Source organism: Butyrivibrio sp. XPD2006 (assembly GCF_000420865.1).
GTDB lineage: Bacteria > Bacillota > Clostridia > Lachnospirales > Lachnospiraceae > Butyrivibrio.
In genome coordinates, this window is record NZ_ATVT01000015.1 from 1 (window position 1) to 57,671 (window position 57,671).

A 57,671-nucleotide genomic window follows, 5' to 3' on the forward strand; every position below is an offset into this window, starting at 1 on the left:
CAGGTATATCAGACTTGAAAGGTATTAGAGTAATGGCAATCGATCCCGGAACAGACAATATCGCCGCTGTAGCAAACACTTTTGGTGCAAGGCCATTTGTGATAAAGGGAGGGGTGATCAAGTCGATCAACCAGCTTTACAACAAGGAGATGAAAAGACTCTCTTCCTGTGCCATGACATGTAACAAGAGGTACAGGACAAGAAAGATGAATGCTCTTACCGAGAAGAGGAACAGAAGGATAAAGGATCAGTTCCATAAGGTGAGCAGACAGCTAGCAGACTATGCAAGGGATAACCATGTCGACGTTGTTGTGATGGGACATAATACATACCAGAAACAGGAAATAGGTATAGGACATGTCAATAACCAGAACTTTGTGCAGATACCAATGCTGATATTTGCAGACATGCTCAGATACAAACTTGCTGAATATGGTATAAGATTTGTCCTCACTGAAGAAAGCTACACATCAAAGGCTGACTTTCTTGCAAAAGACTATATCCCTGTGTATAAAAAGAACTGTTCAGATAGCTACTCTTTTTCAGGAAGGCGTATAAAGAGAGGCTTGTACAGGCACTACGATGGTACAATAACAAATGCAGACATAAATGGAGCTGCAAATATCTTGAGGAAAGTATTCCCAAAGGTAAGCCAATGGGATAGGGGCATAGTGGACATGCCCTGTTCTGCAGGATGCATAGAGCATCGTGCGGGTTCATGCCGTTCTGCGGCATAACAGAAACCCTTTCCGATGTGGAGTCGGTGAGGGTAGTTCATTTCATTGTCCCAAGTCCTATCTGCTAGATAAGAATAATCAAATTGTCTCATTGGCTAATACTCCTTTCTCCCAAGGAATATTATTATCGCCCAATTTAGCATCCGTTTTGGGAGATGTTTTTTATTGTTGGGAGAATAAATCTTACTCCCAGTCATACTATTCTTTCTCCCAAATCACAATCAATTTTGGGATTTATTTATAGTGTTCATCATCTCCCTTCTCCGCACTACCGCATCACGTTCAGCAACGTTAAAGTTGATGATATTGTTTTGCAGTCAGATATTCACTTGCAAGTACGGGGCTAATGGTCTAAAATATTGTGGTTAACTGTAGTAATAAGTAGAAATGGAGTAATACAAATGATGCAATCACGTACACATAACTGTGGTGAGCTTCGCATTGAGGACGCCGGCAAGAGCGTTACACTTGTAGGCTGGCTTGAGAACATGCGTGAAGTTGGATCAGGACTTGGATTCGTTGTCCTTCGTGACTTCTATGGCACAACTCAGATTGTCCTTGATACAGAAGAGATGGTTAAGACAGCCAAGGCTATCAATAAAGAGTCAACAATTTCCGTTAAGGGTGTTGTAAGAGAGCGTAGCTCCAAGAACCCTAAGCAGGCAACAGGTGATATCGAGGTTGTTCCTGAGTCTATCGAAGTTCTTGGCAGATGCCAGCACAACGAGCTTCCTTTTGAGATCAATCACTCAAGAGAGGCCGATGAGACAGCACGTCTTAAGTACAGATACTTAGACCTCAGAAATCCAGAGGTTAAAAAGAATATTATCCTTAGATGCAATGTAATTGCAGCTCTTCGTCAGTCAATGATAGAGCATGGATTTTTGGAGATCACAACTCCTATCCTTACAGCTTCATCACCTGAGGGTGCAAGAGACTACCTTGTTCCTGCAAGAAAGCATCCGGGTAAGTTCTATGCACTTCCGCAGGCGCCTCAGCAGTTCAAGCAGCTCCTTATGACAGCAGGCTTTGACCGCTACTTCCAGATTGCGCCTTGCTTCAGAGACGAGGATGCAAGAGGAGACAGAAGCCCGGGAGAGTTCTACCAGCTTGATATGGAGATGGCGTTTGCATCTCAGGAGGACGTATTCTCAGTATGTGAGGATGTTCTTCCTCCAATCTTTGCTAAATACGGCACATATGACCGTGCTTCAGGATCACCTTTCATGAGAATCCCATATCTTGAGGCAATGGAGAAATACGGATCAGATAAACCTGATCTCAGAATTGACCTTACAGTTACAGATGTAACAGAATCCCTTAAGGATTGCGGTTTCGGACCTTTCGCAAGCAAGAGCGAGGATGGTCAGGACACAGACGTAAGGATCAAGGCTGTTGTAATTTCAGACTTCAAGGAGAGCCGTAAGTTTATTGACAAGACTATCGGTGATGTTGAGGTTCAGTCAGGCAACAAGGCTTACTGGTTCAGAATGGACGAGAACGGAGAGCTTGTCGGAGGAATCTCCAAGTTCGTCTCTCCTATCAAGGACAGCGTAGTATCAACTCTTTCACTCAAGGCAGGCGATCTTGTTGTTCTTTCAGCAGGTAAGCTCGGCGCAGCTCAGAAGACAGCCGGTGTTATCGTTAAGACCTTTGGTGCAGCAGTTCCGGGTCACATGGACAAAGAGCAGTATGCATTCTGCTGGATCGTTGACTTCCCTATGTACGAGATCGGTGAGGAGTCAGGAGAGCTTGAGTTCTGCCACAACCCATTCTCAATGCCTTCAGGCGGACTTGAGACACTTCTTAAGGCAGAGAGAGGCGAGATTGATCCTCTTTCAATAACAGCAGATCAGTATGACCTTGTATGTAACGGTGTTGAGCTTTCATCAGGTGCTGTTCGTAACCATGATCCCGAGATCATGATCAAGGCCTTTGAGATGGTAAGACTTGGTGAGGAAGACGTTAAGGCCAAGTTCCCTGCTATGTACAACGCATTCACTTATGGTGCTCCGCCACACGCAGGAATCGCACCCGGTGTAGACCGTATGGTAATGCTCCTTGCAGGAGAGGACACCATCAGAGAGATCATTCCGTTCCCTATGAACAAGAATGCTCAGGACGTGATGATGGACGCTCCCGGATACGTAACAGACAAGCAGCTTGAGGAGCTTCACATCAGAACTGTTGAAGTTAAGACTGAAGAGTAAATCAGATACAAAATATAAAAAGAGCGGGCAGTGCATCAGTTGCACTGTCCGCTTATTTCTATCATATGTGAAAAATACGTAAGGTCCGCCAGATCTGTCAGTGACAGCCTACAGGTGCTCTGGGTGTGATTCATGTAAATGATGTATCCCGGACGCTTACATTTCTTTATCCTGTATAATACCATGATCCTCAGGTCATGTTTTTTCATAAACCTGGCTATGTTAGGGTTCTTTTCCCGGTCCAGATCAAAGCCCAGCACGGAAATCGGAGAGGAGTCAAACTTATCATCAAGCTCCCCGCTTTTTAGTATTGGCAGATCAAGTTCATTGTGGGTGAAGGTGCTTTTTCCTGTTTCGTCTATGTTGTGCTGGAGACCGAAATAGCTCTTTTCCCCGTCTTCATCTGCCATGTAGATCTCATCAAGAGTGTATCCGCAGATCATCTTCTCAAAAGCTTCCTCAGCTGTGAGTTCATGAGTGATCAAAAGCCTGTCCATCAGATCTGTCATCAGAGTACTCTTCTCCCGGTTCATCATCATGTTTTGAGAGATTGTCATGACTTTTCCATCGTATACTACCTTGCCGTGGATGAGAGGAGAGTAAAAGACATACCGGTTGCGGCCTTTTGTTTTGGCAATGTACAGCATTTTGTCAGCGAGCGTGAACATGCTTTCATAGTCCATGGCATCTGTCGGGAAAAGAGCGCCTCCCATGGATACGGTTGCACAGACATTTTCTCCCATGTCCTGATATTTCTCTTCTACTGTCTTTCGGATGGTCATCATAATCCGGCGCATATCCTGCTCGGTGCTGACATTTTCAAGGATCAGCATAAATTCGTCACCGCCGATTCTTCCGACAACTCCGTCATCTCCGACGATGTCCTTGGCTATATGAGCCACTTCGGTAATGAGTTCATCGCCTTTCATGTGTCCGAAGGTATCATTTACAGCCTTGAAGTTGTCTATGTCCATCAGGAAAAAATAAAACGGCTTGTGCTCCTTGGATTGCATAAGCTCCATGGCATATTCGGTGATGGTGTTCTTGTTGTAGAGTCCGGTCATTTTGTCGTAGTAACTGTCAGCGCTTCCGCTTTTCATAGACTGGATATCGCTGAGTTCCATCTGTATAGGTTCCTCCGGATTTTCCGGCTTTTCAATGTTGGCCGCAAACCAGTCAAGGCTGTCGTTTCCGGTTTTGACACGAAAACAGGTGAGGTTAGTAGAACCGTAGCCTATGGCAAACATGCAGTTCTGGAGCTGCATTATGTCAGGCGGCGGAATAATCTGGCTTAAATTATGCAATTTCTTCATGCTCAGATAGCTTAAGAATGCTTTGTCATTTTTTACGATATTAAGCTCGCTGTCCACGCATATGAGATATCTTTTAAACCGTCGCATACTACCTCCATATTAGAATCATCACCATTTTGAATGTATCAAAAAAAGAGCGTTGTTAGCAACAGATAATGATTTCTAATTACCGAAATTTTGATAAAACTTTTATAAATCACATGTTTAGTATTCTGTAAAGCCAGGCTATAAGCGGGAATCGGCTTTTTTGACACAAAATCTTGAAAAAGGCGTAAATTGTCGTACTTTGGTTGTGAAAGCCCGAAAAATGCAGTAAAATAGACTATGGGTCTTTATTTTTCAGAAAGGAGCACGGAAATCCGGATGGAAGTTAGAAATGTTTCAAAGCTTATTGGACAGTTCGCCATGGTTGGCCAGCTCGGCTTATCACTTCTAATGCCGCTTCTGATGTGTCTTTTCGCATGTTATCTGCTTGTATCCAAGCTATCTTTACCGGTGTGGATATATATTCCGGGATTCATACTGGGACTTGGGGCTTCTATGACAACCGCCTACAAGGTTTATCTGTCAGTTGTTCAAAAAGAAGAAAAAAAGAAAATAAAGAGAAACCCAAATGAGGTTTATTTCAGTAAGCATATATAAAACTATTTTTGGGGAGAATATACAGGTATGAAATTACAGCCGGCTGTTAAGACTGAAACGGGGAGAATTGCCATCGCAACGGTGGTGGGCGTACTTATCATGTACGCAGGATTTTTTTGTTTGCACATGGTGTTCCCAAATTGGGCACCATTTGACTATAAAGTCATCCTGGGAGGGATATTTGGCGCAATATACGCTATAGGTAATTTCTTCCTGATGGCAGTCACAGTGCAAAAAGTTGCATCCATGGATGATGAGAAAGAGGCCAGAGCCGCTATGGGCGTCAGTTACAGAAACAGGGTTCTTCTCCTTCTTCTGTGGGGAATACTGGGATTTGTTATACCGGTATTCAATGTAGCTGCAGTTCTAATCACATTATTTATACCTACTTTATTTATAAAACTACGCGGTATCATTTCTGCGGGGAAAGGAGGTTGAAGGCGAAAGCATGAGTCAAAGCTTCGAAGTTGATTATGCGAAGATATACTGGACTATCAAGACCGGTATTCCAATCCTTGGAGATTTAAAGATCACCGAGACCCTCATTGTGAGCTGGATCGTAATGATCATAATCACCGGGCTGTGTATCTTCCTGACAAGAGACCTTCGGGTCGAAAACATTTCGAAAAGGCAGGCTTTTGCAGAAATGCTGGTTGAGATGGGCAACAATTTTGTCCGCAATAATACCGGAGGAAACAAGTTTGATAAACTGATACCCTTTGTATCAGCTCTTTTTGCCACAAGTGTGGTTTCAAACCTGATAAGTCTTGTGGGACTGCGAAGTCCTACAGCAGATCTGTCAACAGAAGCTGCCTGGGCGATAGTCGTGTTTATCATGATTACGTCTACAAAGATTAAGACCAACGGATTTGGCGGATATTTGAAAGGATTCACGACTCCGATTGCAGTTATGACACCGTTCAATATTCTGTCTGAGTTGGCAACACCGGTTAGTATGGCGTGCCGTCATTTTGGTAATATCCTGTCGGGTGTTGTTATTGACGGACTGATCTACTGGGCTCTGGGCCTTGCATCAGCAGCGCTGTTCGGACTTATACCCGGTGCCGTTGGAAAGTTCCTTTCCAACATACCTATTCTCGGAATTGGTCTTCCGGCTGTGACCGGAGTGTATTTTGACTGGTTCTCAGGATGCATGCAGGCATTCATTTTCTGTATGCTGACCGTCATGTACATCGCCAATGCGGCTGAGGAAGGATAACAACTAAATACGTACGTAACACTAAAAAATAATAAATGCTTTAGGAGGCAAAAGAATTATGGGTGATTTTCAGATTCTGGCAAAAGGTATTGCTCTTGCAGGTTGTGGTATAGGTGCTGGTTGTGCACTTATCGCAGGTATCGGACCTGGTATTGGTGAAGGAACTGCTGTTTCAAAGGCTCTCGAAGCTATCGGACGTCAGCCTGAGTGTAAGGGTGATGTAACAGGAACCATGCTTCTTGGTTGTGCCGTTGCTGAGACAACCGGTATTTACGGTTTCGTAACAGGACTTCTTCTTATCTTCGTTGCACCCGGAATGTTTATGAATTACCTTCAGTAATAGCAAATCCGCTATATTACAGGTAGTGTAAAGGAGAATGAAATATGAATTATATGGCGCTAATGGCAATGACTGCCAGTGCGGAGACGCAGGATCTGGTAACATTGGTGCCTTGGACCTTTATCATTCAGATCATAAACCTTTTTATCCAGGTGTTTCTGATCAAGAAGTTTCTTTTCAAGCCTATTAACGACATATTAGACAAGAGAAGAAATCTTGCTGATAAAGAGATCAAGGAAGCCAGAGAGGCTAAGACTGAAGCCGATTCCTTGAAAGAACAGTATGAGAGCAGTCTTACAAATGCTCATGCCGAAGCTGCACAGATTGTATCAGATGCTCAGAAGGAAGCCCAGAACAAGGCTGACACACTGGTACGTGATGCACAGGAAGAAGCAGCAGGCATTAAGGCAAGAGCAGCTGCTGATATTGAACAGGAAAAGAAAAAGGCTATCAACGAGGCCAAGGATGAGATCAGTTCACTTGCAATGGATATTGCAGGTAAGGTAGTTGAGAAAGAGATCAACGAGGCTGATCACAAAAAACTTATTGAGGACTTTATTAACAAAGTCGGAGCATAAGATTTTTTCGAAGAAAAGAGGTAAGGAAAATGAGTAAGGCTGGAGATCTTTACGGGCAGAGCCTGTATGATCTGGCAGCGGAAGAGAACCTTACGGATGATATACTGGGCGAAATGGTGAGTGTGCGTGAGATTTTCAAAGAGAATCCCGATTACATCACACTCCTGTCGGAGCCTTCAGTCCCCAAAAAGGAGAGGCTGCAACTCGTAGACGAGTCGCTGGGAAGCAGCTTAAATGCTTATCATCTGAACTTTATCAAGATACTCATAGAAAAAGGACTGCTTCGTGAGTACTCAGCTTGTTATAAGAGATTCAGAAAATCTTATAATGAGTCCCACGGCATAGCGGACGCACTGGTAACAACTGCAGTTGCTTTATCGGATGCTCAGCTGTCGCAGTTAAAAGAGAAACTTGAAGGGATCAGCGGTAAGAAAGTCCTTTTGGAACAGAAAGTGGATACGGGCATCCTTGGTGGTGTCAGAGTAGACCTGGAGGGACAGCTCTTTGACGGATCAGTCAAGGGCAGGTTATCCGAGCTTCGCAAAAGAGTTGATGACATCGTCATCTAATACATGAACTAATACATCGGAGGATGATATGGAGTTAAAACCAGAAAAAATATCCGAGGTCATTCGAAGCCAGATAAAGAATTATCAGAACGCAATCATTCAGAACGAGACGGGTACAGTTCTCACAGTCGGTGACGGTATCGCACGTGTCAGCGGTCTTTTGAACTGTATGTCCGGTGAGCTTCTTGAGTTTGAGAACGGAACATTCGGAATGGCTCAGAACCTCGAGGAAACAGTAGTTTCAGCGGTTTTGTTCGGCGAGGATGTTGGTATCAGCGAAGGACAGACCGTTAAGCGTACAGGAAGAGTCGTATCTGTTCCTGTAGGCGAGCAGATGATCGGACGTGTAGTAAATGCTATTGGACAGCCAATTGATGGACAGGGTCCGATCGAATCAACAGAGTATAGGCCGGTTGAGTCACCTGCACCCGGTATTATCGCAAGACAGCCCGTTAAGGAGCCGCTTCAGACAGGTATCAAGGCTATCGATTCCATGATCCCTATCGGAAGAGGACAGCGTGAGCTGATCATCGGCGATAGACAGACAGGTAAGACCACAATCGCCATCGATACAATTCTTAACCAGAAGGGTAAGGACGTAATCTGTATCTATGTTGCTATAGGTCAGAAACGTTCAACAGTTACAGCGCTGGTTGAAGATCTTAAAAAGGGCGGAGCTATGGACTACACAATCGTTGTAGCTGCTACAGCGTCAGAGCCAAGCCCGCTGCAGTACATCTCACCATACACCGGATGTGCTATGGGTGAGTACTTCATGAATCAGGGTAAGCATGTGCTTTGTATCTACGATGACCTTTCAAAGCACGCGGTTGCATACCGTGCACTTTCCCTCCTTATCAGAAGACCACCGGGACGTGAAGCTTATCCCGGAGACGTATTCTACCTGCACTCAAGACTTCTTGAGAGAGCTGCTAAGCTTTCAGATGAGAACGGAGGCGGATCACTTACAGCCCTTCCTATCATCGAGACTCAGGCAGGTGACGTTTCGGCATACATTCCTACAAACGTTATCTCCATCACTGATGGTCAGATATTCCTTGAGACGGAGCTCTTCCACTCAGGTATCATGCCGGCGGTTAACCCCGGTATCTCAGTATCCCGAGTTGGTGGTAACGCTCAGATCAAGGCCATGAAGAAAGTTGCCGGAACCCTGAAGCTTGTTTATTCACAGTACCGTGAGCTGGCAAGTTTCGCACAGTTCGGATCCGACCTGGACGAGGATACCAAGAACCGTCTGGCACAGGGTGAAAGAATTGTGGAAGTTCTCAAGCAGGACAAGAATAAACCGGTTCCTGTAGAGAAGCAGGTTGCTATCCTCTATGCGGTTATCAACAACATCCTGATGAAGGTTGATGTAGCTGATATCGCAGAGTATGAAGATGGACTTTATGATTACCTCGACAACGATCCTTCCGGAATTGCAGCAATGCGTGACATTCGCGAGACAGGTAAGCTCGAGGCTGAAACTGAGAATAAGTTAAAAGAGGCACTGGACGCTTATACAGACAAGTTCCTTAAGCAGAAAGGCTGAGAACAGGAGGATAAATAATGGCTGGATCAATGAAAGCTGTTAAACTCCGAATCAAGAGCGTTCAGAGCACAATGCAGATCACGAAGGCCATGCAGCTGGTTGCTGCATCCAAACTTCGTAAGGCAAAAGAGAGAGCTGATGCATCAAAGCCATATCTGGAGACCATGCTTGGAACTCTTACAGATATAGCCAATTCCAATACGGATTTCCAATCGCCCTTCACAAGAGCGACGGAAAACGAGAAGTGGCTGTATGTTGTAATCGCCGGAGACAGAGGTCTTGCAGGCGGATACAATTCAAACCTGTTTAAGTTCATGGAGCAGGAGACCAAGGGCAGAGATAATGTAACGGTTCTTCCTATCGGAAAAAAATCTGTTGAATACTTTAAGCACAGACACGTACCTATTTTCACAGAAGAGTACGCAGAGGTTGCGAAGGTTACTATCTCAGATTGTTTCCAGGTTGCCAAGCTGATCTGCGAAGCGTACAAGTCCGGAGAATTTGGACACATATTCCTGTGCTACACGAATTTTGTATCCATGCTCTCTCAGGTTCCCACAGCTGCATCACTTCTTCCTTTATCGGACCTTAGTTCCGGTGAAAAAGAATCTGACGGCAAGGCAAGGGATCTGATATTGTACGAGCCGGACTCAGAGACAGTGTTCAATGCTATTGTTCCGGAATACCTGGCGGGAATTTTATATTCCAGTATCAATATTTCTTATGCCAGTGAGCTTGCGGCAAGAAGAACTGCAATGGAAGCCGCAACCGACAATGCAGAAGAGATGATCGATACACTTAGTCTGTACTACAACAGAGCACGTCAGGCAAGCATTACGCAGGAGATCACGGAGATTGTTGCGGGTGCTGAAAGCTAATCACGCTACTAATAAATTAAGGAGTCAAACACAATGAGTGAAAATCATATTGGAAAGGTAATACAGGTTACAGGCCCTGTACTTGACATCCGCTTCAAAGAGGGTGAGCTTCCTGATCTTCACAATGCTATAGAGATTATGGTTGGGGACAGAAGACTTATTGCTGAGGTTGCTCAGCAGGTCGGTGACGACGTAGTTCGCTGCGTTGCCATGAGTTCCACAGACGGTCTTGTTCGTGGCGTTGATGCAAAAGATACAGGTGGCCCAATCACTGTACCGGTTGGTGACAAGTGTCTGGGTAGAATCTTCAATCTTCTTGGAGAGCCTGTAGATAATGAGCCTGCTCCGGAGGATGTAGAGAGATGGCCAATCCATCGTCCCGCTCCTTCTTATGAGGATCAGGTTCCTGCTACAGAAATCTTCGAGACAGGAATTAAGGTAGTTGACCTTATCTGCCCTTATGCTAAGGGTGGAAAGATTGGTCTTTTCGGCGGTGCCGGAGTTGGTAAGACAGTTCTTATCATGGAGCTTATCAATAACGTTGCTAAGGCACACGGTGGTATTTCAGTATTCACCGGTGTTGGAGAGCGTACCCGTGAAGGAAATGACCTTTACGGAGAAATGAAGGAAAGTGGAGTTATCGACAAGACCGCACTGGTTTACGGTCAGATGAACGAGCCTCCGGGAGCCAGAATGAGAGTTGGTCTTTCCGGACTTACAATGGCTGAGTATTTCCGTGATGTTAAGAATCAGGACGTGCTTCTTTTCATCGATAACATTTTCCGTTTCACACAGGCCGGATCTGAGGTTTCCGCCCTCCTTGGACGTATGCCTTCAGCCGTAGGTTATCAGCCTACTCTGGCTACTGAGATGGGTGCTCTTCAGGAGCGTATCACATCAACCAAGAAGGGTTCAATCACATCCGTTCAGGCCGTATACGTACCTGCGGACGACCTTACTGACCCTGCTCCTGCTACAACATTCACCCACCTGGATGCTACAACGGTTCTTTCCAGAGATATCGCTTCAAAGGGTATTTATCCGGCGGTTGATCCTCTTGATTCAACAAGCCGTATCCTTTCACCTGATATCGTAGGAAAAGAGCATTACGAAGTTGCAAAGGGAGTACAGCAGGTTCTTCAGAGATATCGTGAACTTCAGGATATCATTGCTATCATGGGTATGGATGAGCTGTCAGAAGAAGATAAGCTTACCGTTTACAGAGCTCGTAAGGTTCAGAACTTCCTGTCACAGAGCTTCTCAGTTGCTGAGCAGTTCACAGGACTTCCCGGAAAGTATGTCCCTCTTAAGGAGACAATCCGTGGATTCAAGATGATCCTTGACGGTGAGTGTGATGATCTTCCTGAGTCAGCATTCCTTCTTGTCGGAACCATTGATGAAGTATTTGAAAAAGCCAAGAAGTAAAAAGGAGCGACTATGTCTACTTATCATTTAGAGGTTGTCTCCATGGATGGCCTGGATTTCGATGGAGAAGTTCAGAAGCTGCTTCTGCGTACAATAGACGGTGATGTTGAGATTCTTGCTCGCCACACTGACTACTGTACCGCTATTGGAATGGGCACAGCGAGAGTGACCATGGCGGACGGCACAGAAAGAAAAGCAGCCTGTATCGGTGGAATGCTTTCAGTCTTAAAGGGCGAAGTCAAAGTCTTTCCTACCACCTGGGAGTGGAGTGAAGAAATTGACATCGAGCGTGCTAAGGCTGCAAAAGCAAAAGCTGAAGAGAGACTTTCAGACCAGCTCCTGGACAAAGAAGCCAGAATAAGAGCTGAAGCTAAGCTCTACAGAGCGCTTGTACGACTTGGTTCCACCGGTCATCAGGATCGTGAATTGTAATAAAAATAATAAAGATATTTTAATAGCGAAAACGCCCTCGGCAGTGCCGGGGGCGTTTTTTGATAATTGTGTAGGGTTATATTGTATTATTCTTTTACTCCACCGATAGTCAAGCCCGCTACAAAATATCTCTGTAGGAAGGGGTAGAGCATAACTATAGGAGCCATTGTAATAATGGTTGCTGCAGCTCTTACAGATACAGGAGTGATATTAACCTGTGTACCTGTAGTGGCAGCACCTGCATTTCCCTTAAGGGAAGTAACAGCTGAAAGCATCTTCATCAGCTCGTACTGAAGTGTGGTGTACTGGTCAGCCATACGGTTGTAGAGCATTGTATCGAACCAGGAGTTCCACTGGCCTACAGCTACGAAAAGTGCGATTGTTGCGTAGATAGGCTTACACAAAGGTGATACAACGGATACAAATATCTTCATGTAACCTGCACCGTCGATCTGAGCAGCTTCCTGAAGTGAATCCGGAAGTCCTTCCATGTAAGTTCTCATAACCAGCATGTTGAAACCGCTTATCATTCCGGGAATTACATATACCCAGAAGGAATTTGTGAGATGAAGGTTTCTGTACAAAAGCATGATCGGAATCATTCCGCCGTTAACATACATTGTGATAACCCAGAAGAGTGAAAGCTGAGATCTGAATACGAAGTTCTTCTGGCTTACAATGAAGGCCAGCAGCGCGTTAGCTACTACTGCAAAAACAGTACCGAGAACTGTTCTTAAAACTGAGATTACAGCTCCGCGGCCGATGTTACGAAGGGCAAGTACTGCGGAATAGTTCTGAGTAGTGAAAATTCTTGGCCATAAGTGAACGCCGCCTCTCATGGCGTCGACACCATCGTTGAATGAAATGGCAAGAGTGTTAAGAACCGGATAAATGGTTACTACACAGAAGATCAGCATGAATAGATAAAGGAAAATGTAAAAGATAACATCTCCAATTTTTAATTTATGAAGTCCACCTGACTTATACTCATTGTTTTCCATACAGCACCTCCCTTAGAATAACCTTTCTTCGCCGGTCTTCTTAGCGATCTGATTTGCCAGTACTATGATCACTATGGATACTACGCTCTTAAAGATACCGGCTGCAGTACCGAGGGAATAGTCATTCTGGCTGATACCCCAGGTCAGAACGTAGATATCGATTGTATCTGATACGCTCTTTACTAGTCCGTTTCCTAAGAGATACTGTACTTCGAAACCTGCATTAAGCAGATTTCCCATGTTCATAATAAGCAGGATAATAATCGTAGGCCTGATTCCAGGCAACGTAACATTCTTAATTTTGCCCCATCTTCCTGCACCATCGATTGAAGCAGCCTCATACAGGCAAGGATCAATGGCTGTTATAGCTGAAAGATAGATGATTGCGTTCCATCCTGTTTCCTTCCAGACATGTGCGAAGGTTACGATAGGCCAGAACAAGGCCGGTATCGAGAAGAAGGGAACGGTGTCTTTTACTAAACCGAATTTAACAAGAAGCTCATTTACAATACCCGTTGATGAAAGGGCATCATTTAAAATACCTGTAACGATGATCCATGAAAGGAAATGTGGAAGGTAGGAGATTGTCTGTACTACCTTCTTGGCTCTCAGTAATCTGAATTCATTCAAAAGAATCGCAAAGATAATAGCTGTGAGAGTTGTGAATATGAGATTTAAAGTTCCCATACAGAATGTGTTTCTGATAACCTTTAAGAATGTAGCATCAGAGAACAGGAATCTGAATTTTTCAAGTCCAACCCACTTTGAGTGGAAGAGGCCTGTCTTATTTTTATAGTTTTCAAAAGCCATCAACCAGCCGGCCAGGGGCAGATAACAGAAGATAAATCCGTAGATTACAAATACTGCAGACCATGCTATAAGAACTTTCTGCTTGGCAAGTTCTTTTCTTGTGATGACCGTTTTCTTTTTATTAGCGGCGGTTTTACTCATCCCTTTTGGTACCTTTCGTTTAATATCTCTGTAAAAAAAGGCAGCCATATACATATCGGCATATGGCTGCCTTTGTAATCAAGTACTAAAATCTAAGCATTATCAGCCAGCATTCTTAGCTGCTTCAACTCTTCTGTCAAGCTCTTCCTGCATCTGTCCAAGGAAGTCCTGAGGATTGCATCCTTCGTATGCCTTCATGTAGTTATCCCACTCAGCATCGAAGTCAGAAGCCATAACGATCTTAGGAAGCCACTCATGCTTAGTCTCACCCATCTTTGTCCAAGCTACACCACCAGGTGTTGATGTATCAAGGTTGTTTGAGTATGACCACATAGGGAACCAAGGATGTGTTGCGTTAACATCTTCTACAACTGAACCGATAAGGTCAGGATAGTTCTTAGCACCGTATGCATCGAAGCACTTCTTAAGAGGCTCAGCCAGCTTGTCATAGAACTCTGAAGGCTGCTCTTCAGGAAGGTTAGCGTTGATTCCGTCATCGCTTGTTCCGCCGTACTGAGGAAGGTAGCTGTATGTGCACATGTGATCTGCTTTGTACTTAGGATCAGCAACCTGTGCTCTGATCTCAGGAGTTCTGTAGAAGAGACCGTTATCATCTACGAGGTAATCAACACCTTCAACACCCCAGAAACGAAGGTTCATGATATCCTGGTCAAGCATCTTGTCAAGGAATGAGAATGCAAGGTCAGGGTCAGCGCAGCTTGTTGTTACAGCGATACCTGAAGCTGTGTTAAGTGTGTCGCCGTATGTATGCCAACGGTTGTCCATGCCCTCATCAATTGTAAGTCCAAGAGGAACATAGTTGCAGCCCTGAGCGTCAAGACCTGCTGTAAGGAGTGCGTCGTTGATCTGCTGGAAATCCCAGTACTGATCGCACATACCAAGTACGTTACCGTTTGAAAGCTTCTGGATGTAATCGTCGTACTTCTGTGTTCCGAAGTCCTTATCTACGATACCCTTCTTGTACTCTTCGTTGAGCTTCTGGAAGTATCTCTTAGCTGTAGGAGTTGTGTTGTAGTCAACGATTGTAGGATCCTTGCCCTCGAAATCAACGATTACAGAACCATCGTTTGGATATCCGTCAAGGAACTGAGGAGCGTTCTCAATACAGAAGTATCTCCAGTCATCGCAAAGGCATGTGTAAGGAATGATATCCATCTCGTTGCCGTTAGCGTCCTTAGTCTTAGGGTTAGCTGCTGCATATCTCTCAAGGAGATCGAAATACTGATCAAGTGTCTTGATCTCCGGGTAGTTATCCCACTCAAGAACTCTTGCCTGAATCCAGAATGCTTCGTCGTTGTGAGCTGTTCCTGTAGGAGCGCCCTTTGTGTTCTGGAATACGTTGCACCAGTAGATGTGTCCGTCATCCTGTCTGAACTGATCCCACTCATTCTTTGTATAGTAGTTTGTCAGGTTAGGATACTTGCCGCTCTCAAGGTACTCATCCCAAGGAATAAGAACACCTTCGTTGTAAAGGTCTGCACATCCGTCACCACCATCGATAAGGTCAGGATATGTTCCTGATGCGATGATTGATCCGATGGCTTCTGATACAGTCTGACCTGTAAGCCATGTCTCTTTAAGACGAACACCGGTCTTCTCAGCGATCATGTCCTGAATCTCGTTGTTGCCGCTGTTGATCTCTGTTCCGGGCATTCCTGCGAAGAATGTGAAATCAGTGATTTCATCAGGCGCATAAGTCTTGTCTGCTGCCTCATCAGATGTTGTGTCAGCAGGTGCTGTAGCTGTTGTTGTATCCCCACTGGTTGTCTGTGTGTTGTCGCTGCCTGTGCTCTGAGGTGCTTCAGCTTTTTCGCCGCATCCAACAAGAGCAGTTGCCATGAGCATTGTACTCATTGAAAGAGCAACAACTTTTTTCATTGCTTTGTTTTTCATAATTACCCCTTTCTCCCTTTTGCTTTACTTTTTTATTTTTTCCAAAAAAAGTATGATAATGTGACACTTTTCATGGATTATTATAGAGCTGTCAAATTTATTTAAGAATGGAATTCTTTTACTTCAATAAGCACTTTTTTTACTTCTTTAACAGAAAATTTACTTTTTGTTTCTTTTTATTGTGCAATTTAGACACATAAGTTTGGTAAAATTAATAATTTACACAAATTTATGGTCATATTGCCATATAAACTCTGTTTGGCTGTCCTGATGTTAATAGTAATGTATAACATCAGGACCACCCCATTCCAATCAAATATTGTCATGGTCTTGCCAATGAATGCTCAATGAATGAACTCGACTGACTTAAGTGAACAGCTTCCGCTTCCTTTATATATAAGGTAAAGAGCGTTTGTCCCGGAAACCGCATCAAAGCTGCATTCGTGCGCTGTCCAGATGTTTGAACCGATGCCTTTTATTTCTGCCAAAGGAGCTTTGTTCAGATCGGTCTTGATTTCAAAAACGCCATCATAGTATGCCCTTGTCTTAATGCGAAGACCCTTGGCGTTCTTAAGATCAAAGTACTTGAATCCGATCGTTGTTCCGTCTGTTATTCCCTTGATGTAGCCGTCGTTCTGATCGCCGTCTCCGCCTTCCTGTACAATTTTCGGAACGTCTTCTCTTACGTATAATTCCCCATCATCCGTAAAGAGGTTGCAGGCGATATATGCAGGATATTCGCCGATATCGGAAAGAGGACCGCCGTTGAGACCGCAGGAGGTGATCTCAACCTGATCGATCCTGCCGCCTTCTGTAAATTCGATCTTCTCTGCGCAGCCCTGTCTTGAGTACCAGATTCCGTGTGTGTGTCTGTGGTAAAAGATATACCAGCTGTCTCCGATTTCTACGATGCTGCCGTGGTTGTTGGCACCGTAAGCGGATGGCTTTTCGGCATCCTTATAAGTTCCGATATGAAGGTCGCAGTTACTTACGATAACTCCGCCATATGTAAACGGTCCTTCAGGGCTGTCCGATGTTGCATAGCAAAGCTCGTGCATAACTTCTGATGAATAAATGAAGTAGTATGTGTTTCCGTGCTTTCTGATGGACGGCGCTTCGAAGAAAGCGTGTCCCTCAAAGCCTGTTCCCTTGCTGTACTGAGCACCGGGTACAACTATTTCGGGAGCCTTGACCACTGTCAGCATGTCTTTTCCCAGAACTGTGTACATAGCGCCGTGCCTTGACTTGTCGCCGTGTCCGCAAAATCCGGTGTAGAGATATGTGAGGTCGCCCTCGGTCATAACACCCGGATCAAACTGGGGCTCATCGCCGGCTCTTTTGCCGAGCCTGGTCCCATCTTCATAGTGAACGTATCCGTAGAATTCAAATGATCCGACCGGAGTGTCGGCTACAGCAACAGATACAACATTTTCCTTATCAAGGACATAGTAGAGATAGTATTTGCCGTCCGGGCCCACTGTGATGTCGGGAGCATAGAGGCACTGGTGTCCGATCGGGTTAAGCGGATCTGAAGTCTTTGGGTAAATGACGCCCTCGTAGTGCCAGTTGCCAAGGTCATTTATCGGAGCTGACCAGCATACGTAATCTCCGAGACAGAAGGTCTCGCCCCTGCAGAGGTCGTGAGAACCGTAGACATATACTCTGTCTCCGAATACGTAAGGCTCGCCGTCCGGAATGTATTCCCAGGACGGAAGATAAGGGTTAACGGCCTGCTTTTTGCTGCCCTGTCTGATGCCGCCTTCTGTTCTCGGGCTGGCACCGCGACCGAGAAATTCCATTTCATTTCTTGCGCTGTCTTTATATGTCTCCCACTTTGGAAGCGGATTTCTGTCGCGTCCGTTTCCGTTGGGATCGCCTGTCTTAATGAAGTTTGCAAAGTAGTCGCACATCTGGTCAGCCAGATCAAAGTGTCTTCCGGCGTAAGGCCTGTGGCACATGTGAAGCGTATCAAAGAAGAACCACAGATCGACTGAGTGGAAGGTGCCGGGATATGAATCTCCCTTGTGGCCGTCTCCGGGGATATCGGGATCGAATCTGTAGTAGTAAAGATTCTGATCCGGGCGGTTTTTGCCGGCACGGAGGAATACGTTCTTAACAGAGCGCTCTACCATGTTCACGCCTGCTTCAGAAAATTCATCGGTAGTGTTTCCTGAAATGATCGGAACATCAAGGCACTTGCCGTTTGCAATGTTCTCTGTGGGATCATCTGTGCAGAAGAATCCGTCGACGATAGGGAACATTCTCTTGTTGCTCTCTGCAAATCTGTTGTAGCCCTCAAGGAGCTCTTTTGAAGAAAGAGCCCTGGCCTCGGCAAGATCCTTGACGCCCAGGCTCTCAAAGAACTCTTTTCCGAGATCCTCAGCCTGGCTCAGGTTGAGAGGATGGAAGATATCGTCCTTTGAATTTTCAAGTCTGATAATTCCGCTAAAGATAGCTGCAGCCTTGATTATGTCTTTGTTGTTTTTGCAGCTCAGCTGATGCTGAACGCTGGCTCCGCCTGCTGACTGGCCACCGATAGTGATCCTGTCCGGATCTCCGCCGAAATTGGCGATATTTCTTTTGACCCATGCAAGAGCAGCCTTCTGATCGAGAAGACCAAAGTTTGAAGGAGCATCGGGAGATTCGCCTGTAATCTCAGGATGAGCCATAAAGCCGAAGCATCCGAGACGATAAGCGATGCTTACAACAATAACTCCGCGCTCTGCAAGAGGCTCTCCGTTAAATTCCATCTCGGCTGTGTAGCCCCACTGGAATCCGCCGCCGTAGATCCATACCAGGACAGGGAGCTTTTCGTCCGTCTTTTTGGCGGGTGTCCAGATGTTCAGATAAAGACAGTCCTCACTGTTTGGAATCTCAGGATCCACGTGCCACTCGCGGTCATAGACGTAGGGGCCGAGTCCCGGTGTATCCTGCATTGATATCGGGCCGAATTTGTAGGCGTTTAAAGTCCCCTCCCAGTCGGGGCACGGCTGAGGTGCTCTCCATCTGTTTTCTCCTATAGGTGGTGCTGCGAAAGGGATGCCCTTGTAGACAGTGACTCTGGGGTCATTGCCGGGGAGTCCCTTGACTTTTCCGTTTTCTGTAATTGTTTCTCTAAGCATGATTTTTCCCCTTATATTGACTGGATTATATAGTTCTAATTTTAAATTTATGCTCACAGGTCCATCTCTTCCAATCAAATAATGGCAATAAATTAGCAATTTATGAAAAGAATCGGTATATATTCCTGGTGTATATTTTTGTATGATATGAACTGAAAATCGGAGGATTACACAGATGAGTGATAACAAGATAATAAACAGCTACAAACCGCTTACCGATCACAACCCGGTAATGGTGCAGAGATTCGGTGCTGATCCTTATGCGCTTGTTTATAAGGGAAGGGTATATGTTTATATGACTCTGGATTATCCGGAGATGAATGATATCGGTGAGATCCAGGAGAACACCTACAGTAAGATTGACAAGATCAGTGTCATCTCTTCTGACGATCTTGTGAACTGGACAGACCACGGAACCGTCTATGCTGCAGGAGAGCACGGACAGGCGAGCTGGGGAGGCAATTCATGGGCACCGGCTGCAGCCTGGAAAACAATTGATGGCAAGGACAAGTTCTTTTTATACTTCGCAAACAGCGGAAACGGGATTGCTGTTCTTACTGCAGACAGCCCTGCAGGTCCTTTTACAGATCCGATCGGCAAGGCTTTGATCTCAAGAGAGACACCTACCTGCGCAGAGGTTACCTGGCTTTTTGATCCTGCGGTTTTAATGGACGATGACGGTGAGAGCTATATTTACTTTGGCGGCGGAGTTCCTTCTGAAGACAAGGCTTCCGATCCCGGAACAGCCAGAGTTGCCAAATTGGGAAAAGACATGATCTCTATAGTGGGAGATCCCAAGCCTATTGAAAATGTATCCTACCTCTTTGAGGATTCCGGTATAAATAAGATTGATGGCAAGTACTACTATTCTTACTGCTCAAACTTCTCAATGACACCTGAAGCAGAGAAGGAAAAAGGCTTTGAGCAGGGCGAGATAATCACCATGGTTTCCGATGATCCTATGGGGCCTTTTGAGATGTGCAATCCTGTTCTTAAAAATCCCGGACATTTCTTCGGACTCGGCGGAAACAACCACCACTGCATGTTTGAGTTTGGCGGAGAGTATTACATAACCTACCACACAAGGATCCTGGAAGAAAAGATGGGAATCCTCAAGGGCTATCGCAGTACCAGCGTGGATAAGCTTGTTATAAATAAAAAGAATCAGCCGGCGGCCTCCAAGGCAACAAGAGAAGGCGTTAAGCAGCTTAAAAGCTTTGATCCTTACGTGGAGAATAAAGCAGTTACCATGTCAAATGCAGCAGGCATCGCTACTTCGCAGTTTGGTGAAGAGGCTGTAAAATACGGTTCCGGCGATATGATCGTTACTGCGATCAAGACAGGAAGCTGGATACAGATAAGCGGAGTGGACTTCGGAGATAAACCGGCAGCCGTCATTGAAGTTATGGTTAAAAGAGCTGACGGAAGAAGGGCAGATAAGGTAAAGGGCAAGATTCTTGTATGCCTCGACTCACCGGAATCCAAGGCGCTTGAAGAAGTGGAAGTCAGCATGGATTCTGTAAAGGGAGTTGGCGTGGAAGAAGGGCTTTTAATGATCTCCAACAGACTCGATACCCAGGCATCGGGAATTCATGATCTGTACTTTGTATTTGAGGGCGACGGATTCGAATTCTATTCATGGAAGTTTAAAAAGTAAAAACTTGCGGGGGAATAATATGGGAGACAGCACAAACAGGGGGCCTGTGGCACCCAAGGATCCAACTAAAAAGCGTCCTTTCTTTTATATAACCAAGGACAAGGAAATATTCGGAGCACCTCAGCCTGATGGGAGCCTTGCACATTTTTTGTACATGGATATGGGCAGGCTCATTGATGCAGCAAGGCTCACAGGTAATGTAACCGATGAGGCTATGGTAGAGAACCTTACTACAACAGCGGGACTTCGCAGGATGATCCATTCCATAGGAGTCAGCGTATCTGGTAAGGCTACAGACAGTAAAGTAAAATTTGTTGCCGAGATGTATCCGAACACTCCGGGGGAAGAGACCACCAGCATCGAGGCTGAGCTTTTGATGGACGGGATGGAAACCGTGATAGAACTGGGCAGCGTAGACTGGAAAGACGGTGACAGGGAGCTTGGACAGATAAGATTTCTTTTTGATGATCCCGGCATCACAGCCACAACCGATATAAGGTTCTATCTCAATGACGGATTTGAAGCACCCGAGCAGCCCGAGGATATAGCAGTGGATTTTGCTTCTGAGGGCTACAGAAAAATGATAGAAAAGAGCCTTATGCAGGCCGGCAATACAGCAAGGCTTAAGAGAGTCCTTGATAAGGCGGCCGGAGGAGAGGATGTAACTCTTTCATTTATCGGAGGCTCCATAACTCAGGGAGCGGGCTCCATTCCTATCAATGAGAAGTGCTATGCAAGAGTCTTCTACGAGGACTTTGCAAAAAGATATATGAAGGGCGGAGAGTGCACCTTCGTAAAAGCAGGCGTCGGAGGAACTCCTTCTGAGCTTGGAATGATAAGGTTTGAGAGAGATGTGCTGAGGGACGGAACCAAAGAGCCTGACCTTGTTGTGATAGAGTTTGCAGTTAACGATGAGGGCGATGAAACTCAGGGAGTATGCTATGAGAGCCTTGTGAGAAAAGCTCTTTCTCTCCCCTGGAAGCCGGCGGTAGTTCTTTTGTTCGCAGTATTCTCCAACGACTGGAACCTTCAGGACAGGCTTTCACCGGTGGGAAGAAATTATGATCTGCCTATGGTCAGTGTTCTTGATGCGGTCAGTCCGCAATTTTCGCTGCTCCCGTCAGAGGGACGCGTTATCTCCAAGAACCAGTTCTTCTATGATGTTTATCATCCCAGCAACTTAGGGCATCAGATCATGGCGGACTGTCTGTCTAACCTTTTTGATAAGGTCAGCGGACATCCTGAAGAGTATCAATCGGGAAAAGAGACAGAGCTTTCCGAAATCAAACCTGCAATCGGTGCGGATTTTGAGAAGATTGAGCTTCTTGATAAAAAAGAGCTTGATGCCTTAAAGGATAAATTCAAAATAGTGGAGGTCTCAGAAGGCTCTTTTGACCAAAAGGATACAGACCTTCAGGCTGTGGAAATGGACAAGGCCATTGAGATGACACCTGAGTTTCCGCATAACTGGTGCCATGAAAGAGGCGGCGATCCGTTCAAGATGACCCTCAGCTGTAAGAAGCTTCTTTTGATATTCAAGGATTCGGCTCATGCAAGTCACGGAACAGCAGAGGTTTTCGTTGACGGCAAAAAGATTCTTGATGCCGATCCTCACATAAACGGATGGACTCACTGCAATGCCGTGATCCTTGTAAACGAGGATGAATGCAGACAGAGAGAGGTCCTGATCCGGATGAAAGAAGGTCATGAGGACAAGAAGTTTACAATTCTCGGATTTGGAGTTGCTTTATAAACATCAGAAAATGAAAAAAACATGGCGGAAAATGTAAAGAAGCATGACGCCATGTTTTTGTATAATTAGCCATAGAAGTTCTATGGGGAAACATGGGGTTTAATTATGGGAAAACTGGTACTTCCAAAGATCATTTCAGACGGAATGGTCATTCAAAGAAGAAAAAGAATACACGTATGGGGATGGGATGAGCCCGGCACAGGAATTGAGGTCAGGCTTGATAATCTCATGTCTACAGGCAGGACTGATGAGAACGGAAGATTTGATGTCTATCTCTCTGCCAAGGAGAGCGGCGGACCTTACGAACTCATAGTCTCGGATGACAGGGACGAAGAGATTGCTGTCAAGGACGTAATGATAGGCATTGTGTGGTTCTGCACAGGTCAGTCCAATATGGAACTTCCGATAACAAGGGTCAAGGACAGATATCCTGCTCTTGCACATATTGAGGAGAACCCCGGTATCAGGACTTTTAAGATATTAGAAGATACAGATTTTCACGGACCTCTTGAGGAACTTAGAAGCGGTTCATGGAGCCGTGTGAGCCGTGATACCATAATGGATTTTTCTGCGACAGGATATTTCTTTGCCGCATATCTTCAGAAGATAACAGGTCAGACAGTTGGATTTATAAATGCTTCACTGGGCGGATCTTTGGTTTCATCCTGGATGTCAAGGGAGATGCTTGAGGGGTATGATGAGCTCATTGCTGAAGCTGACAAGTACGCAGATGATGACTTCAGAAAGAGTCAGGCAGACAAGAATGTAATAAACGGAACACTCTGGCGCGAGAAGCTCAACAAGCTTGACAGGGGACTTTCAGAGAAATGGATGAAAGAGGACCTTGATGAGCGCAGCTGGAAGGAAATGGATATCCCTGTAATGTTCAAGGATACAGAGCTTTCAGGGATGTGCGGATCCGTATGGTTCAGAAGAAACTTTGACCTTCCAAAGGAGCTTGCCGGCAAGAGTGCCAGACTTTTCCTCGGAACTCTGGTTGACAGGGATGAGGTTTTTGTTAACGGCGTCAAGGTAGGAGGAATTGAGTATCAGTATCCTCCGAGAAAATATGATATCCCTGAGGGACTTACCAGGGAAAAGGGCAATGTGATTGCAATAAGACTCTGCGTTGAATACGGTCTTGGAAGGATCACTCCGGACAAGGAATACAAGATATTCAATGACGATGCGGAGGTAAGGCTCGACGGCAAATGGTATTACAAGGTTGCTGCAAGATGCGACGAGATCCCGCCTACAGACTTTATCAACTGGCATCCGACAGGTCTTTACAATGCAATGACAGCGCCGTGCCATAACTTCCCGATAGACGGAGTTATCTGGTATCAGGGAGAATCCAATACTCATGAGCCCTGGGATTATACAGATCTTTCAAAGCGCATGATCAAAGGATACAGAGATAAATGGGGCGAGGAGAACCTTCCTTACATCCTGGTTCAGCTCCCCAACTTTGTAATAGATGTTGAGCCTGTGGACGATCCATGGCCTGAGTTCAGACTTAAACAGGCCAGACTCCTGGATGATCCTATGGTTGGAATGACAGTAAATATGGACCTCGGTGAGGACAACGATCTGCATCCTACCGGCAAGCGCAGGATCGGTAAGCGCCTTGCACTTTGGGCAGCTCATCTTCGCTACGGCTACGCCGGCGAGTACACTGGCCCTACACCTATCCCTGTTTCAGTTAAGGCAATGAGTTCGGGACTTATGAAGGGCAGTACGGTGGAGATCATGTTTGACCATGCGGATGGCATGGTAGCCAGAGATCTTGGTAAGGGCAGCGAGATCCGCGATTTTGTAGTTGTGGATGACAAGGGAAAAGAGTATGAGGCTAAGGCTAATATTGTCGGTGAGACAATTCAGCTTCAGACAAATCTTAAGGCAGAAAAGATAAAGAAAGTTAAGTACCTTGTTTCATATACTTACAACGGAGCCATGATCTACAACAAAGCCAACCTCCCGATGGGGCCTTTCGAGATCAAAGTAAAATGATTTTGGTCCCCAGGGACGGGGGTAAGGGACCATTTCTGCCCGCTGCTGTGTGATTGTAGTTCAGATAAATACCGAAGCCAAGGGCTGCCCGGGCGCCAAAGAGCGGCGCCCAGCGTACTGTCCCTTGTCTGCGGTATTTATCTGAACATATTGGTCACTAAGGCGGGCAGGAAAAAGAGGCTGTTGCTTCCGGGACATGATTTTCTACATATACAGTTAGAAGTGCCTTGTGGGCGTAGAAAACCAGGGGGAGTGAATTTCCATAAGGGGTTATTTTCTCCATATACGGATGAAAGTGGTCTGTGGGCGTAGAAAGCCTGAATGGAAAAATTTGATTAAGGACTTATTTTCTACCTATATGAAGAAAAACTGTCTGTGGGCGTAGAAAGTTTGAATGGAGAAGCAAATTCTTTCTACTTATATTTGAAAAAGTGGTCCATGGGCGTAGAAAAACAGGGATTTGAAAATTTTTATGAAGAATTCTTTCTACCTATATTGTGAGTCACTGGGGACGTAACAGTTTGACTCACGGACTACATTACTTGGAGTAGGTACGGCCTTCCACGTCGGCACCCTGGAGGTACATCTTGCGGTACTCGGTGGGTGAGCAGCCGTTCATGTCCTTAAAGACACGGTTGAAGGTTGAAAGAGAAAAGAACCCTGACTGAAGGGCGATGTCCATGACTGAGAGGTCTGTGTCGCCGAGGAGCTCCTGGGCCATCATCACACGACGCTTAGTTATGTACTGATAGCAGGAGATGCCCATTGAGGACTTGAAGAGCCTCTCGAAATGGTACTTGGAAAAGCCTGCAAGCTCAGCAAGCTGCTCAACTGAGAGATCCTCACTTCTGTGGGAGTCGATATAGTTGGTTACAGCTACGAGCTTTTCAATATTTTTGGACTGGGAATCTGAAGAGCCTGCGGGAGCGATGGCATCCACAAGATGCATGCTGCCGATCTGGGCGAGGATCAGAGTCACCAGAGAATATACAGAAATCTGAAGAAATTCATCACTCTCTCCATAGAGACGCTCTATCTCCCAGAAGTAATTCTGAAGACGGGCTGCCTCAACAGGAAACTGGCTCTGCCTTACGTGAACGTAGGGCGGAAGAGTTTTAAGGAGAGGAACCATCTGTGAAACCTGGGAATATCTTGCAAAGTCGAAGAGAAGGATCATCTTCTCTCCGCCGGGTGCAACAGAGAGGTACTCGTGAAGAGTTCCGGGGGCGATGAGCATAATGTCTCCGGGAACGCAGTTGACGACTGCAGATGAATCATTGTGAAACTTAACCTGGAATGATCCGGACAGAGGAAGAATAAGCTCTACTTCGTTATGCCAGTGGAGCGGATATTCATTTAATGTGTTGTGATACAGAAGGACGCCTTTTAAAGTGTCGTAGTAAATGTCTTCTCTTGACTGGGCGTTGATGTCTTCGATCATGGATCATTCTCCTTTGAGATTTATGTTAACTCGTAGATATTCTAGCATCTTACGCCCGAGGCGTGCAAATATTTGTGATACGGAAGGGAAAACTTTTTATGGGAAAAACGGATTGGACACAGCTGTGGCTTACTTATCACAGAGTCTTTGAAGGCAATTGCACATGGGAGACAGTATTGGAAGGATTTGCAGCTTCTGACGCAGTCGTTTCAAATGCACTTAGCGAGTTTAAGAGGGGAATGGATTCCATCGGATGCGACAGCGATTCAATGACGCTTAAGATAACTAAAAGCGATGCTGTTCCTGCTGAGGGCTATAGCATAAAGGGCGATGACAACGGAATCTTACTTGAGGCATCGGATGAGAGAGGCCTTCTCTACGGAGTCTTTGCAATTCTTAGACAGACAGCCTGCGGCAAAAGAGCTGCTGAAGTAAATGAAACTGCATCCCCATCAAATCCTTTGAGAATGATGAACCACTGGGATAACATGGATGGCAGCATCGAGCGCGGCTATTCGGGAGAGTCATTCTTTTTTGAGAATGAAGAGATAGTAATAAACGACAGAACCGTGGATTACGCCCGCTTCATGGCGAGTATCGGTATCAACGGTGTTGTGATCAACAATGTCAATGTCAAGGGAGCAGCTTCGTATCTGATCACCGACAGATATTTTGATAAGTTAAAAGAGCTCTCGGAGATTTTCGAGGGCTACGGAATAAAGCTCTACATGTCACTGAACTTCGCATCTCCTATTGAGATCGGAGGCATGGATACCTGCGATCCTCTTGACAGTAATGTAATCTCCTGGTGGGAAAAGAAGATCAAAGAGGTATACGAGAACTTACCGGGCCTTGGAGGATTCCTTGTAAAGGCAGACTCAGAGGGAAGACCGGGGCCATTCACCTACGGAAGAACTCAGGCAGATGGCGCCAATATGCTTGCAGATGTGATCGCACCTTACGGCGGAATCATCATCTGGAGATGTTTTGTATATAACTGCACTCAGGACTGGCGCGATACCAAGACTGACAGAGCAAGAGCCGGCTATGATTATTTCAAGGATCTTGACGGAGCTTATCACGACAATGTCATCCTTCAGATAAAGAACGGACCTATGGACTTCCAGATCCGCGAACCCGTATCTCCTCTTCTCGGCGGCCTTACAAAGACCAACCAGATGCTGGAGGTTCAGGCGGCTCAGGAGTACACCGGCCATCAGATTGACTTGTGTTATCTCATCCCGCTTTTCAAGGAGGTTCTTGACTTCCACACACATTGCGCACCGGGAAAAGACACTGTGGCTGACGTTGTAAGCGGTCGCACTATGGGCAACAGGCTCGGCGGAATGGCGGCAGTTATCAATACCGGAAATGACATGAACTGGACAGGAGATGACCTTGCTGCAGCCAATACTTACGGCTTCGGAAGATTGTCTTTTAACACAGATCTGACTGCTGAAGAGATAGCGAGAGAGTGGATCAGACAGACACTGAACCTTCCAGCGAAAGAGGAGGATATTCTCTGCAGCATGCTGCTCAGGTCCCGCGAGATCTATGAGAGATATACATCACCTCTGGGAATAGGCTGGATGGTAACACCAAACGGACACTACGGACCAAGCGTTGACGGATATGAGTACTCAAGATGGGGAACTTATCACAGAGCCGATCACCTTGGAATCGGAGTAGACAGAACAGATAAGGGAACAGGCTACGCCCAGCAGTACTACCCGGAAAATGCAAAGTTGTACAATGATCCGCATACCTGTCCGGAGGAACTGCTTTTATTCTTCCATCATATTCCTTATACCTGGGAGCTTAAGACAGGTAAGACGCTGATTCAGCATATTTACGACAGTCATTTCCTGGGAGAAGAAGAGGCAAGAGGCCTTGCATCCGACTGGGACAGCATTAAGGATGCAGTTCCGGAAGAAATTTATACAAGAGTAAAAGAAAGGTTCGACCTCCAACTCGACAATGCCAGAGAGTGGAGAGATCAGGTTAACTCCTACTTCTACAGGAAAAGCGGCATTGCCGATGAGAAAGGCAGAACCATTTATTGAGCGGACGTTTGTCAGCTCACGCGGTTAGAAAGCTGATACTGCTTGGGCGAGACGCCGATCTGATTTGAAAAACGTCTTGAAAAGCTGGAATAATTGTTGTATCCCACCATGAAGCACACATCGTAGGGAGAATTGTTTTCCAGCAATAATTTTTGTGCAAGAGCAATTTTTTTTGCATTAATGTAATGTTTGAGAGAGTCTCCGGTAGCTTCGCTAAAGGCGCGGCTCAAGTGGTCGCTGCTGTAGTGAAGCTCTGTAGACATGGCATTTATAGTAATTTCGTCCGACAGATGTTTGTCGACGTACTCCAGCACTTTTGCCACAGCAACCGGCATAGTGCTGCTTTTTTTCTGGGGAGGAACATTCTCCGAGTATTTGCAGCTCAGGAGAAGAAACTCAGCAAGATAGGCCTTTGCAAGAATACTGTGGCCGTAGGCGTTGCTGTGAAGCGCCTCCTCAAGCTTTTTTGCAATGGAAACAAACTTGGGAATTGATTCAACGGGTATGCGCAGGTGATTCATGTTCGCAGACTCTGTGCTCCTGAAGAGCGTGCTGAAATCAGTCTCTGCGTCGCCAAGGTTCCTAAGATACTCATACTGAACATTGATGACGATCCTCTCATAACCGCTGACATCCTCGAGGTCAACGCCGTGGAACACCAGTGGACTTACAAAGAAAATATCCCCAGGCTGCATTTTGAAGAGCTCGGGTTCCACCATCAGATTTACATCCCCTTTTAAGAAAAGAACAATTTCATAACCGTCGTGATTGTGAACAGTGCTGATATCAGTGGGATCTATGCGGGCTCTTTTATGCTCGCAGATGATCTCGCTGTCGATCACGGTATACGGGAAGTTCAGACACTTTTTCATACCTCTCCTTTACATGGGAAAAGAGCTTGTGCATTTTATATCGGAAAATGCAAAAAATATATGGTTTTTTGTGTATTTATATTAAAATCCCATGCCCTATGATTTATTTATAGCATTCAAATGGGGAAACATCAACAAGCAAAAGTGAAATGGTAAACCTGATGGGGGTAAAAGTGTCGAAGGTCAGTTTTGATAACAGGTTAATGTTCACTTACGAATCTAAATCTTTTCCCGGAGTCAATAAAGTAGCAGCTTTGGTAAGGCAGGACCTGTACCTGGTAACAGGGTTCCACGCAGGTGAGTACACAAGGGGATGTAAGTGCAAGAACCTGATAATCTACGGAACTGTCGACAAGAGCGATTACCTTGACGAACTGGAAGAAAGAGGTCTGATAGATTTAGAGGAAGTGAGAGGGAAGTGGGAAGTCTACAGCTTTCAGGTTATAGACAAGCCCCTGGATGGTGTTGAGCACGCTGTAGTCATCGCGGGAAGCGACAAGCGCGGAACCATTTACGGACTGTTTCATTTGTCCGAGCTTCTGGGCGTATCACCTCTTGTGAATTGGAATCACGTTTTACCCAAAAAGAAGAAAAATGTCTTTTTAACAGACGAAGTGAATACAGTCAGTAAAGAGCCGTCTGTTAAGTACAGAGGATTTTTTATAAATGATGAATGGCCTGCTTTTGGAAACTGGGCCACAGAGCACTTTGGCGGAATAAATGCCAAATGCTACGAGAGAGTTTTTGAACTGCTTCTTCGACTGAAGGGCAATTACTTATGGCCTGCAATGTGGGCATCGAACTTCAGCATGGACGGCCCGGGACTTGAGAGCGCAAGACTTGCGGATGAGTACGGTGTGGTGATGAGTACTTCCCACCACGAGCCATGCATGAGGAGCGGAGAGGAATACAGACTCCTGCGCGGAGAGAACTCGATCTACGGAGATGCCTGGGATTTCAGGGCTAACCGAGAGGGCATAATCCGTTTCTGGAGAGATGGACTTATAAGAAACAAGTCCTTTGAAAATGTAATAACCCTCGGAATGCGAGGCGAGAGAGACTCAAGGATCCTTGGGGATGAGGCTTCGCTCAAGGACAACATAGATCTGATAAGAGACGTACTGAAAGTCCAGAATGAACTTATAAAAGAGACTGTCGATGATGATCTGAAAAACGTTCCGAGGCAGATAGTTCTTTTCTCAGAGGTGGAAGAATTCTTCTACGGCGATGAGAAGACTAAAGGTCTTATGGGAGATCCGCTTCTTGATGACGTTACACTGATCCTCTCAGACAACAACGTCGGCTACACGAGAACACTTCCTACCAAAGAGATGATGGATCATCCCGGCGGATACGGAATGTACTATCACATGGATATGCACGGTGGACCGTATTCCTTTAAGTGGATCGGTGCCACATACCTCCCGAGAGTGTGGGAGCAGATGACTCAGGCTTACGAATTCGGAGTAAGACAGATATGGGTCACAAACGTTGGAGATATAGGCACTCAGGAGCTTGGTTTATCTTACTTCCTAGACCTTGCTTACGATATAGATAAGTGGGGCGGCACAGATGCCGGCATCACTTTGGAGTATGTAAATGAGTGGGCTGAGAGGCAGTTTGGTGGTATGCTTCCTCTCTCCGGAAGAAACAAAGCAAAAAAGATCCTGTGGGATTATACGGGGCTTCTTGAAAAGAGACGCCACGAGATCATGAACACATGGGTTTACCACCCGCTTCATTTCGGAGAGGCCGACAGGATACTCGCGGTAAGCGATGAGATCCTTAAGGAATCCGCAGCACTCAAAAAGAGAATAACAGATGAAAACTTATCTGCTTTCATATCTCTTTTGTATTACCCGGCATGCGGAACAGCCAATCTGATGAAGATGTGGATACTTGCAGGCAGAAATGAACTGTTTGCGTATCAGAACCGAATTGAAGCCAATGATGTGGCAGAGGACCTGGACAAATGTGTAAAAGAGGATGCGCGTCTGATCGATGAATACGAAGAGGTGGACGGCGGCTTCTACAAAGGCTTTGGCAGATCGGAGCATGTAGGCTTTATCAACTGGAATGAGGAGGATAACAGATATCCCATGAGGCATCTTGTATACGGTGCAAATTCACCAAGGATGCTGGTTTCCAGAGCAGATGATGAGAATTACATGACAGGCCTTGAGTGGTGCGACAGACCTCAGACCTGGAGCGATATGCTAAGACCTGATGTGGACAGGATCGAATTTGACCTCATCAGCGGAAGCGAGATTCCATACAGGTACAAGATCAGTACAGATTGCAGCTGGCTTGAATTCTCCTGCACAGAAGGAGAGGTTTCTGTGAGGGAGCGGATCACATTAACTGTGAATAAAGCTCTTTTGTCAGAGAAAATAACAGGCACCTTCCTGGTGGAAGGCATTGGAATCGGAAGCGCACATGTAACGGTTGAAGCAGCACCTGCAGACGCGCCGGAGAAACTCTTTATAGAAAACGACGGATATATCTGCATGGAAGCTGAGCACTTTTTGGAGAGCAAGGACACCAAAAAGGGTGGATTCAAGATTCTTTCTCCTTATGGGAGAAGCGGAAGCGCCATCAAGGTATTCCCGGTCACAGCAGATTTCTATCAGGAGAAAAAAAGACCTGAAGTGACATACAGGTTCCTGGCTGATGAGGACGGTGAGTATGATGTCACCTTTGACCTGGCGCCGACAACACCGGTTACCTTTAAGCCGGAGCAGTACATCGGATACGCGGTAAACGGTGGCAAGATCAGGATCATCAACACAGTCAGAAATCCTGACATTCAGTTTTTCTTCAGCCCTCAGTGGAGGGAGGAAGCCAGAGACAGTGTCAAGAAGGTCACAGATACCGTAAAGCTTGTCAAAGGGGAGAATGAACTTAAGTTTTACGGAATGAGCCCGGGCATTGTCCTTGAGAGAATTTTATTAGTAAGAAAAGGAATCACAATCCCGAAGTCCTATCTTGGACCGAAGGAAAGTTATATCAGGGGATTAGAGGAGGAATGAAATGAGTAAGCAAACAAACACCGCTCGGAAGGTCGATGCCGGTGTCTATCTGAAAAAGTACTGGCAACTTTATGCAATGTTGTTTTTGCCGCTGCTGTATCTTTTGATATTCAAGTATGCGCCAATGATCTATGTTCAGATCGCATTCAAGAAATACTCTCTTGTAGAGAGCGTATGGAAACTGCCTATAGCAGCCAACCATGGTTTTGAGTATTTCATCAAGGCGTTCAAGAACAATGATTTCAGATATGCACTTCGCAATACACTGACACTGAATCTGCTTGATCTGTTCTTCGGATTCCCTGCACCGATCATATTCGCACTTATTCTTAACGAATTGTGCTTCCAGCGTTACAAGAAGGTTGTGCAGACAATTGCTTATATGCCTCACTTCCTTTCATGGGTCATCATCTACAGCTTGGCTCTGCAGCTCCTTGCACCCAATGACGGACTTGTAAACATGGTCATCATGAAGATGGGCGGATCATCAATACCGTTCCTCAATGATGCAGCTCACTGGATCGGAAGTTACATCGGATTCGGTATCTGGCAGAACTTTGGATGGGGATCAATCGTATATCTTGCATCAATCGCAGGTATCAACCCTGAGCTTTACGAGGCGGCAGCCGTTGACGGAGCCGGAAGATTCAGAAAGATGTGGCATATCACTCTTCCCGGAATCAAGCCAACCATCGTGGTACTGCTTATCATGAACCTCGGTAATATCCTTGGCGGCGGATTTGACAGACCTTTCGCATTCCAGAACAACCTCGTAATGAAGGTTGCCGATGTTATTGCAACTTATGTATATCGTGTAGGTATTAAGGGACTTCAGTTCTCACTGACCACAGCTGTCGGACTTTTCCAGTCGGTTGTTGGTGTGTTCTTCCTGCTGATGGCAAACTTTATCTCTCGTAAACTTGGCGAGAGAGGAATCTGGTAAGGGAGGACAAAAGAGATGAAAGTAAAATCAACTACAGATAAAATCTGGGACTGGGTGTTCGTGGTGTTCTGCCTGCTGGTGAGCCTTATCTGCGTAATTCCCATGATCAACCTTCTTGCCAAGTCACTGAGCGGAACTGATTTCCTGGTAAGAAATGAAGTATATCTTTTACCTAAGGGCCTTAACTTCAATGCATACGGAACTGTACTTAAGGATCCCAAGTATATAAGAGCATTTGTGTGGACCGTATTTCTTACAATTGTCTGCACAATCGCATCTCTGACAATGACAACACTTTGTGCTTATCCCCTTATTTTTGAGCACCTCAAGGGAAGAAAAGCAATTAACATCTTTATAACCATTACAATGTTCTTCAATGCAGGAACAATACCGAACTACCTGCTGATGCAAAAGCTTCACCTGCTCAGCAACCCGCTGGTTCTGATCATACCCGGCGTACTCAGTGTCTACAACATGATCATCATGAGGAGTTTCTTCTATGGAATTCCTGACAGCTTGAGAGAGTCGGCCGAGATTGACGGAGCAAGCCTTTTCAGGATTTTGATGAGCATTTACCTGCCGCTTTCAAAGCCTGTTATGGCAACACTTGCACTGTTCTATGCGGTAGGAAGATGGAATGGTTACTCAGATGCCCTGATGTACATGAGAGATGACAGATTCTACACACTGCAGCTCCTTCTGTACAACATCATCAACAATATTAACCAGGTAGAGGTTGCTACACAGGAGGGCTTCTCAGCTCCCGGACTTGCAGCATCCTTAAAGGCAGCGATCGTAATGTTCTCAACAATACCGATCCTGTGCATTTATCCGTTCCTTCAGAAATACTTCATCCATGGTGTTACATTGGGTGCAGTAAAAGAGTAAGAACCTATTTAAAGTTGGTAGTAATTAATTAATTTCACATATAAAAATATGGAGGTAGAGTTATGAAGAAAAAGGTATTATCTATGTTTCTTGCATCTGCAATGGCTCTTTCAATAGTTGCCTGCGGATCATCAAACGGTGGGGCAACCACAGAGACACCTGCAGCAACTACAGAAACACCTGCTGCAACAACAGAGACACAGGCTGAGGCACCTGCTGCAGAGCCTGAGACAGCATCAGAGCTTACAGACGGTAAGTTCGCTGACACAAGAAAGATCACAGTAGAGATCTACGACAGAGGAAATGACGGCGGTTCAGATCCTGAGAACAACATGTACACAGAGTACATCAAAAAGGGAATGCTCGAGGAGCACAACGTAGAAGTTACTTTCAAGAAGGTTCCGAGATGGACAGAGGTTGATGATATCAACAACCTTCTTGCAGCAGGAGAGGCTCCTGATATCTGCGTAACTTACAGCTATCCTACAGTTCTTACATACGCTCAGATGGGCGGTGTTATCGATCTTCAGGACCTCATTGAGCAGTACAAGGCTGATACACCTAACCTTTGGAACTGGCTTGGCGAGCAGAACATGCTTTGGGACAAGGATCCTAAGACAGGTGAGGTTTGGGCACTTGAAGGAAGACGTGCTGAGCAGCAGAGAATTGTTACTTTCGTTCGTCAGGACTGGCTTGATAAGCTTAACATGAAGGCTCCTACAACAACTCAGGAGTTCGAGGACATGCTCGTTGCATTCAGAGACAATGCTGATACTCTTCTTGGAAGCGATGCTTCTAAGATGGTTCCTTTCTCAACAAGCTATGATATAGGCTGGAGAGCATCTAACATCATCACATCATTCATGGATCCTAAGATCACAGACAAAGAATACTACATCAACGGATTCGATGACAGAGCTGTTACACAGGCTGCAACAAAGGATGCTGTCAAGCTCCTCAACAAGTGGTATAACGATAACCTCATGTGGAAGGATTTCGCTCTTTACGGAAGCGGAGACACAACTGAGGATGATATGATTAAGGCCGGCTATGTTGGCGCATTCCAGCACAACTGGGATTATGTATTCAGAAACGGTGAAGATTCAATCAACTCTAACCTTCAGAGAAACGTTGGTCCTGATGCTAAGTTCGTAGCAGTTGACTGCTTCCAGAACGCAGACGGCAAGTATGCTAAGTGGCTTTACTCTTCAGCAGGTGACAGAAAGCTCTTCTTCCCTACAACAAACACAGAGCCTCTTGCATCTCTTCTTTACCTTGACTTCATTTCAAAGCCTGAGACAATCAAGTATCTCCAGGCAGGTGAAGAGGGCGTTACACACGAAGTTCTTGAGAGTGGTGCTATCCAGATCATCGCAGCAGAAGGCGATGCTATCCAGAACTCAGGTAAGAACATTGACTACACAATCACATGTAACGGAACATACTTCGGCGATCAGAAGCTTGCTGACCTTTCAATCGCATATGGTTATGCAGGACAGGATCCTGAGCTTGTAAGCGCTGCTGACAAGATTTCAAAGGCTGACGGACTTGAGCCTAAGAACGTTAACGTTGGTGTTATCGAGGCTGAGGCAGGTGTAGGTGATACACTTTCAGCTAAGAGAGATCAGGTTTACGATCAGGCTGTAGTTGCTTCAACTGCTGACTTTGATTCAGTTTGGGAAGCAGGTCTTGCTGATTACCTTTCAGCAGGTGGACAGGCTATCATCGACGAGAGAACAGCTAAGTGGGCTGAGTACTTCGGCGATGCAGATATGCTTCCATAATATTGGATATAACAGAGGCTGCGCCTTCGGGCACAGCCTCGTTTTTATTTAGTGAGTACTTGGCAAGATGTGGTGAGAAATTTGGTATCGCTCACATTAGAATTGAATATGTAAAGCTAACTGAAAATTTATTGATTTGAGGGATTACTTATGAACAGAGAAGAAGCAAGAAAAAGGGCAAAAGAGCTTGTTGCCAAGATGACGGTTGAAGAGAAGGCATCACAGCTCAGGTATGATTCACCCGCCATAGACAGACTTGGAGTTCCTGCATATAACTGGTGGAATGAAGCTCTTCACGGCGTTGCAAGAGCCGGCACAGCTACTATGTTTCCACAGGCAATTGCCTTGGCAGCAGCTTTCGATAAGGATCTTATGAAAGAGGTCGGAGAGGTTATTGCTGAGGAAGGCAGAGCCAAATACAACGAGCAGTCCAAGAGAGGTGACAGAGATATATACAAGGGACTTACCTTCTGGTCACCCAATGTAAATATTTTCCGTGATCCGAGATGGGGACGCGGACATGAGACTTATGGAGAAGATCCGTACCTTACAGGTACTCTTGCAGTTCCTTTTATAAAGGGAATACAGGGGGACGGAGAGTACATGAAGGCAGCAGCCTGTGCCAAGCACTTTGCTGTACATTCAGGACCTGAGGCTGACAGACATTTCTTTGATGCCAAGGCAAGCAAGAAGGATCTTGAAGAGACATACCTTCCTGCATTTGAGGCCTGCGTAAAAGAGGGAAATGTTGAGGCTGTCATGGGTGCTTACAACAGAACCAACGGAGAACCCTGCTGCGCCAACAAGCCGCTTATGGTTGACCTCTTAAGAGGCAAGTGGGGCTTTGAGGGACATTTCGTATCTGACTGCTGGGCAGTGAGAGATTTCCACGAGAATCACAAGGTTACAGCAACCCCTGAGGAATCAGTTCAGCTGGCTCTTGAGATGGGATGCGATGTGAACTGCGGATGCACATACCAGAAGATGATGAACGCATACAGAGCAGGACTCATCACTGAGGAGCAGATAACAGAGTCTGCAGTAAGACTCTTTACAACAAGATTCCTTCTTGGAATGTTTGACAAGACCGAGTACGACAACATTCCATTCACTGTTGTTGAGTGCGATGAGCACCAGAAGGTTGCAAGCAAGGCTGCAGCAGAGAGTATTGTTCTTCTCAAGAATGACGGTATTCTTCCTCTTAATAAAAAAGAGCTTAAGACCATCGGTGTGGTTGGACCAAATGCCGATTCCAGAATAGCTCTTCAGGGTAACTACCATGGAACATCCTCCAGATTTGTTACCGTACTTGAGGGAATTGAGGATAAGGTTGCAGGAGATGCAAGAGTTCTTTATTCAGAAGGCTGTGATCTCTGGAAGCCAAATCTCAGTAATCTCTCAGATCAGGATTATCCTGACAGACTCTCTGAAGTTCAGACCATTGCTGACTACTCAGATGTTATGGTAGTTGTAGTCGGACTTGATGAGAATCTTGAGGGTGAGGAAGGTGATGCAGGCAACCAGTTTGCATCAGGAGACAAGATCAATCTTGAGCTTCCTATTCCTCAGAGACAGCTCCTTAATTCAGTCCTTGACTGTGGCAAGCCTACAATTGTCATCAACATGTCAGGTAGCTCCATCAACCTCGGAGTAGCACAGGATAAGGCAGCTGCAGTTATCCAGGCATGGTATCCCGGAGCAAAGGGCGGAAGAGATGTCGCTGATATCCTCTTCGGAGACGTATCACCATCAGGCAAACTTCCTGTAACCTTCTATGCTAATTCAGACGATCTTCCTGACTTCAGGGATTACTCCATGAAGAACAGGACTTACAGATACTTCGAGGGAACACCTCTTTATCCATTCGGATACGGACTTACATACGGAAAGTGCGTTGCCAAGGATATGAAGGTTGAGACTCTTACTAAGGACGGAGAGTTCGACGGAGCAAACGTTGAAGTAACCGTTGCCAACGAAGGATGCACAGATACTGATGATGTACTTCAGATCTATATCAAGGACACAGGCTTTGAGCTTGCGATTCCTCATCCTGCACTTTCAGGTTTTGAGCGAGTAAATCTTAAGGCAGGCGAGGAAAAGAAGGTAACCGTAAGGGTTGCAGCCAAGGCGTTTACTTCAGTAGACAACGAAGGCGAGCGAAAGCTCTTTTCACACAGTTTCAAAGTTTATGCCGGCATGAATCAGCCCGATAAGAGATCGGAAGAACTCACCGGAGTAAAATGCATCGAACAAGATGTACAGATTTGAAGAAATTAGAATACAAGCATGGTGAAATTGAATAGAAATAGCGCTGTTTTTTCTGCAAATTTGTAACGTTGTATTTTAAGTTGTATTATTATATATTTTTTTTGAGCACGCAATTTATGCGTGGGATGGGAGAAAAGTATGAATTATCTTATAGGTATAGACGTAGGAACTTCAGCAACCAAGACAGTTCTTTTTGATGAGAACGGTGGCGTTGTTGCTGAGAGAGCTTATGAGTATCCGATGTATACACCTCAGAACGGATGGGCAGAGCAGGAGCCTTCAGATTGGAAGAAGGCATCTCTTGAAACTGTAGCTGCAGTTGTAAAAGAGGCTCTGGATTCCGGCAAGGTTGCAAATGCAGCTGACATCAAGGGTATCGGTATTTCCGGACAGATGCACGGACTTGTGATGCTCGATGAAAACGGTGAGGTTATCAGACCTTCCATTATCTGGTGTGACCAGAGAACAGGGCAGGAAGTTGAAGAGATGCTTCAGATCATGCCCAGAGAGAAGTGGATCGAGATCACAGCCAATCCGCCTCTTACAGGCTGGACAGCAGCCAAGATCTTATGGGTTCGCAACAAAGAGCCTGAGAACTACAAGAAGTGCAAACACATCATGCTTCCCAAGGACTACATCAGATATGTCCTGACAGGTGAGTTCGCAACAGAGGTTTCAGATGCATCGGGAATGCAGCTGATGGATGTTGCAAAGCGTGACTGGTCACAGGAAGTTCTCGACAAGCTGAATATTGACAGATCACTCCTTGGCAAGATGTATGAATCTTGCGAGGTTACAGGAAAGCTTACACCTGAGGTTGCTTCTCAGCTCGGTCTTACTACAGATACAGTAGTGGTAGGTGGTGCAGGCGATAATGCTGCAGCAGCTATCGGAACCGGCGTAGTAAGAGAGGGAACAGCTTTCACAACAATCGGAACATCAGGCGTTGTATTTGCACACACTGATAAGGTTTCCATCGATCCTAAGGGAAGAGTTCACACATGCTGCTGCGCAGTACCGGGCGCATGGCACATCATGGGTGTTACACAGGCAGCAGGCTTCTCACTCAAGTGGTTCAGAGACAACTTCTGCCAGAGCTATATTGAAGAGGCCAAGGAAAAGGGAGTTGATCCATACGACCTTATCAATGCCGATATCGAGACAGTTCCTGTTGGATCAGACAGACTTATCTATCTTCCTTACCTCAACGGTGAGAGAACTCCACACCTTGATGACAAGGCAAGAGGAGTATTCTTCGGACTTTCAGGTATCCACACAAGAAAGCACCTCTTAAGAGCAGTTATGGAGGGTGTTTCATATTCACTTTGCGACTGCAACGACATCCTTAACGAGATGGGTATCAGCGTAAAAGAGATGATGGCCTGCGGCGGCGGTGGAAAGAGCAAGATCTGGAGACAGATGCTCTCAGACCTCTACGGATGCAAGGTAGCAACAATCGATCAGGAACAGGGACCTGCTCTTGGCGTGGCAATTCTTGCAGGTGTAGGAAGCGGAGTATACGCAAGCGTTCAGGAAGCCTGCGACAAGCTTATTACCAAGGCAAAAGAGACAGAGCCTGTAGCTGGCAATGCTGCCAAGTATGCAGAGTACCACAAGCTCTACAAGAAGCTCTACGCTGATCTTAAGGACGACTACAAAGCACTGGCTGAGCTTTGATTTAAGAAGTATCTATGAGGTTATGGACCTCTGATAATAAAACAAGATTTATTTTGAGAGTAGAAAGGGGATTATTATGATTAACATTCCAGATTTGAAAATCGGTATCGTGGCTGTAAGCCGTGACTGTTTCCCAGCTTCACTTGCTGTAAACAGAAGAAAGGCACTTATCGATGCCTACAAGAAGAACTTTGATGAGAAGGACATCTATGAGTGTCCTGTATGTATCATCGAGAGCGAGATCCAGGCTATGGAAGCTCTTGAGGATATCAAGAAGGCAGGATGTAACGCACTTTGCGTATATCTTGGAAACTTCGGACCTGAGATTTCCGAGACACTTATCGCTGAGAAGTTCGACGGACCTGTAATGTTCTGTGCAGCTGCTGAGGAGTCACAGAATGACCTTATCGACGGAAGAGGAGATGCTTACTGCGGAATGCTCAATGCAAGCTACAACCTCCACCTTCGTGGCGTAAAGGCTTATATTCCTGAGTATCCTGTAGGAACAGCTGATGAGTGCGCTAAGATGATCAACGAGTTCGTGCCTATCGCAAGAGCTATCTATGGTCTTTCAAACCTCAAGGTTATCGCATTCGGACCTCGTCCTATGAACTTCCTTGCATGTAATGCACCTATCCAGCAGATCTACAACATCGGTGCTGAGGTAGAAGAGAACTCAGAGCTTGACCTCTTCGAGAGCTTCAACAAGCACGCTGGTGATCCAAGAATCGCTGACATCAAGGCTGACATGGAGAAAGACCTTGGCGCAGGCAACAAGAAGCCTGAAATCCTTGAGAAGCTTGCTCAGTACGAGCTTACACTTCTTGACTGGATCGAGGAGCACAGAGGAAGCAAGAAGTTCGTATGTATCGCCGGAAAGTGCTGGCCTGCATTCCAGACTCAGTTTGGCTTCGTTCCTTGCTACGTTAACTCAAGACTTACAGGACGCGGAATTCCTGTATCATGTGAAGTAGATATCTACGGTGCAATTTCTGAGTTCATCGGAACATGCATCAGTAACGACGCTGTTACACTTCTTGATATCAACAACTCTGTACCTGATGATATGTACGAGCAGTCAATCAAGAATCAGACAAGCTACAAGCACACAGATACATTCATGGGCTTCCACTGCGGAAATACATGCACAAGCAAGCTTTCAAGCTGCGAGATGAAGTTCCAGAGAATCATGGCTCGTAACCTTCCTGAGGAAGTTACACAGGGAACACTTGAGGGTGACATCATTCCCGGTGATATCACATTCTACAGACTGCAGAGCACATCTGACAACCACCTTCGTGCATATGTTGCACAGGGAGAAGTTCTTAATACTCCTACAAAGTCATTCGGTGGTATCGGTGTATTCGCTATTCCTGAGATGGGAAGATTCTACAGACACGTTCTTATCCAGAACAACTTCCCTCACCACGGAGCAGTTGCATTCGGACACTTCGGAAAGGCACTCTTTGAGGTATTCAAGTATGTTGGAGCAGAGACAATCGGCTACAATCAGCCTGCATCTCTTCCTTATCCAACAGAGAATCCTTTCGCATAATTTGACGACGACTGACAAGTCCTCTCCGCTGCATAAGCGGAGGGGGCTTTTTCTTTACAATTGATAGTCCGGGCTGTATTTGATATAGTGAACTCAATTGCGAGATAAAACAAAAGGAGACAGATCATGAAGATAGTAATTGCCGACAAAGACAGTGTCGGAACAGATATGGACTACAGCATCTACGACGAGCTGGGAGAAGTTACCTATTACGATGATAAGGTGACTGAGGAAAATGCTGCAGAAAGGCTCAGGGGCGCAAATGTCCTTGTCATCAACAAGAGTCAGATAACGGATAAACTCCTGGATGCAGCTCCTGACCTTGAGCTTATCTGCGAGTTTGCAACCGGGTTTGACAACGCCAATATTCCTGCCTGCGACAGACACGGAGTTAAGGTTGCCAATGTTGTGAACTATTCAACAGCATCGGTTGCCCAGCACACATTTGCAATGCTCTTTTATCTCATGGAGAATCTCCGTCACTACGATGAGTTTGTAAAGAGCGGAGCTTATGCAAATCAGTCGCATTTCTGCTGCCTGGATATTCCCTTTGATGAACTTGATGGCAAGACCTACGGAATTGTCGGCATGGGAAACATCGGCAGGAAGGTTGCACAGATAGCAACAGCTTATGGTGCACATGTGATCTTTTACGCATCTTCAGGTCACAGCAACTGCACTGACTATGAGCAGGTCAGCTTTGATGAGCTCCTTGAGAGATCAGATGTGATATCCCTCCATTGTCCTCTTTCCGACAGGACGAGAGATCTTTTTGACAAAAGAGCTTTTGAGAAAATGAAGAAAACCGCAATCCTTATAAATGTCGCAAGAGGAGCGGTTGTTGTGGAAAAGGATTTATCGGATGCTCTTATAAATGGAGAAATTGCCGCAGCAGGACTTGACGTTTTAAATCCCGAGCCCATGGCCAAGGACTCCACTCTTTTGAAGATTCAGGACAGCGGAAAACTCATAGTAACTCCGCATCTTGCCTGGGCCAGCACACAGGCAAGGACAAGGTGCCTTGACGAAGTCAAGAAGAACATCGTCAGCTGGATGGAAGGAAAACCCAGGAATATTGTGAACTGAGCAGAATTAAAAAGTCTCTCCGAAACACGTTCGGAGAGACTTATTTGTTTTATTCAAGAGCTTTCTTTATCTGCTCAATTACAATCTTCAAAGCTTTGATCCTGGCGTATTTCTTGTCCACGGACTCGAGTACATACCAGGGAGCAAAGGTTGTACTTGTCTTGGCAATCATCTCATCGATGGCACCTTCATACTGATCCCATTTCTCGCGGTTTCGCCAGTCTTCATCGGTGATCTTCCACTGTTTTTCGGGAGTGTTCTGTCTGTCGTTGAAGCGCTCAAGCTGCGTCTCTTTATCAATCTGAACCCAGAACTTGATGATGACTGCGCCCCAGTCGCTAAGCTCTTTTTCGAACTCATTGATCTCGTTATAGGCTCTCTGCCAGTCGTTTTCTGAGCAGAACCCTTCGAGTCTCTCGACCATTACACGGCCGTACCAGGTTCTGTCGAAAATGGTTATGTGACCGGTCTTGGGAAGCCTTGTCCAGAATCTCCATAAATAGTGACGGGCTTTTTCGTGAGGCTCGGGACTTGCAATCGGCTCAACAACATAGTCTCTTGGATCCAATGCCTCTGTGATCCTCTTGATATTTCCGCCCTTTCCGGCAGCATCCCATCCCTCATAGGCTATGATCACCGGGATCTTTTTTCTGTATACCTTGTTTCCGAGGTCTTTAAGCTCCTTTTGGAGTCTGTCCAGCTCTGCATCGTATTCTGCTGCGGAAACAGTTTTATCATCAAGAGATATTTCCGAGAGCTTTCCGATCTTCTCAAGAGGGAAGGTGTTCTGAAGGATAGGAACATTCATCTTCTGGTTCTTAAGAGCAATATCAATGCCCTGATTAAGGAACTGCAAAACCTGAAGCTCTGCCCATTTCTTGTCTGTGGCATCAATTATGTACCACGGGGCGCGGGACTGATTTGTGTCGCTGAGGTACTTTTCAAATACCTCAAGGCATCTGTCATAGTGCTTGTTTTGCAGAAGGTCATCCTTATCTACGCGCCAGCTGGTGTCTTTGCTGTCCTGAAGGTTTTCCAGACGCTTTTTTTGCTCCTTTTTGGATATATGGAAAAAGAACTTTATGACAAGGTAACCGTTGTCGCAAAGCTGTCTTTCTATTACGTTTATGGAGTGAACTCTCTTTTGGTAGATGTCATCTGTAAGCTTCTTTTCCAGGACGCCGTCCACCACTTCCTCCATCCAGCAGGTGTCAAAGAAGCGGAATTTACCGGCTTCTGGGATTTCTTTTATATATCTGTACAGGAAGGGATATCTCTTTTCCTCGGGACTGGGCTCCCTGTCCATGGTTGCGACTCTGAAGAATCTCGGGTCAATATTTCGTATTACTTTTCCGATCAAAGCGCCTTTTCCTGCGGCATTCCAGCCCTCAAAAAGTACCATCACGGGAAGACCAGCTTCTTTTATCTTCATCTGGGATGCAGACAGGCGAGCGCGCTCTTCCTTAAGCTTTGACTTAAGTTCTTCTTCATCGGGTAGTTCGGCTTTTACAAAGTCTTTCAGCATGGGTCTTCCTCCTTAAAAAATATGACGATTTTACAATAATATAATACCACAAAACCGCCCATAAATACTGGCTTGTTTTAATTGCCTTGGGTGCGTTTTTCACTTATAATAAATGTTAAGAAATCTGTAAAAAACGAGGGAGAGGTATGAAGAAAAGTCTGAAAAGTATTATCATCACTGCCGGAATGCTCGTGGGCATGCTGGCACTTTTACTTGTTAGCCCGGAAACATCCATTAAGGCTGAGGCAGTAGGGCCTGAAGTGGCTGTTGGAATTGACGTCTCCAAGTATCAGGGCGGCATAAACTGGGGACAGGTTGCATCTCAGGGCGTAAGGTTTGCCATGATAAGAGTAGGCACAACCAAGAAGGGCCTTGATGAGCAGTTCATCAACAACATCAACGGTGCAAATGCAGCAGGAGTCCGCACAGGTATCTATATTTACTCATATGCAACAACTCCTGAGGCTGCAGCAGCTGAGGCCAATCAGGTTTTGGCGTGGGTCGCACCTTATACAGTTACATTCCCTATCGCAATCGATATTGAGGACTCATGTCAGAAGGGTCTGAACGCAGGTCAGCTTCAGGCTATTGCTGATACTTTCTGTGGAATCATCAATGCTGCAGGCTATGAGCCGATGGTATATGCAAGCAGAAACTGGTTCATGGGAAGAATGCCTTTTGTATCTTCTGCAAGATGGGTTGCACAGTATAACTCATCCTGTGATTATCCCGGAGACTATGCTATGTGGCAGTCAAGTTCCCATGCAACATACGCAGGAGTTCCCACAAGAGTAGACGTAAACCACCTCTATGTTGACTATTTCTCAAGGATCATCCCTGAGGGCTTCAGCAGCTGGGGCGGACACGTATACTACTATCACAACTACCGCAAACAGTACGGCTGGATCAACTTAAGCGGTCAGAGATACCATGCAGATCCCAACGGATTTATTCAGACCGGTTGGTTCCAGGATGAAAGCGGAATCTACTACCTCGATCCGGGTCAGGGCGGCCTTGCACTTACAGGCTTTGCCGATATAGACGGAGCACATTACTATTTCAACGAGAACGGACAGAGATGCACAGGTCTTTTGAATCTGGGCGGAACTGTATATTATGCAAATGCTGACGGCGTTTGCCAGAGAGGTTTCCTTCAGCTCGAGGATGGCATCCGCTACTTTGATGAGCAGTACGTAATGCATACCGGACTTACACAGATAGGCGATAAGCTTTATCTCTTTGACGGCAACGGACTTATGCTCACAGGAATGCATGCGCTTGAGACAGGCCTTTACATGTTCGGCGCAGACGGTATTGCAATCAGTGGCTGGTGGGCTAATGAACAGGGACAGAGATATTACTTCGGTCCCGGCAATGCAGCAGTCACCGGACTTCAGACAATCGATAATGCCAACTATATGTTTGGACCTGACGGAATAATGTTCGCAGGATGGTCAGGCGATGTGGCAAACAGATATTACTTCGGACCTGACGGCAAGATGGTTACAGGCTGGAATGCTATTGACGGAGCAAGCTACTACTTCGGCGCAGACGGCAAGATGGTAGTTGGTATGGCTTCTCTCAAGGATGGTGTTTACTACCTTGATCCTGCTGACGGACATCAGGTTGTAGGCTGGGTACAGCAGCCCGATGGATGGAGATTCTTTGACGGCAATAACGGAAGGATGCTTGTTAAGGTTACAGTGCCTCTCGATGGCGTAAACTGCACCTTTGACAAGAACGGACTCCTTGTAGATCCTGCATGCTGGACACCGGGAACTCCTCTTCCTGCTCCGGCACCGGAAGCACCTGCTGATCCTGCAGCAGCACCTGAAGCTCCTGCACAGGGCGGCTGATGAGTCACCGGGGACGTTTCAGATTGACTCACTAATGGCAAATAATTAGGCAAAAGCATGAGAGGGCTGGGAAAACAGCCCTCTTTTTTGTGCGAAATATGGCTTTTAGGCAATACGGTTTTGTAGTATTATATATGGGTCAAAAACGCAATTTTAAGGAAACTATAGTGAAAAGGGATTAGGAGTGGGATATGAATTTAGAAGAAGCTAAGAAGAAACTTGAAACATTTGGACAGGAACATGTCCTTAAATATTATGACGAGCTTACAGACGCTGAGAAGCAGGAGCTCCTCACACAGATCGATGAGACAGATTTTGCTGTGCTTGAGAACTGCAAGAATCTTGGTAAGAGCGAGGGAAGAGGAGAGTTTAGTCCTCTTGCTGCTATGCAGGTTTCAGAGATTGAGAAGAGAAGAGATGAGTTTGCTTCTGCCGGAATCAAGGCACTTAAGGAAGGTAAGGTTGCTGCCTGCCTCCTTGCAGGTGGAATGGGAACAAGACTTGGTTCCGACAACCCTAAGGGAATGTATGATATCGGACTTACAAAGCCTGTATTCATCTTCCAGAGAATCATTGAGAACCTTCTTGACACTGTTAAGCAGGCTGATGGTTCTTACATCAGACTCTTTATCATGACAAGCGAAAAGAACAACGATGCAACAATAAACTTCCTCAAGAAGCACAATTTCTTTGGATATCCTGAGGAGAAGATCACATTCTTCAAGCAGGATATGGCTCCTGCATCTGATTACAACGGCAAGGTATACATGGAGGGCAAGGGCAGAATCTCAACATCACCTAACGGAAATGCCGGCTGGTATGCTTCAATGCTCAAGGCTGGTCTTCGTGACCTCATCCAGAAAGAGGGAATTGAGTGGATCGATATCTTTGCAGTAGACAATGTTCTTCAGAGAATCGCAGATCCTTGCTTTGTTGGTGCAACTCTTTTGTCAGGTGTTACCTGCGGCGCTAAGGTTGTTCGCAAGAACGCTCCCGATGAGAAGGTCGGAGTTATGTGTCTTGAGGATGGCAAGCCTTCAATCGTTGAGTACTATGAGCTCTCTCAGGAGATGATGGATGCCAAGGATGAGAACGGTGATCCTGCTTACAACTATGGTGTTATCCTCAACTACCTGTTCAATGAGAAGGCTCTTTATGAGATCGCCAAGAATACACTTCCTCTCCACGTTGTAGAGAAGAAGATTCCTTATATCGATGAGAATGCAAATCTTGTTAAGCCTGAAGCTCCTAACGGATGCAAGTTCGAGCAGCTGGTTCTTGATATGATCCATGAGCTTCCTACCTGCCTTCCTTACGAGGTAGTAAGAGAAAAAGAGTTCGCTCCTATCAAGAACAAAGAAGGTGTTGATTCAGTTGAGTCAGCAAGAGAGCTCTGCAAGTTAAACGGCATTGAACTTTAATCATAGTTAACATTTCGACTGAGTATAACAACATAAGCTTATTGATTTAATGGGTGTATGGCTTTACAATTCACCTAAAGCTAACAAATAAGCATATAGAAAAGAGGTAACGTATGGCAATTCTTGTAACAGGCGGAGCTGGATATATCGGTTCACACACAGTAGTAGAACTTCAGAATGCAGGACATGATGTTGTAGTAATGGACAACCTTGCCAATGCAAGCAGAAAGAGTCTTGAGAGAGTAGAAGCTCTCACCGGCAAGAAGGTTCCTTTTTATGAGGCTGATATCAGAGACAGAGAAGCTCTTGAAAAGATCTTTTCCAATGAGAAGATTGACAGCGTAATCCACTTCGCAGGCCTTAAGGCTGTCGGAGAATCTGTTCAGAAGCCTTGGGAATACTATGATAACAACATTACCGGAACTCTTACTCTTGTAGACGTAATGAGGAAGCATAACTGCAAGAACATCATTTTCTCATCATCCGCTACAGTATATGGAAATCCGGCATTTGTGCCAATCACTGAGGACTGCCCTAAGGGACAGTGCACCAATCCTTACGGATGGACCAAGTCAATGCTTGAGCAGATCCTTTCCGATATTCAGAAGGCAGACAATGAGTGGAATGTAGTTCTTCTCAGATACTTCAATCCTATCGGAGCTCACAAGAGCGGAACAATCGGTGAGAATCCTAACGGAATTCCTAACAACCTCATGCCATATATCACACAGGTTGCAGTAGGCAAGCTTCCTAAGCTCGGCGTATTCGGCAATGATTACGATACACCGGACGGCACAGGAGTTCGTGATTATATACACGTAGTTGATCTTGCTGTCGGACATGTTAAGGCTCTTGCAAAGCTTGCTCCCGGAAGCGGACTTAACATCTACAATCTTGGAACAGGCGTTGGTTACAGCGTACTTGATATCATCAAGAATTTCGAAGAGGCAACAGGAGTCAAGATCCCTTACGAGATCAAGGACAGACGCCCCGGCGATATCGCAACATGCTACGCTAAGGCTGAGAAGGCTGAGAAGGAACTTGGCTGGAAGGCAGTAAACGGCATCAAAGAGATGTGTGCTGATTCATGGAGATGGCAGAGCCAGAATCCTAACGGATATGATGACTGATATTTTTATATAATAATGAATGAGCCGGTAGTCAAAATGACTGCCGGCTTTTATACTTATAGTAAAAGACATTTAGGAGCAATTCATGTTTAGACTTTGGGTTAAGCTTTTTAAAGACAATCATCTCTTAAGAGATACAACAATATGTGATGACACTGCAGATACAAGAACTCACAAGGTAATGAACTGCCTGGAGAAGGCCTGCTATGAGATGGATCTCTCAAAACCAATCTGGCTTGATAATACCATCAAAGACTTTCAGATACACGACAAGTGCAGATTTACCGGGGATTCCTTTATTGAGGAAGTGTCTTTTGACTATATGGAGATACAGGTTCTGGAAGAAGATTATTAATTTTTATATAAGAATTAAAACACATTTTTGTCACAGATTGAATCTATACTAAAGCCAACAACATGAAAGGAAGGTACATTGCTATGTACGAAGATGACAAGAATGCACAACAGTCCACTAATGGAACGAGTTATGGCCAGTGGAATGCTAATACATCCGGAACTACAAACAACGGTCCATACAGTGGTTACAACCAGAATTACTCCTATGGACAAAATACTTACAGCTACAACCAGAACGGTCAGCCGACATATGGAACTTATCAGTACAATGCCAATACCCAGGCTCCTGTAATGCCCCCACAGAATGGTGGCAAAAAGAAACATACAGCAGCCAAGGTTATCGCAGCAATCTGCATACTTGCACTTGTTGTTGGCGGAGTAGGTTTTGCTTACACAGCAGTCGCTGACAGATTTGGACTTCCTGTTCCCGGAAGAGAGGAAGTCGTTGAGAATACTGAGCAGGAAGAGGCAGAGGAACTGGCTGACACTCAGAAGGAAGAGTCTGAAACGGAAGACACTTCAGATGTTGCAAAAAATGACAGTTCAATTTCAACCACAACTGTTTCAGAGACATCAATGGGTGTTGTAACAGATGTGACAGCAGTAGTAGAAGAGGTTATGCCTGCAATGGTAATGATCCACAATAACTACACTGCATCAGCAAGTTATTTCGGCTATGTCCAGAAGGAAGAGGCTCAAGCATCCGGAAGCGGATTTATAGTAGGTGAGAACGACACTGAGCTTCTTATCGCAACAAACTATCATGTTATTGAAGGCGCTGATTCCCTGGAGGTTATATTTACGGACGACAGTACAGTAGGGGCAGTTGTCAAGGGTACCGATTCAGACAAGGATCTTGCTGTTATCGCGGTAATGCTTGATGATATCAGCTCAGAGACCAAGGATGTTATCAAGATCGCAACTCTTGGTGACAGCAATTCCCTTAAGCTTGGTGAGCCTGCAATTGCAATCGGTAATGCACTTGGATACGGACAGTCGGTTACAACCGGCGTTATCTCAGCTGTTAACCGTGAGATCGAGATAGAAGAAGGCGTTACAGGAACATTCATTCAGACAGACGCTGCTATCAACCCCGGTAACTCAGGTGGAGCACTTATTAACCTTAAGGGCGAAGTTATCGGAATCAACTCCAACAAGCTGGGCGGACAGTACGTTGATGATATGGGATACGCAATTCCTATTTCAGACGCACAGCCCATTATTGATAAGCTGATGAACGAGGAGACCAAGATCAAGGTTTCCGATGAAGACAGAGGATACATCGGTATTTCAGGTGTCAGCGTAACAGCAGAGGTTGAGGCAGCATACGGAATTCCTCGCGGAGTATATGTTGCAGAGGTTTCAAGAGATGGTGGCGCGGAAGCTGCAGGAATTGAAAAAGGAGATGTCATCACTGAGTTCGACGGAGAAGAGATTACATCAATGGATGATCTCCAGACAAGGCTTCAGTTCTACGCTGCAGGAACAACAGTAAAGATCAAGGTCATGAGACAGAATGGTGCTGAATACGTTGAAGAGGAATATGATGTGACTCTTGGACATGCTGCATCTACTCATGGCGGTCAGGACTCCAATGCCGGAGAAGAGGGTGAAACCTCCGATCAGTATGATGGTTCATTCCAGCAGCCTGCAATACCCGGGGGCAAGAATGGCCATGGCAGTCAGAGCGAAGGCAACGGCGGCTGATAAAATCAATTAAATATCTGATTATCTATCCGCAGACCAAGGTAAACGGTCTGCGGATTTTTGTTGTTAGTACTAACGATTACGTGGTAGAATTTTCTTAAAGTGATCTATAAAAATATCATTTAAGGAGAAGGATTCATGCACGGAAAAATCAAGAAGTTATACAGAGATATGAGTCTTTTAATGGGATTTACCATGAGCTTTTGCCTTTCGATAGTGGGAACGGCAACTTCAGGACATTTTACTGTTCCGGGATGGCTTATGAGTTTTGCTGTAAGTCTTGTCATAAGTCTTATTATCGGATTTGTTATTCCTGTGGGCAAAGTGGGAGGAGATGTTTCTGCCAGCTTTAATCTTGTGCGAGGAACCATGGCGGCCAGACTTGTAGAGAGCCTTGTTTCCAATCTGATCTATACTCCTATAATCACCTTTTTAATGGTTACACTTGCTTACACGGTTGTTATGAAGCAGAGCGGAGGTCAGGCCGGACTTCAGTTCGGACCGATGTTTTTCCACTCTCTTTTAGTTACATTTATAGTCGGATATATTCTTGTGTTCTTTTTGCAGCCTTTCTTTATCAAGAGGCTGATGAAGAAGTATGGAATTGATGCAGAATACGGCTCAGAGAAAAAGAGCTGACGGAGGAATTCTTATGCACGAGATGATAAGAAAAAGAAATGAACTTCTTGCTCAGAAAGTCATCAAGGGACTTGAATCAAGAAACATGAAAGCATATTATGCAGCTACCAGGGGTGAGGCTCTTCAGAAAGCTCTTGAACTTATTCCGGAGGGTAGCAGTATAGGTATGGGTGGTGCAATGAGCGCCCATGAAATCGGACTTGTCGATGCCATCAAGGCCGGAGATTACAGATTTATTGACAGGGATGCAGCTGAGGATAAGAGAAAAGCCATGCTTGATACTTACGACGCTGACTTTTTCATCTCCAGTGCCAACGCCATGACGGACGATGGAATTCTGGTCAACATCGATGGCAATTCCAACAGGGTTTCTGCAATAGCGCAGGGACCTAAACATGTTCTGTTTATCATAAGCATGAACAAGGTTTGTCCTGATCTTGACAGCGCAATGAAGAGAGCGAGAAACGTAGCGGCTCCAACCAATGCTCAGCGCTTTGGCCTTTCTACTCCTTGTGCCAAGACAGGCGCCTGCATGGACTGCAAGTCTCCAGATACTATCTGCTGCCAGTTTTTGATCACTCGTTTCTCAAGGCATGAAGGCAGAATCCAGGTAATCTTAGTCGGAGAGAACGTAGGATTCTGAGCCATGGAGAAAGATAATGTTAAAGCCGTTCTTTTTGATCTGGACGGAACACTTACCGATACAGAAAAATTCTATCAGATAGCTTGGCCCAAAGCGCTTGCTCACTTTGGATACAAGACAGAGGACTGGATGCCTCTTGAACTAAGATCTCTTGGAAGGCCTTTTGCGCCGGAGAGATTTAAGGAGTGGTTCGGAGAGGACTTCGATTATCAGATGGTCCGTGAATACAGAAAAGGCATCGTTGAAGACATCATTAAGGAACAGGGAATACCTCTTAAACCCGGGGCAAAAGAGATACTGACATGGCTTCGGGAACATGGGATTCTGACAGCTCTTGTCACAGCCAATGAGTATCCAAGGGCTGAGAGATATCTTAAGAAGATAGATCTGTTTGATTATTTTGATAAGATAATCTGCTCCAACATGGTTAAGCTCGGTAAACCGGCACCGGATATTTACTCGTATGCCTGCGATGAACTGGGGCTTGATCCTTCAGAGACCTTTGCGGTAGAGGATTCTCCGAATGGCGTTACCAGTGCATATCTTGCAGGGTGCAAGGTTATCATGGTGCCTGATCTGACGCAGCCTGATGAAGAGCTGATGGGAAAGCTATACAGAAAAGTAGATAAATTACTGGATATAAAAAGCCTGATCTGACGATCAGGCTTTTTTCTCAGCTTCCATGGAAGCTTTAAGTTCTCCGCTGTTATATCTCTCAATGATATTGTTGATACGTTCAACAGGATTGAGAAGATCACTGATTGAAGCATCATGGTTAAGTGTGTCTATGAGGTATGCAATGTACTTACTCATATCACAGCTTACATACCAGTCTCTTGAAAGAAGCTCAGGTGACTGATAGATGAGGTTTGTAGTAAATACCTTGTCGATGAGGCCTTCCTCATATGCTTTGTCGAATGCATCAAGACCTGATGTGAACAGACCAAAGGTTGAGAATGCATAGATTCTGGATGCCTTTCTGTCCTTGAGCGCTCTTGCTACATCAAGCATGCTCTCACCGGAAGAGATCATGTCATCAACAATGATAACTGACTTGCCTTCTACGCTGGTGCCCAGGAATTCGTGAGAAACGATAGGGTTTCTTCCGTCAACAACCTGAGTGTAGTCACGTCTCTTATAGAACATACCAACATCAAGACCAAGGACGCTGGCAAGATAGATAGCACGGCTCATACCACCTTCATCCGGGCTGATTACCATCATGTTCTCGGAATTGATCTTGAGATCCCATACATTTCTGAGAAGAGCCTTGATGAACTGATATGTTGTTCTTACGGTTTCAAAACCATTTAAAGGGATAGCATTTTGAACACGGGCATCATGTGCATCAAAGGTGATAATGTTGTCAACACCCATGCTTACGAGTTCCTGAAGAGCAATTGCGCAGTCCAGAGACTCTCTTGAACTTCTCTTGTGCTGTCTTGATTCGTAAAGGAAAGGCATGATGACTGTGATCCTTCTTGCCTTACCGCCAACAGCAGCAATGATTCTCTTAAGATCCTGATAATGATCATCAGGGGACATATGATTTTCCTGTCCGAATAACTTGTATGTTTCATTGTAGTTACATACATCTACCAGGAGATACAGGTCATCTCCACGAACGGATGTCTTAATAACACCCTTAGCCTCACCGGTTCCAAATCTGGGAATCTCAGCATCGAGAATGTATGAAGGACGCTCGTAGCCGGTAAAGGCCAGGCTGCCTTTGTGCTCATTCTCTCTTTCTGCTCTCCACTTAACGAGATAGTAATCGACCTTCTCTGCAAGTGGTCTGGTACCCTTAAGGGGTATCATTCCTAAAGATCCGACAGGAATGGTCTCCAGATTACGCTTCTCCTCTTTTCTTGGCATTAGTGAAAATCCTCGCTTTCTTTTTGGGCAATTTTCTTTTGGTTTCGAATATCCGGACCCGATAGCTTCAACATTTTATAGTTGCTTGTTATCCTTGAAAAAATGCGATCCTGATATGCTTGTTGTAATCCCTCTAGCGATAAATTAGATGTAATTATAGTTGATTTTTTGCGATTGTCCCTCTCGTTCAGAAGTGCAAAGAGTTCTGAAGTTACCAGAGCGGTGATCCTCTCTGAGCCGAGATCATCGATAACTAAAAGCTCACAGTTATAGATGTCATCGTATAGAGCTCTGAGTTCATCCTTGGCCTTGTAATCAAAGGTACTCTCTGCAATCATCTCAAACAGTCCGATAGAACTGAAATATATTACAGAATGGCCTTTTTTCAGAATTTCATCTGCCACACAAATGGACAAGAAGGTTTTACCCGTACCAACTGTACCATAAATAAATAAATTTTGGTAGTCGGAGCTAAAATTATTCACAAATTCTTCAGCAGTTCTTTTTGCTCCCTGAAATCTCAGAAGGTCATCTCCCTGATAATAAAAATCCTTCATATTCCTGAAATTGGCTGTTTTAGCCAGCATTTTCAGGTTCGATTTGTCGTAGAGAGTATCTATGATTTTCTGCTTGAAGCAATGGCATTTTTCGTTATTGATATAACCGGTATCCTTACAATCGGGACAAGTGTATCCCATTTCGAGATAATCGTCAGAGTAACCGGCTTCTACAAGCAGAACCTGTTTCTGCCTTGCCAGCTCAGCCAGCTGTTCTTTAAGAACTGATCTATCAAGCCTCTCGCCCGAGAGCATTCTCCTGCCAAAATCCGCACTGGCACTTGCGGTCTCATCGTCCAGTTCCTTATATCCGGGAACATTCTCATAAACACTCTGAAGCCTTTCCTCCAGCTCCTGCCTATGCAGATACCGCCTCTCCTCATACTCATGCATTATGGCGTCGTATTGTGCATTTGTTAGTGCCATATATACGTCTCCTTAATTCGATGTGTAAGGTCGGAGTTGTGAAATATATACTCTTTTCGATTTGACAAACCCGGAGATGAGACCAATCAATATCAAGTGCCAATGCACGCAGATATTGATGCTCTGGGCTCATCGGAGTGCCCGGTTTGTCGAGAAAAGAGTATATATTTCACAGCTCCAACCGTATTCTTCCAATAACGTAGATTATGTCACATAAGTATGGCCCTGTACGTGCTCCGGGGAAGGCGAGGTGCCACCGCCGGGCCAAGGTACAGGGCCGAGCTTATGAATTTGCTTCCGACCAGATTCCCCAATCAGCCGGAGCTTTAGTTGTCCAGAAGCTTTTTCTCGAGTTCAACAAAATCATATGTATTCTGCTGGAACTGATTAAAGCGATTCTGGGATACGCCCGAGCGAATAGATGATTCGCTTAGACGAAGTTTGGTATCGATGGACGATACGGAAGCCTTGGATCTCTTTTTGGCGAGATCAGCGGTAAAGTTGGCATCCAGCTTGGCAATGTCCTCCCTTGTTTTAACTTTTTTCTCGTGCCAGCTGCGCAATATGGCGTCGCAGTATTTAAGACGCCCTTTTTGTGTCGCCATAACAGTTCTGTCGCAGGCTTCCAGAATGATATCCATCGAAAATCCCAACTCCCCACGCCACTTGCGAATGAATTCGATTTCCTTCTCAGTGGGTGAGTTTTCCATACCGAGTGCCTTCATGATAGCGATGAAATCGCTGTCATGTTTGTAGATTTCCGCGCGAGCCTGTTTTGGCGTTTTGATGCCTTGCTGATTCCAGTTAATGGCCACCTTTTCCATGTATCTGAAATCTTTTTTATGATTATCGACGCAGTACTGCATCAGATAGTCCAAAAGGTCATCAGAGAATGACAGTTCATCATGAATGTAGCAGATGGTCTGCATCTCTGTACTTGTCAGTGTTCTGCCGAAATACTGTTCTGCGATGAACAGAAGATTTGAAACATCTGATGTGGCCTTGGCAGGAGCTGGGCTCTGAACCACAGTCTGCATGGGCTGTTCCTGGAAAACAGGAGCCAGTACGGGTCTTGGCTGTGCTGTCACCGAGTCATCCTTCCTTCTGCCGTAGCGTCTGTGCTGCTTGGCTACAATATCTTCCATATGTATTCCGGTAAGGTTCTGGGAGCCGTCATACTCAAGACTTATAAGTCCCTTTTTCTCCCAGTATTTAAGAGCACGGATCACGTCCGATTCCGTGTGGTTGAATTTATCTGCCAGAGCCTCAACACTGGTAGGTAAATTCGCACTCATCATACGCAGTAAAAAGAGGTAGATCTTAATCTGCGCATCGTTTGCGTCCTGCATGTATTCGTCAATAAAGATGTTGGAAACATAAGTAGAATCCTCCCCGCAATTAGAACTAATCGTCACACGCCCCATCATAAACTTTCATCACCTACTTCATAAGATATCCGAAAAAGAATTGTCTGGTTCTTCGGAACAATTCAGATTATAGCATGGGGATTTTTAAAATGATATGGAAAAAGTGACGAAGAAATCCAGTAAATATCAAGGGTTTCGGAATTGGAGAAGTTTTGTGGACAATGTGGATAACGTGGATTATTTAATACAAATCGAATTAAAAAAGGCCCGGTATGGGGTTTGCCATCCGGACCTTTATCCACCGAAAATGGTTTACATAAATAAAAGTTTCAAGTGGAAATGTGGATAAGTTTTACTTGCCAAGGAGCTCATCGCCGATTTTTACAACATCTCCCGCTCCCATGGTTATCAACAAATCTCCTTTAGTGCAATTTTGCAAAAGAAATTTTTCAATCTCATTAAAGTTTTCTGTGGTCGGGAAATAATTGCATTCATGTCCGAGAGCTACAATCTTGTCCCTCAGTGTACGTGAGCTGATTCCCAGTGTGTCTTTTTCTCTTGCTGCGTAAATGTCAGCAAGGATAACGTGATCTGCCAGAGAAAGTGCTTCGGCAAACTCATTCATAAGAGCCTTGGTCCTGGTGTAAGTGTGTGGCTGGAACACGCACCAGATCTTGTTGTGAGGATAATTCTGAGCTGCTGTAAGTGTTGCCTTGATCTCAGTGGGATGGTGAGCGTAGTCATCGATGATGGTAACTCCGCCAATCTCTCCCTTATATTCAAATCGTCTGCCGGTTCCGTGAAATGCATCAAGAGCAGAAACAATTTGAGCATCTTCTATATTAAGTATCTTGGCAACGGCAATTGCTGAAAGTGCATTGTAAACATTGTGGATACCCGGAACAGAAAGGGTAATCTCAAGCTCTTTTCCCTCAGGGAGATGAGCTGTGAAGGATGGATTACCGTGATCGTCATAGGTAATATCTGTCGGGTAGTAGTCAAAGGCAGCTGATGAACCGTAGGTTATAATGCTGCACTTAAGACCATGAGTGATCTCATCTACGTTGTCGATGTCTCCGTTTATAACAAGGCTTCCGTCGTCCGGAAGGAGCTCTGCAAACTTTCTGAAGGAATGTCTGATGTCATCAAGATCCTTGAAGAAATCCAAATGGTCGGCATCGATATTAGAAATAATGCTTATCTTAGGGAAGAAACTAAGGAAGCTGTTGGTGTATTCGCAGGCCTCTGTCACGAAGTACTCCGACTTTCCGACACGGATGTTTCCTCCTATATCACTGAAAATGCCGCCGATGGATAATGTGGGATCTGTATTGGCTTCCAGAAGTATCTTGGAGAGCATGGAAGTTGTGGTAGTCTTGCCGTGAGTTCCGCTGACTGCCACGGGAAGTTCATACTCCTTCATGATCTGTCCGAGAAGCTCAGCTCTTGTGAGCATCGGTATTCCGGCGTTCTTGGCTGCGACAAACTCAGGGTTGTCGGGACGAACGGCTGCAGTGTAAACAACAGCGTTTATGTTGCCGAGAGATGAGATGTTCTCTGCCTTCTGACCGTAAAATATTTTGATGCCTTTATCCTCCAGAGCTCTTGTCATGGCGGACTCTTTGGCATCTGAACCTGAAATCTTGAAACCTTCCTCCACCAGAATCTGAGCAAGTCCGCTCATGGAGATGCCACCGATACCGATGAAATAGATATGTTCGGGATTTTTAAAATCAATTTTATACATTGTTATGCCTCGTCTTTTTAAATAAGAAACTACTTTATTCTAGCACTTATTATGTCAAAGTCAAAAAACAGAAAATACGAAAACGTTTACGTTAATTATATATCATATTTAGTCTATTTCATGTTTTTTTGGTACATTGCTTGTGATATACTTAATGTTAGAAAAGAAGGCAATTCTTATGTTTTAAAAAGTTTTTTGCAACGAGGTGGAGCATGATAAAAAAAGAAATGATTGCCATGCTTTTAGCAGGTGGACAAGGAAGCAGACTGGGCGTTCTGACATCAAAAATGGCAAAGCCTGCAGTTTCATTTGGGGGAAAATATCGTATTATTGACTTTCCGCTTAGTAACTGCATCAATTCGGGAGTGGACACTGTCGGAGTTCTGACACAGTATCGTCCGCTCAGACTTAATTCCCATATTGGAATTGGAATACCGTGGGATCTGGACCGTAACTTCGGTGGAGTTACAGTTCTTCCTCCCTATGAGAAGAGCGCTAACAGCGAGTGGTAT

General features: G+C 45.3%; 45 protein-coding genes (1 of these 45 running past the window's edge). 33 read left to right on the forward strand and 12 right to left on the reverse strand.

Features of this window, described 5'->3' with window-relative positions:
* Both G590_RS19785 and aspS read left to right on the forward strand, forming a co-directional pair.
* Nucleotides 1-737 (forward strand): RNA-guided endonuclease TnpB family protein (locus G590_RS19785; RefSeq protein WP_022766432.1); only part of this gene is annotated, 737 nt, incomplete at its 5' end.
* Nucleotides 738-1,138: 401 nt separating this feature from the next.
* Nucleotides 1,139-2,947 (forward strand): aspartate--tRNA ligase, encoded by a 1,809-nt coding sequence (gene aspS, locus G590_RS0114770; protein WP_022766433.1) that lies wholly within the window; start codon nucleotides 1,139-1,141, stop codon nucleotides 2,945-2,947.
* A 35-nt stretch (nucleotides 2,948-2,982) separates the two neighbouring features.
* Here aspS and G590_RS0114775 read toward each other — a convergent pair whose 3' ends face one another.
* Nucleotides 2,983-4,347: a GGDEF domain-containing protein gene (locus G590_RS0114775; RefSeq protein ID WP_081641104.1), complete on the reverse strand. Its 1,365-nt coding sequence runs from the start codon at nucleotides 4,345-4,347 to the stop codon at nucleotides 2,983-2,985.
* 276 nt (nucleotides 4,348-4,623) lie between these two features.
* Here G590_RS0114775 and G590_RS0114780 point away from each other — a divergent pair, with 276 nt between their 5' ends.
* Genes G590_RS0114780 through atpC form a run of 10 tightly spaced genes read left to right on the forward strand, consistent with a single transcriptional unit; the run spans nucleotide 4,624 to nucleotide 11,895 of the window.
* Nucleotides 4,624-4,902, forward strand: coding sequence for an AtpZ/AtpI family protein (locus tag G590_RS0114780; RefSeq protein WP_022766435.1), 279 nt, complete (start codon nucleotides 4,624-4,626; stop codon nucleotides 4,900-4,902).
* A 27-nt stretch (nucleotides 4,903-4,929) separates the two neighbouring features.
* Nucleotides 4,930-5,340 carry an ATP synthase subunit I gene (locus G590_RS0114785; protein ID WP_022766436.1) on the forward strand — a complete coding sequence of 137 codons (411 nt, stop codon included), beginning with the start codon at nucleotides 4,930-4,932 and terminating at the stop codon, nucleotides 5,338-5,340.
* 10 nt (nucleotides 5,341-5,350) lie between these two features.
* The gene (locus G590_RS0114790) at nucleotides 5,351-6,121 is read left to right on the forward strand and encodes a F0F1 ATP synthase subunit A (RefSeq protein ID WP_022766437.1); all 771 of its coding nucleotides are present in this window, start codon (nucleotides 5,351-5,353) and stop codon (nucleotides 6,119-6,121) included.
* Between the two features lie 58 nt (nucleotides 6,122-6,179).
* Complete coding sequence (gene atpE, locus G590_RS0114795; protein ID WP_022766438.1) at nucleotides 6,180-6,461, forward strand: ATP synthase F0 subunit C; 282 nt, start codon at nucleotides 6,180-6,182, stop codon at nucleotides 6,459-6,461.
* 44 nt (nucleotides 6,462-6,505) lie between these two features.
* Nucleotides 6,506-7,039 carry a F0F1 ATP synthase subunit B gene (gene atpF / locus G590_RS0114800; protein ID WP_022766439.1) on the forward strand — a complete coding sequence of 178 codons (534 nt, stop codon included), beginning with the start codon at nucleotides 6,506-6,508 and terminating at the stop codon, nucleotides 7,037-7,039.
* A 29-nt stretch (nucleotides 7,040-7,068) separates the two neighbouring features.
* On the forward strand, nucleotides 7,069-7,608 hold the full coding sequence (gene atpH / locus G590_RS0114805; RefSeq protein WP_022766440.1) for an ATP synthase F1 subunit delta: 540 nt from the start codon (nucleotides 7,069-7,071) through the stop codon (nucleotides 7,606-7,608).
* A gap of 28 nt (nucleotides 7,609-7,636) precedes the next feature.
* The gene (atpA, locus tag G590_RS0114810) at nucleotides 7,637-9,160 is read left to right on the forward strand and encodes a F0F1 ATP synthase subunit alpha (RefSeq protein WP_022766441.1); all 1,524 of its coding nucleotides are present in this window, start codon (nucleotides 7,637-7,639) and stop codon (nucleotides 9,158-9,160) included.
* A gap of 17 nt (nucleotides 9,161-9,177) precedes the next feature.
* The gene (gene atpG, locus G590_RS0114815; RefSeq protein WP_022766442.1) at nucleotides 9,178-10,038 is read left to right on the forward strand and encodes an ATP synthase F1 subunit gamma; all 861 of its coding nucleotides are present in this window, start codon (nucleotides 9,178-9,180) and stop codon (nucleotides 10,036-10,038) included.
* 33 nt (nucleotides 10,039-10,071) lie between these two features.
* Nucleotides 10,072-11,463, forward strand: a complete 1,392-nt coding sequence (atpD, locus tag G590_RS0114820) for a F0F1 ATP synthase subunit beta (protein ID WP_022766443.1) — start codon at nucleotides 10,072-10,074, stop codon at nucleotides 11,461-11,463.
* Nucleotides 11,464-11,475: 12 nt separating this feature from the next.
* Nucleotides 11,476-11,895 (forward strand): ATP synthase F1 subunit epsilon, encoded by a 420-nt coding sequence (atpC, locus tag G590_RS0114825; RefSeq protein WP_022766444.1) that lies wholly within the window; start codon nucleotides 11,476-11,478, stop codon nucleotides 11,893-11,895.
* An 86-nt stretch (nucleotides 11,896-11,981) separates the two neighbouring features.
* On the opposite strand, the gene G590_RS0114830 is transcribed toward atpC, so the two are convergent.
* From G590_RS0114830 to G590_RS21865, 4 genes are all read right to left on the reverse strand, one after another.
* On the reverse strand, nucleotides 11,982-12,896 hold the full coding sequence (locus tag G590_RS0114830; RefSeq protein WP_022766445.1) for a carbohydrate ABC transporter permease: 915 nt from the start codon (nucleotides 12,894-12,896) through the stop codon (nucleotides 11,982-11,984).
* A 12-nt stretch (nucleotides 12,897-12,908) separates the two neighbouring features.
* Nucleotides 12,909-13,847, reverse strand: a complete 939-nt coding sequence (locus G590_RS0114835) for an ABC transporter permease (RefSeq protein WP_026494190.1) — start codon at nucleotides 13,845-13,847, stop codon at nucleotides 12,909-12,911.
* 102 nt (nucleotides 13,848-13,949) lie between these two features.
* Nucleotides 13,950-15,761 carry an extracellular solute-binding protein gene (locus tag G590_RS0114840; protein WP_022766447.1) on the reverse strand — a complete coding sequence of 604 codons (1,812 nt, stop codon included), beginning with the start codon at nucleotides 15,759-15,761 and terminating at the stop codon, nucleotides 13,950-13,952.
* A gap of 344 nt (nucleotides 15,762-16,105) precedes the next feature.
* The gene (locus tag G590_RS21865; RefSeq protein WP_022766448.1) at nucleotides 16,106-18,883 is read right to left on the reverse strand and encodes a carboxylesterase family protein; all 2,778 of its coding nucleotides are present in this window, start codon (nucleotides 18,881-18,883) and stop codon (nucleotides 16,106-16,108) included.
* Between the two features lie 175 nt (nucleotides 18,884-19,058).
* Here G590_RS21865 and G590_RS19790 point away from each other — a divergent pair, with 175 nt between their 5' ends.
* The 3 genes from G590_RS19790 (at nucleotide 19,059) to G590_RS19795 (ending at nucleotide 24,303) form a co-directional block, all read left to right on the forward strand.
* Complete coding sequence (locus G590_RS19790; RefSeq protein WP_022766449.1) at nucleotides 19,059-20,540, forward strand: glycoside hydrolase family 43 protein; 1,482 nt, start codon at nucleotides 19,059-19,061, stop codon at nucleotides 20,538-20,540.
* 19 nt (nucleotides 20,541-20,559) lie between these two features.
* Nucleotides 20,560-22,293, forward strand: coding sequence for an SGNH/GDSL hydrolase family protein (locus tag G590_RS0114855; protein WP_022766450.1), 1,734 nt, complete (start codon nucleotides 20,560-20,562; stop codon nucleotides 22,291-22,293).
* Between the two features lie 105 nt (nucleotides 22,294-22,398).
* Nucleotides 22,399-24,303, forward strand: coding sequence for a sialate O-acetylesterase (locus G590_RS19795; RefSeq protein WP_022766451.1), 1,905 nt, complete (start codon nucleotides 22,399-22,401; stop codon nucleotides 24,301-24,303).
* Between the two features lie 538 nt (nucleotides 24,304-24,841).
* Here G590_RS19795 and G590_RS0114865 read toward each other — a convergent pair.
* Entirely contained in the window at nucleotides 24,842-25,744 is a 903-nt protein-coding gene (locus G590_RS0114865) for an AraC family transcriptional regulator (protein ID WP_022766452.1), read from the reverse strand.
* Between the two features lie 98 nt (nucleotides 25,745-25,842).
* Here G590_RS0114865 and G590_RS0114870 point away from each other — a divergent pair, with 98 nt between their 5' ends.
* Nucleotides 25,843-27,807, forward strand: coding sequence for an alpha-glucuronidase (locus tag G590_RS0114870; RefSeq protein ID WP_022766453.1), 1,965 nt, complete (start codon nucleotides 25,843-25,845; stop codon nucleotides 27,805-27,807).
* An 11-nt stretch (nucleotides 27,808-27,818) separates the two neighbouring features.
* On the opposite strand, the gene G590_RS0114875 is transcribed toward G590_RS0114870, so the two are convergent.
* Nucleotides 27,819-28,679, reverse strand: coding sequence for an AraC family transcriptional regulator (locus tag G590_RS0114875; protein ID WP_022766454.1), 861 nt, complete (start codon nucleotides 28,677-28,679; stop codon nucleotides 27,819-27,821).
* A gap of 173 nt (nucleotides 28,680-28,852) precedes the next feature.
* Between G590_RS0114875 and G590_RS0114880 the strand changes: the two genes are divergently transcribed.
* The 8 genes from G590_RS0114880 (at nucleotide 28,853) to G590_RS0114915 (ending at nucleotide 41,909) form a co-directional block, all read left to right on the forward strand.
* Entirely contained in the window at nucleotides 28,853-31,708 is a 2,856-nt protein-coding gene (locus G590_RS0114880) for a glycosyl hydrolase 115 family protein (protein WP_026494193.1), read from the forward strand.
* 1 nt (nucleotide 31,709) lies between these two features.
* Nucleotides 31,710-32,651, forward strand: a complete 942-nt coding sequence (locus G590_RS0114885) for an ABC transporter permease (protein ID WP_022766456.1) — start codon at nucleotides 31,710-31,712, stop codon at nucleotides 32,649-32,651.
* Between the two features lie 15 nt (nucleotides 32,652-32,666).
* Nucleotides 32,667-33,539 carry a carbohydrate ABC transporter permease gene (locus tag G590_RS0114890; protein WP_022766457.1) on the forward strand — a complete coding sequence of 291 codons (873 nt, stop codon included), beginning with the start codon at nucleotides 32,667-32,669 and terminating at the stop codon, nucleotides 33,537-33,539.
* A gap of 62 nt (nucleotides 33,540-33,601) precedes the next feature.
* Nucleotides 33,602-35,323 (forward strand): sugar ABC transporter substrate-binding protein, encoded by a 1,722-nt coding sequence (locus tag G590_RS0114895; protein WP_022766458.1) that lies wholly within the window; start codon nucleotides 33,602-33,604, stop codon nucleotides 35,321-35,323.
* A gap of 150 nt (nucleotides 35,324-35,473) precedes the next feature.
* On the forward strand, nucleotides 35,474-37,591 hold the full coding sequence (locus tag G590_RS0114900; protein WP_022766459.1) for a glycoside hydrolase family 3 C-terminal domain-containing protein: 2,118 nt from the start codon (nucleotides 35,474-35,476) through the stop codon (nucleotides 37,589-37,591).
* A gap of 138 nt (nucleotides 37,592-37,729) precedes the next feature.
* Complete coding sequence (xylB, locus tag G590_RS0114905) at nucleotides 37,730-39,268, forward strand: xylulokinase (RefSeq protein ID WP_022766460.1); 1,539 nt, start codon at nucleotides 37,730-37,732, stop codon at nucleotides 39,266-39,268.
* Nucleotides 39,269-39,344: 76 nt separating this feature from the next.
* Nucleotides 39,345-40,823 carry an L-fucose/L-arabinose isomerase family protein gene (locus G590_RS0114910; RefSeq protein ID WP_022766461.1) on the forward strand — a complete coding sequence of 493 codons (1,479 nt, stop codon included), beginning with the start codon at nucleotides 39,345-39,347 and terminating at the stop codon, nucleotides 40,821-40,823.
* Between the two features lie 126 nt (nucleotides 40,824-40,949).
* Nucleotides 40,950-41,909 carry an NAD(P)-dependent oxidoreductase gene (locus tag G590_RS0114915; protein WP_022766462.1) on the forward strand — a complete coding sequence of 320 codons (960 nt, stop codon included), beginning with the start codon at nucleotides 40,950-40,952 and terminating at the stop codon, nucleotides 41,907-41,909.
* A 49-nt stretch (nucleotides 41,910-41,958) separates the two neighbouring features.
* Here the strand turns inward: G590_RS0114915 and pap are convergent, their stop codons facing one another.
* On the reverse strand, nucleotides 41,959-43,434 hold the full coding sequence (gene pap, locus G590_RS0114920) for a polyphosphate:AMP phosphotransferase (protein WP_022766463.1): 1,476 nt from the start codon (nucleotides 43,432-43,434) through the stop codon (nucleotides 41,959-41,961).
* A gap of 146 nt (nucleotides 43,435-43,580) precedes the next feature.
* Between pap and G590_RS0114925 the strand changes: the two genes are divergently transcribed.
* The 8 genes from G590_RS0114925 (at nucleotide 43,581) to G590_RS0114960 (ending at nucleotide 51,844) form a co-directional block, all read left to right on the forward strand.
* On the forward strand, nucleotides 43,581-45,290 hold the full coding sequence (locus G590_RS0114925) for a GH25 family lysozyme (protein ID WP_022766464.1): 1,710 nt from the start codon (nucleotides 43,581-43,583) through the stop codon (nucleotides 45,288-45,290).
* A gap of 191 nt (nucleotides 45,291-45,481) precedes the next feature.
* A complete protein-coding gene (locus G590_RS0114930; protein WP_022766465.1) occupies nucleotides 45,482-46,711 on the forward strand; it encodes a UTP--glucose-1-phosphate uridylyltransferase in 1,230 nt (409 codons plus the stop codon).
* 113 nt (nucleotides 46,712-46,824) lie between these two features.
* Nucleotides 46,825-47,841, forward strand: coding sequence for a UDP-glucose 4-epimerase GalE (gene galE, locus G590_RS0114935; RefSeq protein WP_022766466.1), 1,017 nt, complete (start codon nucleotides 46,825-46,827; stop codon nucleotides 47,839-47,841).
* Nucleotides 47,842-47,926: 85 nt separating this feature from the next.
* A complete protein-coding gene (locus tag G590_RS0114940) occupies nucleotides 47,927-48,196 on the forward strand; it encodes a hypothetical protein (RefSeq protein WP_022766467.1) in 270 nt (89 codons plus the stop codon).
* 83 nt (nucleotides 48,197-48,279) lie between these two features.
* The gene (locus tag G590_RS19800; RefSeq protein ID WP_022766468.1) at nucleotides 48,280-49,905 is read left to right on the forward strand and encodes a S1C family serine protease; all 1,626 of its coding nucleotides are present in this window, start codon (nucleotides 48,280-48,282) and stop codon (nucleotides 49,903-49,905) included.
* Between the two features lie 138 nt (nucleotides 49,906-50,043).
* Nucleotides 50,044-50,544 carry a hypothetical protein gene (locus tag G590_RS19805; RefSeq protein ID WP_022766469.1) on the forward strand — a complete coding sequence of 167 codons (501 nt, stop codon included), beginning with the start codon at nucleotides 50,044-50,046 and terminating at the stop codon, nucleotides 50,542-50,544.
* A gap of 13 nt (nucleotides 50,545-50,557) precedes the next feature.
* The gene (locus G590_RS0114955) at nucleotides 50,558-51,187 is read left to right on the forward strand and encodes a lactate utilization protein (protein WP_026494194.1); all 630 of its coding nucleotides are present in this window, start codon (nucleotides 50,558-50,560) and stop codon (nucleotides 51,185-51,187) included.
* Between the two features lie 3 nt (nucleotides 51,188-51,190).
* The gene (locus G590_RS0114960) at nucleotides 51,191-51,844 is read left to right on the forward strand and encodes an HAD family hydrolase (RefSeq protein ID WP_022766471.1); all 654 of its coding nucleotides are present in this window, start codon (nucleotides 51,191-51,193) and stop codon (nucleotides 51,842-51,844) included.
* 3 nt (nucleotides 51,845-51,847) lie between these two features.
* On the opposite strand, the gene G590_RS0114965 is transcribed toward G590_RS0114960, so the two are convergent.
* The 4 genes from G590_RS0114965 to murC form a co-directional block, all read right to left on the reverse strand.
* Nucleotides 51,848-53,062: a ribose-phosphate pyrophosphokinase gene (locus G590_RS0114965; protein WP_022766472.1), complete on the reverse strand. Its 1,215-nt coding sequence runs from the start codon at nucleotides 53,060-53,062 to the stop codon at nucleotides 51,848-51,850.
* Nucleotides 53,062-54,045, reverse strand: coding sequence for an ATP-binding protein (locus tag G590_RS0114970; RefSeq protein WP_022766473.1), 984 nt, complete (start codon nucleotides 54,043-54,045; stop codon nucleotides 53,062-53,064). Before G590_RS0114970 ends, G590_RS0114965 begins: the two co-directional genes overlap by 1 nt.
* Nucleotides 54,046-54,371: 326 nt before the next feature.
* Complete coding sequence (locus tag G590_RS0114975) at nucleotides 54,372-55,472, reverse strand: DnaD domain protein (RefSeq protein WP_022766474.1); 1,101 nt, start codon at nucleotides 55,470-55,472, stop codon at nucleotides 54,372-54,374.
* 292 nt (nucleotides 55,473-55,764) lie between these two features.
* Complete coding sequence (murC, locus tag G590_RS0114985) at nucleotides 55,765-57,159, reverse strand: UDP-N-acetylmuramate--L-alanine ligase (RefSeq protein WP_022766476.1); 1,395 nt, start codon at nucleotides 57,157-57,159, stop codon at nucleotides 55,765-55,767.
* 212 nt (nucleotides 57,160-57,371) lie between these two features.
* Between murC and G590_RS0114990 the strand changes: the two genes are divergently transcribed.
* Nucleotides 57,372-57,671: the 5' end (the start) of a glucose-1-phosphate adenylyltransferase gene (locus tag G590_RS0114990; RefSeq protein ID WP_022766477.1), read on the forward strand. 969 nt of this gene lie beyond the right edge of the window; only the first 300 of its 1,269 coding nucleotides appear in the window; the start codon lies at nucleotides 57,372-57,374; its stop codon lies beyond the right edge, outside the window.

Coding starts and splice junctions, on each gene's coding strand:
- xylB (WP_022766460.1), top strand. CDS start 37,730: ATGAATTATCTTATAGGTATAGACGTAGGAACTTCAGCAACCAAGACA.
- atpG (WP_022766442.1), top strand. CDS start 9,178: ATGGCTGGATCAATGAAAGCTGTTAAACTCCGAATCAAGAGCGTTCAG.
- atpF (WP_022766439.1), top strand. CDS start 6,506: ATGAATTATATGGCGCTAATGGCAATGACTGCCAGTGCGGAGACGCAG.
- G590_RS0114930 (WP_022766465.1), top strand. CDS start 45,482: ATGAATTTAGAAGAAGCTAAGAAGAAACTTGAAACATTTGGACAGGAA.
- G590_RS0114870 (WP_022766453.1), top strand. CDS start 25,843: ATGGGAAAAACGGATTGGACACAGCTGTGGCTTACTTATCACAGAGTC.
- G590_RS0114895 (WP_022766458.1), top strand. CDS start 33,602: ATGAAGAAAAAGGTATTATCTATGTTTCTTGCATCTGCAATGGCTCTT.
- G590_RS0114925 (WP_022766464.1), top strand. CDS start 43,581: ATGAAGAAAAGTCTGAAAAGTATTATCATCACTGCCGGAATGCTCGTG.
- G590_RS0114840 (WP_022766447.1), bottom strand. CDS start 15,761: ATGAAAAACAAAGCAATGAAAAAAGTTGTTGCTCTTTCAATGAGTACA.
- atpA (WP_022766441.1), top strand. CDS start 7,637: ATGGAGTTAAAACCAGAAAAAATATCCGAGGTCATTCGAAGCCAGATA.
- G590_RS19805 (WP_022766469.1), top strand. CDS start 50,044: ATGCACGGAAAAATCAAGAAGTTATACAGAGATATGAGTCTTTTAATG.
- atpC (WP_022766444.1), top strand. CDS start 11,476: ATGTCTACTTATCATTTAGAGGTTGTCTCCATGGATGGCCTGGATTTC.
- G590_RS0114830 (WP_022766445.1), bottom strand. CDS start 12,896: ATGGAAAACAATGAGTATAAGTCAGGTGGACTTCATAAATTAAAAATT.
- G590_RS0114915 (WP_022766462.1), top strand. CDS start 40,950: ATGAAGATAGTAATTGCCGACAAAGACAGTGTCGGAACAGATATGGAC.
- G590_RS0114965 (WP_022766472.1), bottom strand. CDS start 53,062: ATGCCAAGAAAAGAGGAGAAGCGTAATCTGGAGACCATTCCTGTCGGA.
- atpD (WP_022766443.1), top strand. CDS start 10,072: ATGAGTGAAAATCATATTGGAAAGGTAATACAGGTTACAGGCCCTGTA.
- G590_RS0114975 (WP_022766474.1), bottom strand. CDS start 55,472: ATGATGGGGCGTGTGACGATTAGTTCTAATTGCGGGGAGGATTCTACT.
- G590_RS0114900 (WP_022766459.1), top strand. CDS start 35,474: ATGAACAGAGAAGAAGCAAGAAAAAGGGCAAAAGAGCTTGTTGCCAAG.
- G590_RS0114785 (WP_022766436.1), top strand. CDS start 4,930: ATGAAATTACAGCCGGCTGTTAAGACTGAAACGGGGAGAATTGCCATC.
- G590_RS0114835 (WP_026494190.1), bottom strand. CDS start 13,847: ATGAGTAAAACCGCCGCTAATAAAAAGAAAACGGTCATCACAAGAAAA.
- G590_RS0114855 (WP_022766450.1), top strand. CDS start 20,560: ATGGGAGACAGCACAAACAGGGGGCCTGTGGCACCCAAGGATCCAACT.
- G590_RS19790 (WP_022766449.1), top strand. CDS start 19,059: ATGAGTGATAACAAGATAATAAACAGCTACAAACCGCTTACCGATCAC.
- G590_RS19795 (WP_022766451.1), top strand. CDS start 22,399: ATGGGAAAACTGGTACTTCCAAAGATCATTTCAGACGGAATGGTCATT.
- G590_RS0114955 (WP_026494194.1), top strand. CDS start 50,558: ATGCACGAGATGATAAGAAAAAGAAATGAACTTCTTGCTCAGAAAGTC.
- G590_RS0114885 (WP_022766456.1), top strand. CDS start 31,710: ATGAGTAAGCAAACAAACACCGCTCGGAAGGTCGATGCCGGTGTCTAT.
- murC (WP_022766476.1), bottom strand. CDS start 57,159: ATGTATAAAATTGATTTTAAAAATCCCGAACATATCTATTTCATCGGT.
- G590_RS0114790 (WP_022766437.1), top strand. CDS start 5,351: ATGAGTCAAAGCTTCGAAGTTGATTATGCGAAGATATACTGGACTATC.
- aspS (WP_022766433.1), top strand. CDS start 1,139: ATGATGCAATCACGTACACATAACTGTGGTGAGCTTCGCATTGAGGAC.
- galE (WP_022766466.1), top strand. CDS start 46,825: ATGGCAATTCTTGTAACAGGCGGAGCTGGATATATCGGTTCACACACA.
- G590_RS0114875 (WP_022766454.1), bottom strand. CDS start 28,679: ATGAAAAAGTGTCTGAACTTCCCGTATACCGTGATCGACAGCGAGATC.
- G590_RS0114910 (WP_022766461.1), top strand. CDS start 39,345: ATGATTAACATTCCAGATTTGAAAATCGGTATCGTGGCTGTAAGCCGT.
- G590_RS0114940 (WP_022766467.1), top strand. CDS start 47,927: ATGTTTAGACTTTGGGTTAAGCTTTTTAAAGACAATCATCTCTTAAGA.
- pap (WP_022766463.1), bottom strand. CDS start 43,434: ATGCTGAAAGACTTTGTAAAAGCCGAACTACCCGATGAAGAAGAACTT.
- G590_RS0114970 (WP_022766473.1), bottom strand. CDS start 54,045: ATGGCACTAACAAATGCACAATACGACGCCATAATGCATGAGTATGAG.
- G590_RS0114890 (WP_022766457.1), top strand. CDS start 32,667: ATGAAAGTAAAATCAACTACAGATAAAATCTGGGACTGGGTGTTCGTG.
- G590_RS0114865 (WP_022766452.1), bottom strand. CDS start 25,744: ATGATCGAAGACATCAACGCCCAGTCAAGAGAAGACATTTACTACGAC.
- atpE (WP_022766438.1), top strand. CDS start 6,180: ATGGGTGATTTTCAGATTCTGGCAAAAGGTATTGCTCTTGCAGGTTGT.
- atpH (WP_022766440.1), top strand. CDS start 7,069: ATGAGTAAGGCTGGAGATCTTTACGGGCAGAGCCTGTATGATCTGGCA.
- G590_RS0114960 (WP_022766471.1), top strand. CDS start 51,191: ATGGAGAAAGATAATGTTAAAGCCGTTCTTTTTGATCTGGACGGAACA.
- G590_RS0114780 (WP_022766435.1), top strand. CDS start 4,624: ATGGAAGTTAGAAATGTTTCAAAGCTTATTGGACAGTTCGCCATGGTT.
- G590_RS0114775 (WP_081641104.1), bottom strand. CDS start 4,347: ATGCGACGGTTTAAAAGATATCTCATATGCGTGGACAGCGAGCTTAAT.
- G590_RS19800 (WP_022766468.1), top strand. CDS start 48,280: ATGTACGAAGATGACAAGAATGCACAACAGTCCACTAATGGAACGAGT.
- G590_RS21865 (WP_022766448.1), bottom strand. CDS start 18,883: ATGCTTAGAGAAACAATTACAGAAAACGGAAAAGTCAAGGGACTCCCC.